Origin of the sequence: Kribbella capetownensis (assembly GCF_004331485.1) — a bacterium.
Lineage (GTDB): Bacteria > Actinomycetota > Actinomycetes > Propionibacteriales > Kribbellaceae > Kribbella > Kribbella capetownensis.
Genome location: NZ_SJKD01000004.1, coordinates 627,374 through 683,568, shown reverse-complemented (window position 1 = coordinate 683,568; position 56,195 = coordinate 627,374). Strand labels below are relative to the sequence as shown.

Below are 56,195 nucleotides of genomic sequence, written 5' to 3'. Positions count from 1 at the left end.
CGCGCGGGCCTTACGTAGGTGCCGGTCGTAACGACCGGACTCCATCAAGCGCGCGAGCGCGAGTTGGTCGATACCCGGACAGCCGCGATCCAGGGCGTTCTTCTGATCAGCCACAGCCTCGAGCATGGTTGAAGGACACAGAACCCAGCCCAGCCGAACAGCAGGGGCGAGCGACTTGCTCACGGTGCCAACAGCGAACACCCGGTCAGGAGCGAGACCTTGGACGACACCGACCGGTTCGCGGTCGTAGCGAAACTCCGCATCGTAGTCGTCCTCGACGATCCACCCGGCAGTGCTGGTCGCCCAGTTCACCAACGCATGCCGTCGTTCCGGTGACAAGACCACCCCGGTGGGCCATTGGTGCGCTGGGGTGAGGACCACGGCCTGTGCGCCGCTGGCCCGCAGCGCGGCTACATCGATCCCCTGCGAATCAACCGGCACCCGAACAAGGTCCGTCAACCCCGCCCAGGCCATCGCCAGTGTGCTCGTCTCGTCGTAGCCCGGGTCCTCGAATGCGACTTTGGTGACTCCTTTGTCTGCGAGTGCCTTCAAAACCAGATTCAGTCCCTGACAGAAACCCGCACAGACGACCAGTCGTTCCGGTCGCGCCGCCGCTCCGCGGACACGGGCCAGGTAGCCGGCGAGGACGCTGCGCAATACCTCGTTTCCCTGGTGATCGCCGTACCCCAATGCCGCGTTGGGAGCATCCCGGCAGGCTTGCTGAACCGCCCAGGCCCAATCGGTGCGCGGGAAGGACGCAAGGTCCGGGACGGCTGGAAGGAAATCCGCCAGCAACCGAGGCTCCGGAGGATGCGTTGCTGCGTCGCGCCGTACCTCGGTATTTCCGTCGGGCGACTTGTGGGCGTTCGCGGCCACCCGCGTCGCCGAACCCACCTGGGAGGTTAGGTAGCCCTCCGCCTGTAGTTGGCTGAAGCACTCCTGGACCAGACCGCGGGAGACACCGAGCGTCCGTGCCAGTTCCCTGCTGGAGGGGAGTCGCTCACCGATCGACAGCCGACCGTCGCGGATAGCCTCCCGAAGGCCGGTCTCCAGCTGCACGCGCAACGGCTCCGGCCGCGACCGATCCAACGGCAACAGCAAGGCCGGACCCAAACCGGACCACTGGATAGCCATGACATTGGACGTTATCGTGCTCCACCTGATGCTTCTAGCGTCGAAGGCATGAGCGAACTGGCCCACAATCCAGCACCTGAATTGGATCTCATCAGCCCCGGTTGCCTTGCCGTAGGTTCCTGACGACGGCACACCCAGCGAAAGGAACAGACCATGGGAAAGGTCGCGGTCAGCGAGTTCATCTCGCTCGACGGAGTCATAGAGGACCCAGGTGGCGGCGAAGGCACCAGCTTCGGCGGTTGGACCTTCCGATTTCCGGCAGAGGACGGACAGCGCTTCAAGTACGACGAGTTGATGGCGAGCGACGTACAACTATTGGGCCGCGTGACCTACGAGGCGTTCGCCGCTGCCTGGCCGCCGATGGAGGAAGCTGCCGGCGAATTCGGCGCAAAGATGAACAGCATGCCGAAGGTCGTCGTTTCGACCACACTGACACAGGCGAACTGGAAGAACACGACCATCGCCTCGGGTGATCTCCCGGACATCGTGGCGAACCTCAAGGCGCAATACCAGGGCGACATCCTCGTCGCAGGCAGCGCCACACTTGTCGCAGCCCTTCGCGAAGCGGACCTCGTCGACGAATACCGTTTGATGCTCCATCCCGTTGTCCTCGGCCAGGGCAAGAAACTGTTCGAGAACGGCGTGGCATCGAGTGACTTCGCGCTGGTTGAGACGCGCAAGGCCGGCCCCGACGTACAACTGATCATCTACCGGCCGGCGAATCGCACGCCATGAACACCGTCCTCTCGAGCGACGGTACGACGATCGCCTTCGACCGCGCCGGCTCCGGCCGGCTGTGATCCTCGTTGCCGGCGCGTTCGCCGACCGGAAGGATTCGATGATGGTCGGGCTCGCCGATGCCATGGCCGGCCATTGCACGACCTATCTCTACGATCGGCGTGGACGTGGCGACAGCGGCCACACCGCGCCGTACGCGCCGCAACGAGAGATCGATGACCTCCACGCGCTGATCACAGCAGCCGGCGGTCGGGTCGTTGTTTTCGGCGGTTCCTCAGGCGGTTCGCTGGCACTCGAGGCTGCCGCCGCCGGTTCAGCCATCACCCACCTGGTTGTCTTCGAACCGCCGTACGTCGTCGGCCGCGATCGCGGCCCCCTGCCGACCGCCGAGGAACTGGGCGCTCTGGTGCGGTCGGAACGACGCGGTGAGGCAGTCGAGCGGTTTCTCGTACAAGGTGCCGAGATCCGTGTCGAGGTAACCACACCACACGGGCGCCGGGCCTACCAGGTTGTCGGCACACCAAGCCGGTCTGCGAGATCCCGACGATCAGGCGTGGTCGCCGTCGAGGAGCTTGTGGAGTTCGGCCAAGGCCTTGGCGATGGTGTCGTGGTCGTACTGCGCGGCGCGGGACTCGGCGCTGATGACGCCGCAGCGGTGCACCCGGCGAAAGTCGCCGTACGGGAACTTGTAACGGCCCTTGGTCTCTTCGCTGAGCTCGGTGTCGATGCCAAGGAACCACAGGCTGTAGTCGGACCAGCCATGCTTGTCCAGGTACTTGTTCTGCTCATCGGCGGTCGGCGCATGCTCGCTCCAGTCGTCCCGCTCGTCTCTGGTCGTCTGACTCTTCCTGATCAGGGACTTCGCATGCTCGAACGCCTTCTCGTTCAGCTTCACAGTCATATCGCTCCAGTGCCCGAGGGCGGCCTGGCTAACCCAGACCCGAATCTGGTGACCGACAAGGTGCTGCAGAACCGTGCCGACCAGACGACGGCGGCTCACTCGCCGTGCAACGCCGCCGACAGCATCCGAAGGGCTGCAACCGTTGCGGCCTCGACCACGGCGGTCGGCCCGCCGTCGAACCGATAGTGAACGACGTCCTCATCCGGCCCTCGAACGACGGCGAGGTAGACCGTTCCAGCCGGGTGCCCCTCGTCCGGCTCCGGGCCTCCGACCCCGGTGACCGCGACGACGAGGTCAGCTCCCAGTAGCAGTGCGGCCCCGCGAGCCATCTGCACCGCGCACCGAGCCGTCACGACCGGACCACGGGCAACGTCCAGCACCTTGAACTTGACCTCGGACGCGTAGGCGATCACGCCGCCGGCGAACCAGGAACTCGCATCCGGGGCCGCGCCCAGGCGGCACGCGATGGTTCCGCTCGTCAGCGATTCCGCGACAGCCACTGTGCATCCCCGCTCGCGGGCGGCGTCCGCGATCAGATCCGCGAGCCTCGCTGCCTCGTCGTTCGGCCCGCCGGTTGTCCGGTATGTCGCAGTACTCGAGCTCATGAACTGACGATCAGGTCTTGGGGAGCCGACTGCCCGATCCGGGTCTGCAGCCAGGTGAGCTGATGCGACGTGTCTGCCTCGCGGCTGCCGGCCAGCTTCAGCAGTTCCTCGTCTCGTAACCCCTGGGCTGCCTGCTTGACGACGGTCCAGGTGGTGTCGACGAACGATGCGAGGGTGTACAGGTCCTGGAGATCGCGCAACAACCCGACTGCACCAGACCGTGAACCACCGAACTCCGCCGCCATCCGCTCGGGCTCGCCTTGTTCGCCGTCGTCAAAGGTCTCGGCGAGTGTTTGCCCGGCGTGGTCCAGCAGCCCGAGATAGAGCGAGAGATACATGTCAGCTCACCTTCCGCACTCGGACCGCAGCGAGCTTGTACGTCGGTTGTTTGGACACCGGGTCCCACTCCGTCATCGTCAACTCGTTCGCTGCGGTCGGTAGGCCATCACGGAGGTCCCAGTACCCGAAGTGGAACGGCAAGAACACCACACCCTGCCGTGGCTCACCGACTCACGCAGCCGGCGGGATCTCCCGGTCTTCGTACTGGTGTGGAAGTGGTTCCGCGAACGCCCGGTGGTCGCGATCCATGTGCGGCGTGCCGAGTCCTGCCATACCGATCACCGCGAGCGTGTAGTAGTCCTCGAGGAAGAGCTGGCCGCGCGTGGAGAACCCGTCCCCCATCGGCCACGCGGTGTCTCGCGCGCGCGGCGACCGCTCGCCCCAGATATCTGCCACCCGATCAACGCCCATGCCCCTCTGTACCCAGCACCCCAAGCGGCCAGTACCCGTCACCGCCGACCTCGATCCAGGCGCCCCGGCGTAGCCGGCGCGTGCGCGGGTACCGGGCCGGCATGACGATCCATGGCTCGGTGTGGCTGGCGACGACGACCATGCCGGAGTACGACGTACTCCGCAGCGACCTCGACGCCGACGTGGTGGTGGTCGGCGGGGGTCTGATAGGACTGACCACTGCTTTCTACCTGCAGGAGCAGGGCGCCGACGTCGTCGTGCTCGAGGGCGCGCGAATCGGGGCCAGAACAAGTGGAAACACGACCGGCAAGGTGACGTCCCAGCACGGGGCGATGTACGCGGGGCTGTTTGACCGGCACGGGGCCGACACCGCGCGGCAGTACGCGGACGCGAACCAGAGCGCCGTCGAAGAGGTCGCCGAGGTCGTTCAGCGACTCGGCATCGACTGCGAACTCACCCGAACACCCGCTTATCTCTACTCCACCGGCACGGCGGATCTGCGCCGCGAGGCCGAGGTCGCAGCGGCGCTCGGGCTTCCGGCGCACTCTGTCGATTCGCAAGAGCTGGGTCTTCCGCTCGCCGCGACCGAGGTCGTTAGGTTCGACGACCAGTTGCAGCTGCATCCCGGTCGCTATCTGGCCGGCCTGGCCGAGGCCTTCACGCGTGCGGGCGGACGAATCTTCGACAACAGCCGGGTGGTGGAACTGGACGCCGGCGACGACAGGATCCGCGCGGAGACCAGCTCGGGACCTGCCGTGCGCGCCGCCCACGCAATCCTGGCGACTCTGCTTCCGATCGGCCTGACCGGTGGGTACTTCGCCCGTACCAGGCCTCATCAGTCGCATGGCATCGCCCTCCATCTGCCGGTCCAGGCGCCGGCCGGGATGACGATCTCGGCCGACGAACCGGTCCGGTCCACCCGTCCATGGCCCGGCGGTGGTCCGAACGGGTTGATCGTGGTCGGCGGCGACCACGAAACCGGCGACCGAACAGACACGAGCAGCGCGTTTCAGAGCCTGATCGACTGGGTCGGCTCGCTGTGGAACTTCCGAGCCCAGCCCGAGTACCGGTGGTCCGCGCAGGACTACAGCACGCCGGACCAGCTCCCGTACGTCGGAAAGGCGCCGGGCTCACCGATCCTGGTTGCCACCGGCATGCACAAGTGGGGACTCAGCAACGGAACCGTTGCCGCCGGTATTTTGCGCGACGCGGTGCTGGGGAAGGACAACACCTGGAGCGGGCTGTACGACGCCGGACGCATCGGTGACGCCACAGCGGTGGCGAACTTGGTCAAGGACAATCTGAAGGTCGGCAAGGAGTTCGCCGCCGGCCATCTGCGCCGCCTTCTCGGGCCTGGACTCGATCACATCGAGATCGGCGAAGGTGGTCTGTTCGATACCGACGACGGAACCATCGGCGCCTACCGCGACCGCGACGGCAACCTCCACACCGTCGTACCGGTCTGCTCTCACCTTGGCTGCCCACTGCGCTGGAACCAAGGCGACGCCACCTGGGACTGCAACTGCCACGGATCTCGCTTCGCCCCGAACGGCGCAGTCCTGGACGGCCCAGCAACCACACCACTCAAGAGCCCCACCCCCGACTGATGGCAGGTCAGCCGACCCAGCCGACGGCCGCAAGCGCGAACGCGCCCGCAAGCGAGCCGACGGTCTCATGACCAGCATGTTCCCAAAGCACCACGACCTATCCCTCGCCGGCCAGGTCCCTTAGCCGCGTTCATACGACTTGAGGTCGATGGTCAGGGCTGCGGTCCAGCTGAAGTTTTGGGCTCCGTGGGGGGTGGCCGTGAAGGGGTTGAGGTATTCGGTGTAGCCGGTGGATTCGGCGAGGGTCAGGAAGTCCGCCCGGAGGGCCTCGGCGTAGCCGGTCTGGTTCAGGTTGATCAGGCCGCGGTGGATCAGCCAGGCGGTGTTGAACCAGCTGGGGCCGCGCCAGTAGCGGCCGGGATCGAAGTCTGGAGCGGTGAGGTCGTAGCTGGGCACGAGTCGGGTCTCGCCGAGGCGGAAGCGCGGGCCGAGAGCCGTCGCGAGGAGTTCGTCGGCGACCGGCAGCCCGGGGACCACGAGCGGAATCAGGCCGGCCACGGTGTCCGAAGGAATCAGGTCCCCCGACAGTACGTCGCGCGACCGGAAGATCCCGTCCTCGAACAGCCGCTCAACCAGGGCCTCGGTGAGCGCGGCCGCGTAGCGGCGATGAGGCTCGGGGTCACGACCGAGCACCTCGGCGATCTCGGCCAGCGCATGCTCGGAGGAGATGAGCAGCGCGTTGAAGCAAGGGTCTTCAACGGCGAAGGCGTGCGGCGTCTCCCGATCGCCGTAGCCGTGATCGCGGTACGTCGCGGCGAGCTGGACGTACCGCCCGTAGTCCAGATCAGTCGGCCGATCGGCACCGGCGGCATGGTCGGTGTCGCGCCTGGTGAACGAGCCGGCCGGCGCCGGACTGACCCGCGCGAGCGGCAGGTCCCAGGCCGGACTGTTGTCCATCCCGGACTCCCATGGGTGCACGATCGCGACCAGTCCTCCGCCACCGAACGTACGGCGGTCGCGCAGGTATCCGTGCCACGCGACCAGCCTCGGGTAGATCCGCTCGAGGAAGCCCACCGAGTCCGACGGATCGGCCTGGTACGTCAACCACGCCGCCAACGCATGGATCGGCGGCTGGACGATCCCCGAAGTCTCGGTCCCGTCAGCCAACCGGGCCTGCCAGAAGTCCGGTCCCGGGAAGTAGGCGTCGCGCGGCACACTCGGTGCGAACGCAATGTGCGGAATCCGCCCGTCCGGCCATTGCGCCCGCAGCAGCGACTCCAACTCGGTCTGGGCCCGACCGATCGACACATGCCGCAGCCCGATGGCGATGAACGCCGAGTCCCAGCTCCACTGATGCGGATACAACGCCCGCGACGGAACCGTCGAGTGTCCGGTCCAGTTCTCCTCCAGCACACGTACCGCGTTGTCTGTCATCAGCTTCCTCGAGATGGGTCAGTATTGGCCGAGCGCCAGGCCCTTCGCGAAGTAGCGCTGCGAGACCAGGAACAACAGTGCTGTCGGCAACGAGACGAGGATCGCGGCCGCCAGGACCACGGTATAGCTGGCGCCGCCGCCTTCGGTGGACTGCAACCCGGTGAGGACCGGCATGACCGGGCGGGTGGTGTCGCTCTGGGTCAGGATGAGGCCGAGCAGGAGGTCGTTCCACACCCAGGTCGCCTGCAGGATGAAGACGACGGCCAGGGCACTGGACGACATCGGCAGGTAGATCCTGGTGAAGATCCGTACGGTCTTCGCCCCGTCGACGACCGCGGCCTCGAAGACGGATTCGGCGATGCCGGCGAAGAAGTTGCGCATCACGAACGCCGAGAACGGCAGGCAGACGATGGAGTAGATCAGCACCATTCCCGTCAGCGAGTCGTACAGCCCGAGCCGGGAGTAGCTGTCGAACAACGGGATCACCAGCATCTGCAGCGGGAACACCGACCCGCAGTAGATGACGAAGAACCACAGGAAGCCGTGACGCAGCTTGAGAACCATTACGGCGAAGCCGACGGTCGCTCCCAGAACGACGGCGATCGCCGGCGCCACCATGCTGTAGATCGCCGTGTTCACCAGCGCGCGTGGGATGTCGGTGCCCGTCGCCACGTGGCTGAGGTTGTCCCACAGGTCTCCGAGTGAGCCGGGCCGCCACAACGTGGAACCGGAGTAGTTCTGGACCGTCTTGCCGGCGTTGGCCAGCAGCAGATAGACCGGCACGAGCCACAGGGCACCCAGCAGCGACAGCACTGTCACGCGGATGATGATCCCGGTGCGTGAAGGCGTCACTTGCCACCTCCCAGACTGCTGCTGCTCAGGCTCAGTTGCCTGCGCAGATAGATGATGGAAGCGCCGACGGTCACGATGCTGAGGAAGATCGCCACCGCGGAGCCCAGGCCGTAGTCACTGTTGACGAAGGTGTCGCGGTACATCGTCAGGGCCAGCGTTTCGGACGAGCGCGCTGGTCCGCCCTGGGTCATCGCCTGGACGATGTCGAAGGTCTTCAGGCCGTTGACGATCGACAGGCCCACGACCACCGTCGTGGACGGCCGGAGGAGGGGCCAGGTGATGTGGCTGAACAGCCGCAACCCGGTCGCTCCGTCGATCCTGGCCGCCTCCAGCGGTTCCTTCGGGATCGACTGCAGGCCGACGGTGAACAGCAGCGCGTTGACGCCGACGCCCTGCCAGGACGCGGCGATCACCATGACGATGGTGTTCAGCGGCGAGTCCTGGAGCCAGCGAAGCTCGGTACCCGGCAGGTTCAGGAACTGCAGCGCCTGGGTGAGCGCGCCGCCCGACCCCAGCATGAAGCTCCAGATGACGCCGACGGCCACACCGGACAGCGCATAGGGGACGAGGAACGGCAGGCGAAGCCAGCCACTCCCCCGGAATCCGTACGCCAGAACTGCGACCAGCAGGCCGAGTCCGACCGGGAGGACCAGCGTGCCGACGACCCAGATCGCCGTGTTCCGCACCGCGTCCAGGAACGCGGAGTCCTCGAACATCGACGCGAAGTTCTCCAGGCCGACGAACTCCGGCGTACCAAGTCCGTTGTACTTCGTGAAGCTCAGGTAGAAGGTGTACAGAACCGGAAGATAGAAGACCAGCAGCACCAGGGCGAGGCTCGGGAGGAGGAAGCCCCGAGCCTGGCCCTGGTACGACGTCGCGCCGGACCGATTCACGCTGCTATCGCCCGGCCCAGTACTCGTCGGCCGCGGCCTGGATCGCCGTCAGGTAAGGCATCGGGTCGCCGCGGTTGGTCAGGAACGCACTGAACTGCTCCAGCGCGACCGTCCGGATCGGCACCGGCGTCGCCTCGAAGTACCGGTTGTAGAACTCGTACTTGCCTGCGGCAAGCGTCGTCTTCAGGGTCTTCATCTGCGGCGTCGGCGCCTCGGCGTCCGGGGTGAACGGCAGGTTGCCCTGCTGCTTCACCCACGGCTGCTGACCCTGCGGGGACATCCACCACTGGGAGAACTTCAGGCCCAGGGCCTTCTGCTTCGAGCTCTCGCCGACGCAGACCGGTGCGGTCTCGATCGCGATCGGCGTGGCCGCGCCGGGCCTGACCGCCGGGATCACGAACATGTCGACGTCCTTGCCCATCGTCATGCCGGCCAGGGCGGCGTCGGCGGTGAACCAGGTGCCTTCCGGCGCCATCGCGATCTTGCCCTCACGCATCAGGTCGCGGGCGAAGTCGGTCTGGCCGGGGTCGTTGAAGTACCCCTTCGTCTGCAGGTCGAGCCAGCTGTTCATCACCGCGACCACCCGCGGGTCGGTGTACTTCGCCTTGCCGGTCGACAGATCGTTGTACAGCTGCAGGTCGGTCCCGGCCAGCAGGGTCTGGAACCACACGAACGAGAAGTTCTTGGTCTGGTTCCAGAACGGCGTCACACCGTGCTGCTTGAGGGTCGCCGCGACCTGCATCAGCTGGTCCCAGGTCGTCGGGACGGTCAGGTGGTACTTCGTGAAGACCGACTTGTTGTAGAACATCACCCAGTCGTCGACGCTGATCGGCGTGCAGTACTGCTTCCCGTTCACCGTGTACAACTGGCGCACCGCATCGGTCACGTAGCCCTTGTCGACGGCCTCCGTCCACAGGTCGGTCGTCTCCGCGATGACGCCCTGCTCCGCGAGCTCGTCGAGCGCCGTACTGACCTCCCAGGTGAACAGCCCCGGGCTCTCCTTGGTCCGGAAGGACTGCCGGATGAAGGCCCGGTACGGATCGCCGGAGTACTGCGTGCTCTTCAGGCTGATGTCGATGTCCTGCTTCGAGATCTTGGAGAAGGCGTCGAAGTTCCAGGGCTTGTTGTGGGCGAAGCCGAGCTCGCCGGTGGTGGCGCCACCGGTGTCCGGCTTGCCGCCGCAGGCGGTGGCGACCACGGCCGTGGCCAGCACGATCGCCGCCCCCGCCAGGACTTTGCGCGCTCTCATCGTTCGATCACTCCTTCGTTCGGGGACGCGTGACCGATGCCTTGGGCAAGTATGCTCGGGTCACGCAGGGCGATCACCAGACCGGTCCAGGTCTGCGGGGCGGCGCCGAGGCCGGCGCCGTTCTCGGGATTCCAGTACTCGGCCCACCCGCTCTGCAGGGCGCCGTCGATCGAGCGGTCCGCCAGTGTGTGCGCGGCACCGTCCAGTTCCCATCTCCGGGCCGCCAGCCAGAACAGGTAGTTCAGCGGTGGCCAGGCGGGTCCACGCCAGTACGTCTGCGGGTCGTACGACGGATGGGTGCGGGCGACGTTCGCCGGACCGTACGGCGCGCCGAACCGGTCGGGATCGTCGAGTTGGCCCAGCGCTGCGAGCGCCTTGGCCCGGTCCTGGGTGACGAGGGCAGGCATCAGGCCGTCGCTGGTCGGCACCCTGGCGGAGGAGCCGCCGCCGACAATTGGCAGATCGGACCACAGTTGCTCCTCCTCGTCCCACAGGAGGTTGTCGATCGTCTCGCTCAGCTGCGCGGCCCGGTCGGCCAGTTCCTGGTCGCCGAGCAACTCCGCCAGTTCGGCCAGATTGAAGGCGACATACGCATTGAAAGCGGCCGGGCAGGCGACGAACGAGGTCGACCACTGCGCGCCGCCGTCGCTGTCGAAGGTGATGTCGTGGACGCGGGCCTTGTTCCAGGCTGTCCGTGCCGGCCGGCTGTAGTTGTCCGGCGTACGGCCCGGGGCTCCGAAGTCGTCCCATCGTGGACTGTGATCGTTGCCCGCTTCCCACGGATGAACGACGTAGATGAGGCCGTCGTCGGTACGCCGCGTCCGCCACAGCCAATCGAGTCCGCGCCGGGCCCGGTCCAGTGTCTCCGCCGACGGCACGAACCCGCGCGAGCTCAGCACCTTGGCCGCGTGGCCGAACATCGGCGGCTGAGTGAGTGACGAGGTGTTGTCGAGTGGACCCAACCATGAGTCGGCGCGACGGCCGCCGTACCTCATGTGCGGGACGAGTCCGCTGGGCAGTTGGCCGGCCAGCGTGGCGTCGAGCTCACGCAGTGCGCGATCGTCACCGAGGTGGGCCCAGATGATCGCGTGGAAGCAGGAGTCCCACAGCCACAGATGCGGGTACGTCGTGGGGTTGGGGACGCAGTACCCGCGGGCCTCGTCCCAGTGGCTCTCCAGCAGCCGCCGGACCTGGAGTTCGAGATCCTGGCCTGTCATCGGGCACCGTCCTTCCGCACCACAGCAGTCATCGCCCGGACCAGTGATCGCGCCAGGACGGCGTGTCCGCGGACGTTCGGGTGGACGTTGTCGTCGGCAAGCATCGACGTGACGTCCCAGCCGTCGACGACCACCGTGCGCGCCGAGGGGAAGCGCGCGACGGTGGTCCGCAGGGTGGCGTTGTACTCGTCGACGATCGCGTCCGTCGCCTGGTCGTACGGCGGATGACCCGAGTAGTCCTGGATGTGGGGCTGCTCGATCGCCAGTGTCACGGCCCGCGGGTCCGCCTTGTGCAAGGCGTGCACCACGATCTCGAGCGATTCCTCGTACTGCCTCCGGCCGGCCGGAGCCGCACCGTGCAGCCGCGCGTCGTTGAAACCGGTCATCAGCACGTAGACGTCGGCAGGACCGGGTGGCCGGGCGACGACGAGCCGGGCCGTCTCCGTGCTCAGGCTCCCGCTTTCGGCCTGGTTGTCCAGTCGGTGGCCGAGCCGTCGCGCGGCCTGTTGCACGAACCCGTCGCTGTGCCGCCGTGCCCCGGTCCCGAAGACCCAGGAGTGACCGTACGCAGTCAGCACCCGCGGCCAGCCTCGCCGGTCGGGAAGTGATCGCCACGACGAAAGGGAGGCGGCTCGAGGTAGTTGTTGAGGCCTGGCACGCACTCGCCGCGCAGGTGGAACGGCGACGCCTCGTCCGGCCTGGTGATCCGCGTGCTGGTCGGGATGTAGCGGATGGTCAGAGCTCTGCGCCACCGGTCCGACCGGTTCGGCCTCGAGCTGTGCACGATGTTCGGGTGGTGCACCTCGACATCTCCGGCTTGCATCACCACGTCCACCGCGGAGCTCTCGTCGATGTCGGCGTCGATCCGGTGGCGGAGCACGCTGTCGGGATCGGACTGCTTCATCTGCTCCAGCTCCCAGCGGTGCGATCCCGGCAGGACGCGCAGGCACCCGTTGTCCGCATCGGAGTCGGTGAGGGCGAGCCAGAGCGTCACGACGTTCATCGGTTCGAGGGGCCAGAACGCTCCGTCCTGATGCCACTCGACACCCTTGCCGCGCTTCGGCGGCTTGCACAGGTAGTGCGTGGCGAACAAGGCGATGTCCGGGCCGACGAACTGCTGCGCGACGTCGAGCAGGCGGTGGTCGGAGACGAGCCGGATCCAGAACGGGTCGTCGCGGGCGAGCCGGTGTCCCAGCTGCTCCGGGGTGAGCTCGGGGTGCCGGGCGAGCAGCCAGTCGACGTGCGCGTTGGCCGCCTCGACGACGCCCGGGTCGATCACGTCGCGGAAGACCGCATAGCCGTCGGTGGCGTACTGCCGGTTCACGGTCCGCATCACGGTCTCCTTCCGCTGCTGTCCCGTGATCGACGCTATATGCTCGACAGTGATGCTTCTTCCTGGCGAGGGACCAAAAATTGCTCTCCAGTGACACGGACGTGACGCTGCTGCACTTGGAGGACTACGTCGCGGCGGGCGAGACGTACTACGTCGGCCGCCGTACGGAGGCCGTCCGGTTCGTCGGCCGGCTGCACACGCACGACGACTTCGCTGAGCTGACCTGGATCGAGTACGGCGTGCTCCAGCACGTGGTGGGCGGCACGCGCCAACTGCTCGAGGCGGGCGACGTGGTGTTCATCCGGCCCGACGACATCCATCTGTTCCGGCCCGTGCCCGGCCGCTCGTTCGCGCAGGTGGCCGTGTCGTTCCCGAGCGAGACGCTCAGAGCCCTCGAGGCCAGGTACTTCGACCCGGCGGACTGGGCCTGGTCGGCCGGCGGCCTGCCGAAGACACACCGGCTCGACAGCGTCCGGCTGCGGCGGCTCACCGAACTGTCGTCCGTCCTGGTCTCCGGCCCCGCCGGCCGGTTACAGCTGGAACGGTTCCTGCTCGAGTTGCTGTGCGACCTGATCGGCCGCCCGGCCGGAGACGGGCTGCCGCTGTGGCTGACCGAGGCACTCAGCCGTTTCGCCGACGACCCGGTCGCGCTGACCGCGGGCGTCACCGGACTGGCGGGGCTGGCCGGCCGCAGCCGGGAGCACGTCAACCGGGTCATCCAGGCCGGCAGCGGGCAGACGGCGACCGAGATGGTCAACCAGGTCCGGCTGAACCGGGCGGCCGCGATGCTGCGGATGACGGATCGCCCGATCGCAGCTGTGGCGGCCGAGTGTGGCTTTCCCTCGCTCAGCCACTTCTACCGACTGTTCAACGAACGTTTCAAGGCAACACCGCGCCACTACCGGATGGTGTCCACCGTCTCCGGCCTACGCCCCACCAACCGCTAGACGGGCGGATGAATCTCCCACAGATAGCCCCACAGGTACGACGTCGCGTAGGACCGATATGGCCGCCACAGCTCACTGCGTTGCTCCGCAACCCTCGGTGTGATCGTCTGCTCCAGCCTGTCGAGTGCCGTGAGTGCCGCGCGCACAGTGAGGTCGCCGGCAGGGAAGATGTCCGGTCGGTGCAGGTACAGCATCATGAATCTCTGCGCCGACGATGGACCGATACCCGGCACGGCCACGAGTTCGCTCTGAATTTCGGCATCCGGCAGAGCCGCGAGCTTGTCCGGCTCCAGCAGGCCGTCACCCGCGAGTTCAGCGAGCCCGCGGATCGTCCTGGCCTTCCGGTAGGACACGCCGACGTCGCGCATGCTCCGCTCGTCGGTCGCGATGACACGCGCGGCGGTGATCGAACCGCCCAGTTGAGCCACAAGTCGGTTGTAGATGGCGACGGCCGTTGCCCTGGTGAGTTGCCGCGAGACGATGGCGAAGGAGAACCATTCGAGCGGACTGCGGACCTCGACGGGGACATGCATCTCATACGCATCGATCGGCCCCGTCGACTGCACCCACGAGGCGAGTGGGTCGCCGAGCGAGCCCAAGTACCTGGCCGCGGCGCGCTGTTCTTCGGTCGCGCGCTTTCCGGTGCGAGTCATGGTCACCTGGCAAGCATCGCAAGAGTGGCCTACATCGTCCAGAAGGAGCTGGGCCCACCACCAGCCGATTTCTCGACCACATGCACAGCAGCCGATGCTTGTCGATCTCTCAATGGACCCAATAGTCCTCTATTGTGCATGACGAGCACGCAGGACAACGAATGTGGAGTGATCACCATGTCGGCACGTGCAGCCCTGATCACGGGCGGCACCAGCGGGATCGGGAAAGCGACCGCGGAGGTGCTGCACAGCCGCGGCTACCAGGTCGCGGTCACCGGACAACGCCCGGAGAGCGTCACTCGGGCGCGCGAGGAGCTACCCGAGGGCGTCCTGGTCTTGCAGGCTGACGCGGGCTCGCTGGTTGACACTGACGAGGTGGTGTCCGAAGTCCGCGAACGATTCGGGACTCTGACAACGTTATTCCTGAACGCCGGCGTCAGCCGTCCCGTGACGCTGGACGCCTGCGACGAAGCCACCTTCGACGAGGTGTTCACCGTCAACACCAAAGGACAATTCTTCACTCTGGTCAAAACGCTGCCGCTGCTGTCCGACGGCGCTTCGATCATTGTCACCGTGGGGATCGGCGCGACGCGCGGCCTGACCGGCAACAGTCTCACAGCAGGATCACGAGGCGCGCTGCTGACGATGATCCCGACACTCGCCCTGGAGCTCGCCCCACGCCGCATCCGAATCAACGCGGTCAGCCCGGGATACACCGACACCCCCATGCTGCGGGCCACACCCGGAATGGGATCCGATCAGATCGCCGCGATGCTGGCCGCGACGGCAATGAAGAACCCCTTTGGTCGCCTCGGCAGGCCTGAAGACATTGCCGAGACCGTTGCGTTCCTGGCCTCGGACGGAGCCGCGTACGTCACCGGACAAGAGATCGTGGTGTCCGGCGGCGCTGGATTGGCCGTCTGACCGATCCCTCATCGGAGGCCATGGGGGCAAGGTCACGGTCACGTGTCCAGGGTGATCTCGATCGTGTGGTCTCCGTGCAGGGAGGCGGGTATGCCGAACTCCCCGCACGGGCTGCCGTCGAGCTCGAACGAGCGGATGACCTTGCCCGCACCGCGAAGTGTCATCGTCAGGCCGGCGTCGCGGTACCGCAAGCCGCTCAACGTGACATCGCCCCAGCCGGAGGGGAGGGCCGGCGCGAAGGTGAGGCCGCGGTCGTCGAACACCATCCCGAACAGGCCGGTGTGCATCATGTCGATGAACGCCGTCGCCGACCAGGTCTGGTCGGGCTCCGAGTCCCAGCGGCGTTTCAGTACGCCGGTTGCGCCCTGGTAGCCGCCCTCGACGGCACCGGAGTTCCCGTCGTAGATCTCCCAGAAACCGCCGCTGTCCCTGACCAGCTCCGCCAGCAGCCTGGTCTCGGTCGCGAACCCCTCCACCTCCCCGTGCCTGGCCAGGCCCTTCGCCCAGAGTCCTTGTACGAGCGGCCAGACGATCGCGTTGTGCCGTCCGGGCTCCGCGCTGGAGTATCTGTCCCACTGCGGATAGGTGTCTGGCATTCCCCATCTCATCCGATGCGCGTTCGAGATCAGGGCACTGGCTTGTGCGCCGTCCGCGATCCCGAAGAGCAGCGCGAACGCCAGCCCCGTACCTTCCTGGTAGGCGCCCGGCGATCCGTCGGCCGTGAGCTGGTAGTTGTAGCTTCCGGTCCGTGGATTCCAGAAGTGTTCATTGACGGCCTGCCTGATCGCCACCGCCTTGGCGCGGTGACCATCAGCCGGCCGGCCGAGCGTGTCCGCCATCTCGGCCGCGCGCGAGTAGGCCGCGTAGTACAGCGCGTTGGTGCTCAGGTACATCGCCGAGACGACATCCGGGTACGACGTACTCTCGCTCCCCCGCGACTCGCCCTCGTCCGCCGTCGGTGCAGGGAAACCGGAGACGCCGTCGTTGAAGAACGACGGACCGGTGAACAGGCCGTAGCGCGCGTCAGGGCCGAAGACCGCGGCTTGCTCGCGCAGAGCGAGGGTGTTCGTGACGACGTCGTACGCAGTCTGCAGGAAGTTCCGGTCGCCGGTCACCAGATAGTGGTGCCAGGCGCCGACGGTCCACACCACCTGATCCCACTGCTGGCTGTCCTGCTGCACCCTGAGCTTGCCCGCGGCATCCTTCTCGACCACCGCCCACAGCGTGTTCGCGGCCAGCGCCGGCGCCAGCAAGCTCGTCGCGTTCCAGCTGTTGATCGTCGCATCCCGGGTCCACGGCTGCTCGTAGCCGCCGCCGGCCCGGACCATGCCGACCGCCGGATCCATCAGCCCGCTCCTGGAGTGGACATCGCCGAACCGAACGGTGTTGGTCACCAGCAGGTTCTCGAGCGCCGCCGGGTAGATCGCCCCGTACAGCGCCTGGCTCTCCGGATCCTCGAACCGCAGCGTCGGACGGGAGTCTGTCGTGGTCATCGGCCCATTCCATCAGACCGGCCGACCGATGAAGGATGTCGCCGGTCCGAGGATTGACGGCGGGTACCGGGTGCTCGTCAGAGCCCGGTCAAGGGAGGCGCGTCATGAGTATTGGGTTCGGGATCTTTCTGATGGCCACCGGCGCGATTCTCACCTTCGGTCTGCGCGACCGCAGCGACGCGATCGACCTGCCCGCCATCGGAGTGATCCTGATGCTGGCCGGGGCCGCCGGCATCTGGCTGTCGTACCTGATCACCAACAGGCGCCGCCGCGTCGCGACGCAGGCCCTGGACGAGGCGGTCGAGGAGGAGTACCGCACGGTCCAGTCGACGGGACGCATCCGGGCGTACGTCGCCCGCAGACCCAAGCCCGCACCGGCGACGACGGACACCCCTACTGCCCGCACGATCGACCTCGACCCGGCCGCCAGCGATCTCCCCACCACGGCCGCGACCGCAGCAGCTGCAGACATCGCCGAGCACCGGCCTCCGAGCTCGACGAAAGGCCGGTGTCGCGGGGAAGTGAGTCCGTGCGTCAGATCGGGAGCGGATCGTAGCTCGCGCCGAACGGGGCGTCCGGTCTTGCGAACTCTCCCATCAGGGCGCGCCTGAGAGGCGTGGTGCGCTCGAGGAACTCGGGGTCGTTGCTGAATCGGTCGGCCGCGCGGACCCACGGTGGGCTGTAGACGTAGTGCGATGTGTAGCGGTCGTGGTCGCCGTCGTGGCGGAAGGTTCGATGCCAGACGCCATTGTGGAACACCAGCGCAGCGCCTGCCTCGGCACACACGACGTGGCCGATCGCGATGTCGCCCTTGCTCTCCCGGATCGAATCGGGGAGACCGACCCGTGAGCGGTGACTGCCGGGGATCAGCTCCATGTTGCCCATGCCCGGCACAGTCTGATCGGTGAGCAGATACGACACACGAAGCTGCAGCAACGGAACCGGGTATCCCAGGTCCTTGAAGTCGAAGGCGGACGATCCGTCCTGGTGCCAACCGCCGTTCCCCGCGTGCGCCGGCTGCATGGTGTTCCAGCCGGCCTGCAGCACGAATCGGTCGCCGAGCAGACCCTGCACCTTCGGCAGGACGTCAGGATGATCGATCAGCCGCTCGAGAACCGGCTCGCTCTCGTAGCTCCGGCCGATCTGCCCGAACTCGCGGCCGCGGTTCTGGTGCAGCCGCTGCGAAGCGTCGTACGCCTCGGCGGCCTCATCCTTGGTCAAGACGTTGGGAATCAGGAAGTAGCCCCACGACTCGAAGATGAAGCGATCGGTCTCGGTCAGCTGACCTTTGCCGACGACAGGATCGAGCATCACTGTGTCCTCTTCTCCATGTTGTTCAACGTTCGTTGAGCCGTCACATCGCACTCACAGACTGCATCCTTACCCTGAGATCGCCTGGGCATGTCTGCCGACGGTGTCGAAGTGATTGGCCCAGGAAGTTCCGCCGCACACCGCACGTGACAGACGGCTCAGGGGCAGGTGCTCTCGTAGGGGCGGTTGCCGAAGGCCTGTCTCCACTCGTCGGCGGTGAGGTTGCGCCCGGCCATCGCACAGGCGGTAGCGATCGCGCGTTCGATCCGCGTGTCCCACCGATACACCATCCCGTCGTACGCCGCGATCCGTACGACGTCGTTGCCGTCGACGAAACTCGGGACCGCGCCGACCGGCTTGCCCCCGCTCGAGACGCTCACCCTGCCGAGAAGTTCGAGGGAGTGCGCATCCCACAGACTCACTGTGCCGTCCTCCGCACCGGACACCAACTTCGATCCGTCCGGCGAGAAGCGGACGAACACGGCTTCGTCGCTGTGCCCTTGGGTCGGTGCGCGTCGCAGTGAGCGCGTGGCCACGTCGATGGTGAACACCTCGCCGCTGGCACCGGCCAGAGCGATCATGCTGCCGTCGGGTGAGTAGCTCGCGTAGTTGAGGCCAGGATCCACATCGCCCTCAGCGAGCACCTGGCCTGTCTCGACCCGGAGGATCCGCCAATGCACGTTGGCGTAGTTGGGCGAGTCGTCGAAGAACACCGAGGTCCGGCCGTCGGGGGCGGGCGCGGTACAACAGTCTGCGTGCCGCGCGAAATCGACGCCCTCGTGCTCCAGACCCTCGTCGAACGACCGGTACCCGTGCGCGTTGCCTGTCACCAGCGTTGTCCCGTTGTCGACATAGGCGATCGAGCTGATGTCCAGACCTTTCGCCTGCTTGAGCAGCTTGCCGCTCCCGGCGTCGACGACTGAGATCGCGTGCGCGTCGTGAACGGCCAGCCGCTTGCCGTTCGGGTGCCAGGCCGCCGGCGTCCGCGGTCCTCCCTCCAGCGCAAGCCCGAGGCTCGTCGGGCTCGTCGTGCGCCCCGTCGCCGCGTCGCTGAAACTCACCCAGGAGCCGTTCGCGTCCCGCCACAGGTAGGCGATCGACCGGCCGTCGCCGGAGGGCAGGACATGAAGGTATCGACGTGCCGGAGCGGACGGATCGTGGGAGAGGTACTGCCGCTGTCCGGCGAGGTCGAAGGCGCGCAGGATTCCCTCACTACCACCCGTGTAGAGCGTCCTTCCGTCAGGGCTGAACGCGACCGCCCACGACACCTCCGCGGTCTGGATCCGTTGGATCGGATCTCCGGTGGCCGCACTCCAGACCGTGACCTCCCGGTTGTAGTCCGTCGTGGCGATCCTTGTCTCATCGGCGGAGAACGCCAAGCCGCGAGTCGCGTCGGCCTGGCCGCGCAGCACCCTGACCGTCTTGCCCGTGCCGGCCTCGACCAGTGCCGTCGCAGCGCTGTCCGCGTGCGCCGGTTCGAGTTGCTGTACCGCCAGCAGGGAGCCGGTGGAGCTGACATCGATGCTCAGTGCGCCGACCAGGTCCTGCCGCTGCCACAGTGCCTTGCCGGTGCCCACGTCGTACGCCGCGAGCGGCGACGAGGAGTAGATCGTCCGGCCGTCAGGACTCAGGGCAACCCGTTGGGGACTGCGCGGAAGCGCGACCCACCGCGGCAGCCGCTGTCTGTCTCGGAGATCCCACACCAATCCGTAGGCGACGTCCCCGGCCGCTTCGAGCCCCTTCTGAACTCCGGCGGCTAGATAGCCACCGTCAGCACTGAAGGCCAGGCTGTGGAAGCGCAGGTCACCTGGCTCGGGGAGGACCAACTGTTGCGGCACCTCGTCCAGGGCGGCCGCACTGAGCAGGCGAAGCGGACGCGTCGGATCAAGCGGTTGCCCGATCCCGTTCGCGGCGTACGCCGCGATCAGCCGGCCGTCCGGGCTGAAGCGCGCAGTGGTGTACACCTGCTCGTCGATGACGACTTGGTGTGGGGCGATGCCGATCGGGCCCAAGGTGTAGGAGTCGAGTGCCTGCCCGGACGTCGCGTCGTACAGCTGAACCGTGGCCCGGCTGTCGCCGGACACGATCCGCCGGCCGTCCGGTGATACGTCCAGATTCTCGATCCGGCCGAGCGGAGCGGGAGCGGAACGGACCAGGCCGGGGTGCTTGTTGATTGCGGCAACGAGGTTGGCCCGGGTTTCCGGTGAGTCCTGAAGGCGGACGCCGTGCGTGGCGAGGAGCAGCGAGAGGCTGATGTCGTCGGTGAGTTGAGCGCGAGCGCCTACCTGACGGGCCAGTTCGCTGGTGGCAGCCTGGTCGGCTCGGTCGGCCTGGCGTCCGGCGATCAGGCCGGCGATGAGGGCGCCGACGAGGAGGAAGGCCCCGGTGACCAGTGCCACGCGGAGGCGGCGGTTGATGCTGAGTTGGCGGCGCGCCTGTACCTCGGCGGCGCGCAGTTCGTCCTGCGATGCTCGTGTGCTCGCGGTGAGGAAGTCCTGCTCGGTCGCTGTCAGCGTTGAAGTCGTGTGAGCCCGCCAATCCGAGGCCCTGGCCAGGCGGCTGCCACGATAGAGCTCGCTGTCCGGGCGGCCGAGGTCGTCCCAGGAGTCGGCCGCGACCGCGAGGTGGTGCAGGATCCGCTGGCCTTCCAGGTCGTCGTCGAGCCACTGCCGCAATCGCGGCCACGCCCGCGCAAGCGACTCGTGAGCGAGACCGACAACACCGTCGTCGCTGGTGACGAGTCTCGACGCGACCAGTCGATCGACCATCGCGTCGTCCGCGGGACCGGTGACGACGAGGCGGCGCGGCAGGCGGCTGCGGATCGGCTCGCCGTCCGGTCCTGGCGTCACCAGTCGCAGCAGCAGGTCACGCAGTACCGGGCGCTGTTCCCCAGCTGTCTGCTCGTAGATCTGCTCGGCCGACTGCGCGACCGCACCGCGGATTCCTCCCGAGGCGTTGTACCCCGCGACCGTGAGTGTGCGGCCTTCTCGGCGTTGCCAGGTCTCGGCCAGTGCGTGGGACATCAGCGGCAGGGCGCCCGGCTCATCCGCGACCTCGTTGACGACCAGGTCCGTCAGACCGGGCTCGACCGTCAGGGCAGCCATCCGGGCAGGCTGTTCGATCGCTGATCTCAAGGCGTCCCGCGTCATACCGGACAGCAGATACAGGCCTTGCTCGACCGTCCGGGCGAAGGCCGGGTGCGCGGAGATGTCGGCGATCCGGTCGGCGCGCAAAGACACGATCACGATGCTTTCGAGGGAGCTCAGGGTGGCGAGGAACGTCTCGCGCTCGGCGGCGTCATGACACAACGAGAAGACTTCCTCGCACTGGTCGACGACCAGAACCGGCGGTGGCCCCGTCCCGGGCACCGCGGCCGCCAGTGCGGAGGCTGGGTGTGCACCTGGAGTCATGATGGCCACCCGCTTGCCATCCGCACGGAACGCGGCGGCCACACCGGCGCGGACCAGCGACGACTTGCCGCAGCCAGATGGTCCGACGACGGCCAGCACTCGGGCGTCGGCCAGCTTGTGCAGGCAAGCGGCGATGTCGGCTCCGCGGCCGAAGAATCCGTCCGCGTCCTCCACGTCGTACGACTCGAGGCCTCGGTACGGGCAGACCGCGTCAGGTTCCGGGAGCGCGCTTTCGGCAACGAGGGCTGGGTCCTGGCGCAGAATGGCCTGCTCCAGTACGTCGATCTCGGGACTCGGGTCCAAGCCGAGTTCGCGGTCCAGCACCTCGCGCAGCCGACGGATCGTCCGCAACGCCTCGCCCTGCTGACCGGTCTGGTACTGCGACGTGGCCAGGAGCGCCCATCGTCGTTCCCGCAGCGGCGCTTCGCTGACCAGGGCGCCCGCCTTGGCCAGCACTTTGTCGTGCTGCCCGGATCGCAAGGCTGCCTCGACGTACAGTTCCTCGGCCGCCTGGCGCAGTTCGCTCAAGCGCTCGACCTCGATCCGTGCGACATCCCATCCATCCAGGTCGCTGTGTGGCCTGCCGCGCCAGAGCATCAGCGCATCCGCCAGCACCAGCGCGGATCGTTCGGCCTCGTTCACGGCCAGCAGATCGCGGGCCCGGCTCACCGCATGCTCGAACCGCTGTGCATCGATCTCGTCGAGGGAGACCGCCAGCCGGTAGCCGAGCTGCACGGTCTCGATCGCGCCGGCCCCGAGCACCTTGCGCAGCCGGACAACGCAGCCCTGGATGACTTTCTGCCAGGACGGCGGCAGCCGGTCGCCCCAGATCACGTCGGCCAGCTCTTCCGCGCTGACCACCTGACCGGGACGCACAGTCAATGCGGCAAGGACGATCCGATCGCGCCGAGCGAGAACCCTCGGTTTCCCCTGCTCCCCCTCGATCGTGAGCGGGCCGAGAACGGCGATACCCACTCCTCGACTGTCGACCGTGGCGAGCCGTCCGTCAACGGGGGCGATACCGAGGTGATACCGGCTCGAGCCCGGGCGATACCTGCCCGGGCGACAACGGAACGGACAGACCGCCGGCAGCGGCGGTCCGCGACGACAAAGGAGCAGGGACCATGTCCACAACCAAGTTGCTGACGACAAGTAGCGCAGCCGTCCTCTTCGCCATGATGGCGACCGCCGGTCCGGCAGCGGCCAGTGCGGTTCCCGAACCGAGCCACAGCACGCCATCGATGACCGAGCCGGGTCCGCCCAACTATCCGACGTACGACCCGCGGTACGAGGTGCCCCGGGTCACGGTCGCCCAGGACACCGGCCTCGACGCGAGCTCCGCAGCTCTCGGTGCTCTCGCCGGCATCGCCCTGGCCGGAGTCGGCCTCGGCACCGCGGTGGTGGTAACCCGCCGCCGCGACAACACCCAATCAGCCTGATCACCCGTGCCCGGGGCTTGGACCTGCAACCAGGCCCGGCTCCGGCCGATCTCCGGGAGGGTGGAACGGGTGCGGATGAGAGCCGGCATCAACCACGCAATACCCGTACGGCGCCCGACCGCCCAGGTAGCGCCTCTCTGTCGAGTCGGTCGATGCCGCGGTGGTCGGCTGGTCAGGTCACGCGCGCCAGAACGTTGCGGCCGTTGACGCGCGTTCCGGCCTGTCGCCGGCGCGACAATGTGCCGGACACCGGGGATGCATACTTGACTTCGACCGGGCCGGTCGGCGAGTCGAGAGTCATGACGAGAATCGGCATACCCTTCTCGATGGCACCGCTCTTGGCCAGCCATTTCGAAATGGACCCAGCGGTGGACAGCGGTAGCTGCAGCGCAGTCCAATCCACAGTCTCACGATCACCGGTCCGTGGATTCCTGACGTTCTTGTCGGCCACTGCCCGCAGCTCGGGAAGTCGCTCCTCCTTCGGCTCGACTTCGGCTCGAGAAGGACCTTCGTCCACGCGTACTGCGACCGGACGCTCGACGGACACGACATCAACAGGAGCGGTGCCCAGGAGCGTCCGCGCGGCCTCCGCGACTCTCGGAATGTCCGTCTCCGCCATCGCCTGCAACGTGTCTCGGGCGGTCACGCGTTGGCCCGGGTCGTGGGAGGTGAGCCAGCTACCGAGTGCGGAGATCGCGCCGATCCGCACCTCAGGGAGCGGATTCTCCAAGCCATTGCGCAGCGCCGCTGGGATCGTCGCCGGGCTGATGGACACACCGGCCAGGCTGCGAGCGATGCGGATACTCCCTTCCGCGCCGTACAACCACCGCTGAGGTGTCTGCTCGCTCCCTCCTGCCCGCGCACGTTCGAAGGCGTAGGCATACGCGTCATCAACCGAGACGTACCCGTCGTTGTCCCCATCGGCTGCCACCGCGCATGCCGGCCACCAGAGCACTCGTGAAGACCGAACCGGACGAAGATGCGACGCCAGGCAGCGGATCGCCCTCGAAGGAGTACTCGCTGCCTCGCGATGCCGTCAGCACAACACGGCCGCGACCGTGCCCCTTCGGCGGTCTGTGCGTGCGGACGTACGCCGCGAAGTATCCCGACCAGGTGGCCGGCCTCGTCCTGATCGACTCCACTGCCGCCAAGACCACCCCCGCTCCCCCCGCCGCGCGCTGGTTCCTACAGCGTCTCGAAACATCTGTCCTCGCTGATCGCAACAACCTCGCGGGTGGGAGCCGGGCGCATCCTCGCTTCCATCAACTACTCGGATCTGCCGCCGACGTACCGAGACGATGCACGGGCAACCGCCGCGACCGGGAAGGAAATGAGCGGCACCATCGATGAGTACGGCGTCGCGAGCCGTTCCGCGGCCCAGGCCGGGACACTGCGCACCGGCGAACCACTGCAGGGTCGATGACGCGGAACGTCCAGGTTCTCAGCCGTGGAAAGGAGCGAGCCTGATCGTCACGTCACTCAGCGCGAAGCGGTGTAGATACCAGGCGCGACCATGCGGGGCCTGCTTGGCTTCGGCTCGGAACAGCCGGCTGAACTCCCGCTTGAACCCGACGCGTGGGTAGTCCTGGACGACTGCTTCGCGGACTGCGTCGGGCACCTGATCGCTGCCCAGCCCGAACACATCAACTGCTGCGCCGGCGGAAAGCAGGAAGGCTTCGGCATCGAATTCAACACCGAGGCCTGGAGTGTGGTGCATGGCAATCGCATTCGTCACGACCTCGCGTTGGACCTCTGGTACGTCGTGGCTGTCCGTGAAGTCGCGCACCACTGCCGCGCTGCGAACCGTGAAGTCGACGTTCGGGACCGGGCTAAGCAGGCCGGTGTCGTGAAACATCGCGGCGACGTACAGCAATTCGTGATCGAACTCGACGTCGTCGAGTGCAGCGATGGCTGCACCCCAGGCGTACGCACGGCGCGAGTGGTTGAGCAACGCCGGTGTCAGGAGGTCCTGAGCAGCAGCCTCGGCGTCTCGTGCCAGCAACGAGTCCGGTGGGACCAGCGCGTCTGGTTCCACCGAGTTCCGGCGCCCCGAGTGAGTTCGAGTGGCCATCGCGAGGCGGCCGACGATGATGCGTCCGTGGCTGCGCAGTAGTGGCCGGGCGAGCGAGATGCGTGCGCGGACCGTCAACACACCACCGGTGCGCTCGGTCCAACCGATGGTTCCGATGGGGGCGTGGGTCGCCGGCTGGTTCATGCGAGTCTCACCGTTCCTCGATGGTGTCAGCCTAGGGCGTTGGCAGTCATGGGTGCACGCCGTACGCCGACGTCTCGACACCACCGACTCGCAGAGCGGAAACTGCCAGCATGGCCGAGACACCACTCATCCCGGAGGACGCGGAAGCTGGAGACCGCGTGGAGGTCGTCGTGGTGGGTGCGGGCCAGGCTGGGCTGGCGATCGGGTTCTTCCTGGCACGCCATGGTCGCCGGTTCCTGATTCTCGAGGCCGCCGACACGGTGGGTGCAGCCTGGCGGGACCGGTGGGATTCGCTTGCCCTGTTCACACCGCGCCGGTACGACGCACGGCAACGCCGGTGCTCACGACCATGAGATGACTGGTGGCATCGAGTGGGAAGACGACATGGTCGACGTCAACCGGATCACCACACCGGCCAACATGCGGTGGAAGCTGGTCGACCGCAGTACCGGTGAGGAGAACCATGCGATCGACTGGCACTTCAAGGTCGGCGATCAGGTGAAGATCAGGCTGGTCAACGAAATGGACTCCGACCACCCGATGCACCACCCCTTCCACATCCACGGCGCGGGCCGCTTCCTCGTCATGAGCCGCGACGGCACCGTCGAACCCAATCTCGTCTGGAAAGACACCGTTCTCGTGCGCACAGGCGAAACCGTCGACATCCTCCTCGACGTGACCAATCCCGGCCTGTGGATGGCGCACTGCCACATCGCCGAACACCACGAGAGCGGAATGATGTTCAGCTTCACCGTCGACCCCTAGCCCGGCGCCTGAGCCAGACCGGGCCGGGTCGCCTTACGCATTGAGGAGCGTGCCGGAGAGTTCTCGGCGGGAGCCGATTCCGAGCTTGGCGAAGACCTTGTGCAGATGCCACTCGACGGTGCGTGGGCTGAGGAACAGCTCAGCACCGATCTCAGGGTTGGTGCGGCCCTCAGCTGCCAGCCGAGCGATCTGAGCCTCTTGCGCCGTGAATGCTTCCCTCGCCTCGACGGATCGTCTGGGGAGCCTCTCCCCGGCGGCGACCAGTTCGCGACGGGCTCGTTCGGCGAAGGCCTCCGAACCCATGTCGGAGAGCAGGTCGTACGCCGACCTCAGCTGTCTGCGGGCATCGCGACGACGGTTCTCCCGCCGCAACCACTCTCCGTAGAGCAACTGAGCGCGGGCGTGCTCGACGCGCATGCGGGTCCGGTCGAGCCGCTCCACTGCCTCCACGTAGTAGCCTTCGGCCGCGCCTCCCTGGCTCACCTGTGCGCGAGATCGTGCCTCGATTCCCAGCGCCCAGTCGGTGCCGCTGGCACCCGTGGTCCGGACCAGCTCGTCGAGTGCGTCCGCCGCGCGGTCGGGGTGACCGCTACGCGCTGCAGCCTCGACCAGTTCCACCAGCGACCAGGTGGAGAAGCCGAGTTCGTCGGGGTATCCGGCTCCTTGCTCTGCCGTTCTCAACGCTTCCTGGTAACGCCCCAAACCGTTGTGGAGTACAGCCGACGAGTAGTCGACGATGGTGAGTCCCATGCCCTCACCTCGCGCTCCGCCCTCCGCATAGGTGGATCGAGTGAGGCCGGACACGATCTCCGGCCTGCCCTGCCACGCCGCGAGCGCCAGAGCGCCGTACGGCGGCAAGTGATTGGCCATGACCTCGTTGACCGTCGAGAGCTCGTTGACCAGCGCGGCCGCCTCCGCGAACTCGCCGGCGAAGAAATGCAGGCCCATGCGACTGTTGAGTGCGATCTGCAGCACCGCCAGAGCCCCGGCTTGGCGCGCAAGACGCAGGTGGCGGGTGCTGAGCACCTCCCAGCTCTCGTCGTCCCAGACGTCGTGGGCCGCGTGAGTAGCGAGCCACAGCCAGCGAAGAGCGTCGCCGATCGGCACCTCGTCTGCTCGCCAGGCCTTCAGTGCGCGCCGCACTGGTGGGACGCCTTCCGCATACCCATCGGTAATCAGCGCCGCCACGCCGTCCAGCAGGAGATCGGCTGGACGGGCGGTCGATGAAGGTGCCGCGCGGGCCGCCCGGGCGACATCGCGGGCGCCCACCTCCCCGGCCAGCCGTCCGACCAGCAGCGACGCCGCCAGCGCATCAAGGTAGATGTCGCGGGCGGCAGCTTCGTCCAGCGCCTCCATCCGCCGGGCAGCTGACAGCAGCAGGGGCGGAGCGTCGCGGCCACGGCTGGAGAAGAACGCGATCTGTGCCCGGAGAAGCTCCACCCTGGCGCGAGTCAGCCCGTCGAGCGGCGTGGTCTCGACGTCGGCCAGCAGCGCCAACGCCTTGTCCGAGGAGCCGGATTGGTGCCGGGCCGTCGCGGCAGCCAGGATGCGGGCAGGACGTCGAGCGGGGTCGTCGGTCAGTTCGATGGCACGTTCGAGAAATGCCGCCTGCGCCGCCAGACCTCCTCGGGCCCGCGCCCGATCAGCGGATCCTTCCAGTTCGACGGCGACCTCCTCATCGGGCCCGCTCGCCGCGTGTGCCCGGTGCCACGCCCGTCGGTCAGGGTCAAGCTCCGGATCGGTCTCCTCGGCCAGAGCCAGGTGCACGGCTCGCAAGTCGGTCACCTCTGCGGCTCGAGCAACGGCGGATCGCACCAACGGGTGCCGGAACCGAACCCGTCCGCTCAGCTCGATCAGGCCCGCCCGCATCGCCGGGACAGCGGCTGCGTAGTCGACATCGAGTCGCTGGAGGGCTCGTCGTAGCAGGCCCAGGTCCCCGACGGGTTCGAGCGCGGCCGCGAGCAGGAACAATCGCGTCGGTCCGGGAAGTGCTGCAAGGCGCTGCGAGAAACCCTGCTCCAGGTGAGTCTCCAACGGCACGGCGTCGGCCAGGCCGAACCCGAAACTGAGCTCGGCCGTCGAGAGGCCGCGAGGAAGTTCCAGCAGCGCCAACGGGTTGCCCCGGGTCTCGGCCACGATCGTCTCGCGGACCCGATGGTCGACGTCGCCTGTCAGGACGGTTGCGAGCAGGGCGTGAGCATCGGCGTCCCTCAGGCCTCGAACGTCCATCGCCGGTTGGCCGGTCAGTTCGCTGTCCTCGTGCCCGCTTCGAATCGCGAAGACCAGCCCGACCGGATCGGCGAACTGGCGACGTGCCACGAACGCGAGCAACTGCGCCGAGATGGGGTCGAACCACTGCGCATCATCGATCACGCACACCAACGGCCGCTCCTCCGCCACTTCCGCGAGCAGGCTCAGCACCGCCAGTCCGACCAGGAATCGGTCGGGCGGTGGCCCGACGTGCATCCCGAACGCCGTGGCGAGCGCATCACGCTGCGGCCCAGGCAGGCGATCGAGATGGCCCAGCATCGGCGCGCACAACTGGTGCAAACCGGAGAAGGGCAACTCCACTTCGGACTCGACACCGGCTGCACGCGCGACGCGGCAACTCTGCCCAGGTCCGTTCGCGAGGTAGTCCAGCAGGGCAGACTTGCCGACGCCCGCCTCACCTCGCAATACCAGCACCTGACTCGCGCCGGCACGCACACGGCCTACGAGGGCGTCAAGGGTCGCGCACTCGCTCTGCCTGCCGCGGAGCTCCGTGCGCAACTGGTGTGGCCTCACGACGCCGACCGGGAACCGGGGCGAGCAGGTGCCGTCGTGTCCATCGAGCCTCCAGGGTGAGATCGATGTCGCCCAACCGGCCTCGACGACTCACGCCATCGTGTCGGGCCACACGCTCCCGATGGGGCCGGAATCCTCGGGATTATCTCACACCTGCGGCGGCGCAGCCCGTGTCGAGAACGCTCCTGGGATCGTTGATGTGGTTCTGTTGCGGACCGGACGTGCACGCTGGTCGGGTCACCATGGTGCGGTGAGTGGGCCAGGACAACCCGGTACCGGGTGACGGATCGGGCGGACACCAGGGCATTGACCCGGGACTACGCGGGTGCCCCGGGCCTCGCTTCGCGCCCACAGTGGCGGCATCCCCTCACCACCGGACTCACCGCCCAGGAGGACGCCGTGCAGACTCATTCCACCCCGGAGACCGCCACTCCCCAACGCCGCCGCAGAGTCGCCACGGTCGGGACCGCCGTACTGGCCGCCCTGACCGCCGCCGGCTCCCCCCGGGCTGAACTCGCCGGCGAACAGACGCTCACCCCCGACCCCCTCGACGCTGAGCCTGACGTGCGCCTGACGAAATTCCGTACCGTGTCCGCCGGTGGGTTGGAGGTCTTCTATCGTGAAGCGGGCGAGCCCGGCGCGCCGAAGCTTCTACTGCTGGGTGGATTCCCGTCCTCGTCGTACCAATTCCGGAACCTGATGCCTGCCCTCGCCGACCGGTTCCACCTCATCTCGTTCGACTATCCCGGGTTCGGGAACACCGAGACGCCGGATCCGCGAGAGTGGGACTACACCTTCGATCACCTCGCCGAGATCGTCGACGAGGCCCTGCTCGCCCTCGACTTCACCGGACCGATGGGGCTGTACATGCAAGATTACGGCGGCCCGATCGGCAACCGGCTCATCTGCCTGCACCCTGACTGGCTGCGGTGGCAGATCATCCAGAACGCCAGCATGTACGAGGAGGGTCTCACCGACGCAAGGGACGCTATCCATCACTGCCCGTGGTCGAACGGCACTGCCGACACCGACGCTCTGTTGGAGGCATTCCTGGAACCCGAGACGGTGAAGGCGATCTACCTGACCGGTCACCCGGACCCGACCAGGATCAGCCCCGACAACTGGAACATCGCTCTGCAGTTCCTGGCCCGACCGAACGCCCATCGGGCGCAACTGGACCTCCTCTGCGACTACCGCACGAATGCGGAGCGGTACCCAACCTGGCAGAGGCGACTGCGGCGCGACCAACCGAAGACGCTGATCTTCTGGGGTCAGGGCGACATCTTCTCCACCCCCGCGGGCGGCGAGGCGTACCTGTCCGATCTCCCTGACGCCACGCTCGTGCCACTGAACTCGGGGCACTTCGCACTGGAGGACTCCCTCACCGACATCGTTGCCGGCATCAACAACTTCTACGACAAGAACGTCAAATGCCCCCGGCCGACCCTGGCGAAAGAACTCGGCCGAACAGCGTAGCCACCTTTCGCCGTACCCGGCGCACACCGGCCCGCCACCCGAGAGCTTCGCCGACCCGTCCGTGACCCGCGGGCCGTGACGGCATGTGATCGACAAGCGGTTCCTCGGTGTTGGCCTTCATCACCGTGTGGCAGCAATTTCCCTCAGTCCCGGGCCCAGGCTAATCCGTCGCGGGTGATGCGTACGGGTGGCGGGCGCAGCAGTGTGGGGCGCAGGTACATCGATGTCTCCTGACAGTCCTTGCGGATCACTGCCCGGAAGGACTGGCGCCTTGGGCGGGCGCTCGGGAGAGAAGAGGAGAGTGAACATGGCAATCGGGCCAGTACAGCTCATCGCGCTCGGGTTCCAGCACCCCAACTTCCACGGTGAGGTCATCGCCGAACTCGAACGGCTGCGGGAGAGCGACACCGTCCGCGTCATCGACGCGTTGGCCGTCTACAAGAGCGCGGACGGCGAACTGGAGGCGGAGCATCTCAGCAACCTGTCCGAAGCGGAAGCGATCGAGCTGGGGAGCAAGATCGGGGCGCTGATCGGCCTGGGCTTCGAGGGTGAAGAGGGCATGGTGGCCGGCGCGGAAGCCGGCGCCGAGGCGGTCGCCGAGCAAGGCGGCATCAGCGTGCTCGGCGGGGAGGAAGCCTGGGATGTGCTCGAGGACATCCCGAACGACTCCGCCGCGGCGCTCATCCTGCTGGAACACCACTGGGCCGTCCCGCTGCGCGACGCCATCGCGCGGGCCGGCGGGTTCCGGCTCAGCGACGGCTTCATCAGCCCGCTGGACCTGATCGAGATCGGGCTGGTGTCGGCTGAGGAAGCCAAGGAACTGCACGAGATGGAAACGGCGGCCGCCGCCCGCTGACCGGGCGACGTGCATTCGATTCCGCACTGGGAGGAGGAAGTACAGATGCTTGGATCACGCAGGGTCGCGCGCCGAACCGGACGCCGCACCGCGCGGCGTGTCTCCCGCCGCCGCAGGTAGCAGCTCACAGCGCGCCACCGAGCCTGCGGTGGCCGCCGCCCCGTGCGCTCGGGGGAACTACCCCGGGCGCCATCGGCATGCTTCGTAGAAGGGCCACCCGCCCACCGGGTGGCCCTCTCAACTGCTGCCGACCATGCCCCAATCCTTCAACCCTTCGGCGGCGTCAATGGTGGAAGACACCGTTGCGTTCGCTGCGTACTTCGGCGACGAGGGTCTTCTGTCCGTGGCGGTCCGACGTGTAGCTGAATCCGTCGTCGCTCTCGACGTGGAACCACACCGAGGCTGGGCCCTGTACGACGGTCCCGCCGACGTCCTTCTCGTCGTCGTCGACGCGCTCGAGTTTGCCGCCACCCTTCCAGGTGACATTCATCGACAAGGTGCCGATCGCCACCGGAGGCTTGTGCTGCAGTGCGGCGATGGTGTCGTGGAAGTCGGGCAGGATGACGTCCGCAACCTTCATCGTCGCGCGGCCGTGCACCGTGTCGGCCCAGACATTGTCCGGGTGCGCCCGGTTGGTCCAGAACAAGCCGCTCGCGGCGATCCCGGGGTTGAAGTCGCGCGTCTGTGTTGCGAAGGTGGGGTCGACCGGCCCCTCGAAGACGTCGACTCAATAGAACGTGAACGTGCCCACGCTCTGCCGGCCGTCAAGGCCGATGAACGTGCCGTCCATGAACCGGACGTCGACCTCGAAGGCGTGTGCCGCGTTGGCGCCGGTTCCCCGCCCGTCGATGACGGCGGCCGCGACCTTCCCCTTGAAGTCGGTGATCGTGCTGGGCTCGCCTTGCCCAGGGAAGAAGACGTGGTAGAGCTCGCCGCCCGGGACGAGCTGGAAGCCTCCCGGAATGTGGCGCGCCGCAGCAGTCGAGAGATGACGGTTCTGCGCCGGCTGCGCTGATGCAGCGGGCGCGGCCAACCAGCCTCCACCGACCGCCGTGCCGGTCAGGCCGGCGGCACCGAACATGAAGTGGCGTCTGCCCAATCCCTGGCGCTGATGCGGCGTCTCGTCGTTCATCGCGGTTCGTGCGGCTCTCGGCAACATCCCAGCCACCCCCTCCACCATTTTCGACCATACGCCCGGACCTGGCCCCGCGCCACAGCGTCGACGACCTCGGAATATGGCGTGCGCAGGGGGTAGCCGCTCAGCCACGCACCACCACGTCGTACGCCGCCCGCTCGACCAGCTCGCCGATGACCGGGCAGCCTGGAAGCTCGGCGGCGACGAGCAGGCCACCCGACGTCTGCGCGTCAGCGAGCAGTAGTTGCTCAACCTCGGGTAGTGATCCGAAGTCGGTACGCGGCCGGACCCAGGCGAGATTGCGGCGGGTGCCGCCGCTGACGTAGCCGGCGGTGGCGGACTCGCGCGCGCCGTCCAGATATGGCACGGCCGGAGCGTCGATCACCGCGGTCACGCCACTGGCCCGGGCGAGCTTGGCGACATGGCCGAGCAGGCCGAAGCCGGTGATGTCGGTCGCGCAGCGAGCGCCGGCGGCCAGCGCGGCCTGAGATGCGACCTGGTTGAGCGCTGTCATCGCCGCGATCGCGTCGGGGAACACCTCGCCGGTCTGCTTGTGCCGATTGTTGAGCACTCCCAACCCAAGTCGCTTGCTCAGCGACAGCGGATCCCCCGCCACTCCTGCGTCGTTGCGCAGCAGCCGGTCCGGATCCACGACGCCGGTGACCGCCATCCCGTACTTGGGCTCGGCGTCGTCGATGCTGTGCCCGCCCCCGACGTGACAATGCGCCTCGCGGGCAACGTCGAGGCCGCCGCGCAGCACCTCCTTGGCGAGCTCGAACGGGAGCACGTCCCGCGGCCAAGCCAGCAGGTTCACTCCGACCAGCGGGCGCCCGCCCATGGCGTAGACGTCCGACAAAGCATTGGCGACTGCGATCCGGCCCCAGTCGTACGGGTCATCGACCACCGGAGTGAAGAAGTCGGCGGTGGCGACGACGGCCAGGTCAGCACTCAGCCGCACGACGGCGGCATCGTCGCCCGTCTCGAGCCCGACCAGCAGGTCGTCGTCCACCGGGCCGCCGAGCAGGCCGGCGAGGACCGACTCCAGTTCGCCGGGCGGAATCTTGCAGGCGCAACCGCCGCCGTGAGCGTACTGAGTCAGCCGATAGGTGCCCGTCTCGGTACTCATATCGCACCCTCCCCACTGGCAGAACCAGTTACGCACAGCGTAGAGCCGTGCTGCTCCGGGGTTGAAGGCTGACGCGTCGGTGGTTTCGCGCGAGCCCTCGCTCGCCGATTCGGGTCAGTCCTATGCTGTCGAACGGAGGCGTCAGGGTGTCTGGTGGCCCCCGCGGTCTTCAAAGCCGTTCGGGACCGAGGATCTCGGTCCGGCGGGTTCGATTCCCGTCCGCCTCCGCCACCTCGTCGCGAAGCCGATGACGAATCGGGCCGGTCGCCGTACCGTCGAGAAGTGACCGACGTACGGCGCAGGATCCCACGAGTCGACGGTCTGCTTGCGGACCCGAGGCTCGTCGACGCGCAGGACCGGCTGGGGCGGGCACTGGTCAGGCAGGTGGTCACCGACGTCCAGGACCGCGCGCGCCGGGGTGAGATCACCCCCGAGCAGGTGCCGGACGCGGTCGTGGCTGCGCTGCCGCCGCGCGCCTGCGGAGTGCGCCCCGTCGTGAATGCGACCGGGGTGCTGCTGCACACCAACCTCGGCCGGGCGCCGCTGTCTCCGGCCGCCATCGACGCGGTGGTGACGGCAGCGGGATGCGTGGACGTCGAGTTCGACCTGGACACCGGCCGGCGGGCTCGGCGCGGACGGCAACTTCTGGACGCTCTTCTCGCGGCCGTGCCCGCGGCCGAGGCAGCGCACGTGGTGAACAACAACGCCGCCGCGCTGGCGCTCGCCGCGACCGCGCTGGCGGCGGGCCGGGAGATCGTGCTGAGCCGGGGAGAAATGGTGGAGATCGGCGACGGGTTCCGCATCCCCGACTTGCTGACGTCCACCGGCGCGCGCCTGCGCGAGGTCGGAACCACCAACCGCACCACGCTGCGTGACTACGCCGAGGCTCTCGGACCGCGGACCGGTTTCGTGTTGAAGGTGCACCCGTCGAATTTCGTGGTGACCGGGTTCACCGCCGAGGTCTCGGTGCGGGACCTCGCCGCCCTGGACGCACCCCTCGTGGTCGACATCGGCTCCGGGCTGCTCTCCCCCGACCCGTCGCTGCCCGGCGAGCCCGACGCCACGACGACGCTCGCCGACGGAGCCACCCTGGTCACCGCCAGCGGCGACAAGCTACTCGGCGGACCGCAATGCGGCCTCCTTCTCGGCGATCGCGCGTACGTCGAGCGGCTGCGTCGCCATCCGCTCGCCCGGGCCATGCGCGTCGACAAGCTCACCCTCGCCGCGCTGGAAGCCACCCTGCGCGGACCGACCCCACCGACCTCGCGGATGCTGCACGCGACCGCCGAGGAACTGCAGGCGCGCGCCACGTCAATGCTTGCCCTGCTGACATCGCTCGACGTCGACGTGCAACCGGTGCCGAGCCAGGCCAGTACCGGGGGTGGCGGCGCGCCAGGACTGGTTCTGGCCAGTACGGCGCTCAGCCTGCCGGCCGCGTACGCCGAGGCACTCCGCGCCAACGACCCGGCCGTCGTCGGACGAATGCACGCCGGTCGACTCCTGCTCGACCTGCGCAGCGTCCCACCCGAGCTGGATCACGTGTTGTACGACGCGATCGTCCGCGTCGCCGGACAGGTATGACATGCACGTCATCGCGACCGCCGGACATGTCGACCACGGCAAGTCGACCCTGCTCCGCGCGCTGACGGGGATGGAGCCCGACCGGTGGGCCGAGGAGCGCCGGCGCGGCATGACCATCGATCTTGGCTTCGCCTGGACGACTCTGGGGCCTGGGGCAACTGTCGCGTTCGTCGACGTACCCGGCCATGAGCGATTCATCGGCAACATGCTCGCCGGCATCGGGCCTGCTCCGGCCGTCATGTTCGTCGTCGCCGCGGACGAAGGCTGGATGCCACAGTCCGCCGAACACCTCACCGCACTCGACGCTCTCGGCGTCCGCCAGGGGATCCTGGTGATCAGTCGCTGCGACCTCGCCGAGCCCGCATCGGCATTGGTCGGCGCTCGTCGCCAGCTCGCCATGACGTCGCTGGGCGGGATCGAGTCGGTGTGCGTCAGCGCCACGACTGGGACCGGCATGGACGACCTCCGGGCCGCGCTGTCGCGGCTGGTCGCGACCCTGCCGCCGCCCGAGCCGGACAGTGCGGTGCGGCTCTGGGTGGACCGCGCCTTCACGATCCGCGGTGCCGGCACCGTGGTGACCGGCACCCTGACTGCAGGAGCGATCTCGACGGGCGACAGCTTCAGGATCGCGCCCGGGGAGCACGCCGTGCGTGTCCGCGGCGTCGAGTCGCTGAAGGCGGCCGCGTTCTCGGTGCATGCCGTGGCTCGGGTCGCGGTCAACTTGCGGCACCTGCCCGTGAGTCAGGTACGACGTGGCAGCGCGCTGCTCACACCGGACGCCTGGGACACGACCACCGCGCTCGACGTGCGGTCCTCCGGGCCGCTACCACCTCAGGTCCTCGTTCACGTCGGCTCAGCGGCTGTACCTGCACGGGTGCGACCGTTCGACGCGGACCTCGCCCGGTTGACTCTCGGGACGCCACTACCGCTGCGGATCGGGGACCGGCTGCTCCTGCGCGACCCGGGCAGCAGGCGAATCATCGGCGCCACCGTGCTCGACGTACGACCTCCGGATCTTGTTCGCCGTGGATCCGGTGCGCTGCGGCGTGCCGAGCTGACAGCGATGACCGGACAACCGGACGCAGTCTCTGAGTTGCGCCGAAGGCACCTCGTCACCGTTGCCGACCTACGCCGGATGGGGTGCCCGGCACCATCCGGAATCGCTCCGGTTGCAGGCGATTGGCTGCTCGACCCCGCGTATCGCGACCTGCTGAGGACACGGCTTGCCACCGAGGTCGAGTCCTATCTGACCGCCCACCCGCTGGAACCCGGTCTGCCGGTCGAGGCCGCCCGCCAGTTGCTCGGCCTGCCCGACCGCCGGCTCGTCGAGGCTCTGGTGACACCGCCCCTCGTCGCCAACGGCGGACGGGTGTTGCCGGCCGCGAACCGAGACGCTCTTCCCCCGGATGTGGCCGCGGCGGTCGAGACGCTCCGCGACGACCTGGCGAAGTCCCCGTTTGCCGCACCCGATGCCGGACGGCTCGCGGCCCTCGGCCTGACCCCGGCGAGGCTCGCTGCCGCCGTCCGGATTGGATCACTCCTCCCGATCGGCGACGGCGTCTACCTCACCCCGGAGTCCGTCGACCTCGCCGTCCAGCGACTCGCCGAACTCCCCCAGCCGTTCACTGTCAGCGACGCACGATCGGCGCTCGCGACGACTCGCCGCGTCGCCGTGCCGCTCCTCGAGCTCCTCGACCGCGCGAACCTGACCCGCCGCGTCGACGAGGTACATCGCCTTGTCGCCGACCGATCCCCAACGGATCGGCCCGCGGGAGCGAGATGATGGGCATCGACGAGACGCTGGCCCGCGTCCAGGCCGACCTGAGCAGGCTGGAACCTGCCGCGGCTGCGGCGGCAGCATCCGAGCCGATGACTTTTCTCGTCGACATCCGGCCGGAGTCTCAGCGGCGTCGCAACGGCGAGCTGCCGGGTGGAATCGTTGTCGAACGCAACCACTTGGAGTGGCGCCTGGATCCGCGCAGCGACGGGCGGATCCCGGAGGCGATCGACCAGGACATTCGCTGGATCATCACCTGCCAGAGCGGCTTCTCGTCGAGCCTCGCCGCGCACTCACTGTGCCAGATCGGTCTTGTGCGCAGCACCGACATGATCGGCGGCTTCGACGCCTGGCTCGCGGCCGGCCTGCCGGTCCTCCAACCCGCCACACCGCGGCGACCTCGCGGCCCCGGCGAAGGCCCGTCCGACGGTGCGATGCCGTTCAGTGCCAGATCCTGCCCACTCAGCCGTATCGTCATTGTGTGAGCGTGGACGAGGTGCTGGCCGCTCACCGCGGCCGCGGGCGGGAGTTCACTGCGGCTGGGGTGCGGAGCTTCGTGCTGGATGAGGGCCGCTCCGACGCGGAACCGGTCGTCTGTCTGCACGGCGTACCGGCTTCGTCCTTCGTCTATCGTGCGGTCCTGCCCGAGCTTGCGCGCCGCGGATTGCGCGGGATCGCCTTCGACCTTCCTGGTCTCGGACTGGCTGCCCGGCCGGACGACTTCGACTATTCCTGGACCGGCCTGGGGCGATGGGCGACGGCGGCGCTCGACGCGCTCGGGATGGACCGGGTACACCTCGTGGTCCATGACATCGGCGGGCCGGTCGGTTTCGAGATCGCAGCTGCGGCACCTGACCGGGTCCGCTCCTTGCTGCTGCTCAACACCGTCGTTGCCGTCGACACCTTTCGTCGGCCCTGGGTGATGGAACCCTTCGCACATCGTTCCCTCGGGCGGGCCTGGCTCACGGCAGCAGGGGTACCGGTGGTGTTCCGTACGCTGATGCGGACGATCGGCGTCGGTCCGAGCGTGCCGGCCGCCGAGCTCGACGCGCATCTGCGCCTCCTTCTGGGCGACGATTCGGGCCGCGCGTTCCTGCGGATCATGCGCTCGTTCGAGCGAACCACCGAGAAGAGGCGCCGGTACGAGACCGTTGTCGGCTCCGGCGCGTATCCGGTGGGACTGTTGTGGGGCAGCAAAGATCCTGCCCTCCCGCTGCGCACCTATGGCGTGCAGGCGCGCCTCGCCGCGCGGCTCGACCACATCCCGAGTGTGCCCGGAAAGCATTTCCTCCAGGAAGACTTTCCGGACGAGATCGCCGCCGCCGTCGCTGCTCTGGCACAGGCCGACGGCCGCAAGACAGGTGAACGCTGACCGGGAGCTGCGAGGATGGCGGGGTGGATGGCCGAATCGTGGGAGACGGTGCGGCCGGGCGTGCTCGGGTGCGGAGGCGGGTCCTCGATGTACAGGGCGCGGCTGAGCACAATTTGCGCGAGGTCGATGTGTCGTTCGGGCCGGGGCTGACCGCGGTCGTCGGCGTGTCGGGGTCGGGTAAGTCGTCGTTGGCATTCGACGTGGTGTACGCCGAAGCGCATCGCCGGTTCATCGAGTCGTTGGCGCTCGGTGGGAACAAAGCGCGGATTCCCGCTGCGAGAGTCCGCCGGATCGAGGGTCTTGGCCCGGCGGTGGCGGTTGCCCAGAATGTCCTCAACCGGAACCCGGCCTCGACCGTCGCGACGTCGGTCGGTCTGCATCCGTTCCTGCGGATCCTGTACTCACGGTTCGCCGAGGTCGAATGCCCGCACTGCCACGTGCCGGTCCGAGCGCTCTCCGCCGAGGAGCGCCTCACCGCTGCACTAGATCTGCTCGCTCGCAACGACAGCCTCGACGTCGACGTCGCAATCGTACGAGCGCTGGTCGGGAGTCATGCCCGCCTGCTGGCCGGCCTGCGAGGCCAGTTCACCGTCGACGGACGCCCGTACTCGGCGAGTCGTGTCCCCCGCCTCGATCCGGCGCAGCCTCACGACATCGTCGTACGAGTGGCCACTCTTCGGCCCGGTGTGTCGGCGGCCGAGGTCCGGGCCACTCTGGAGCGGGCCGACGCGCTGGGCCGACCCGAGGTGTTGCTCAGCGGTACGCCGGTACTCCGTGCGCCGATCTGCCCGCACTGCGGCGCCTGGGTCCGGCCACTCGCCCCGTCGGCGTTCAAGAGTGACAACGACACCTCGTCACACCGCATCGCCGGCCTCACCTTCCAGGAATTGATCGGCCGATCGGTGACTGAGGTCCTCGACTTCGTCGAGCGGCTCCCACCGCGCGCGCGACGCATCCACGAGGAGTTGGTCAGACGCCTGCGTCCGCTGCAGGACTTGGGCCTTGGCTACCTCGCCCTCGACCGATCGATGCCGACGCTGTCGCGCGGTGAGGCGCAACGTACTCGGCTCGCGGTCGTGCTCTCGGGGCGTCTCGAAGACCTGCTCCACGTCCTCGACGAGCCGACCATCGGGTTGCATCACAGCGATCTCCGTCGACTGCTCGACGCCATCGCCACCCTGCCTGGCCCGGTGCTGATGGTCGAACACGACCCGCTGGCTGTCGCCATGGCCGACGATGTCGTAGAGATCGGTCCCGGCGGTGGCGGCTCCGGCGGACAACTGGTGTTCCAGGGTCCGCCTGCAGACCTGTGGCGGGCCGGCACCGCGTCGGGTATCAGCTTCTCCGCCCGCGGTCGTCGGGATCGACCGCGACGGCGGGTGTCCGACGACCGGATCCGCGTCACCGGGGCGAGCCTGCGCAACCTCCGTGATGTCGACTGCGAGATCCCGCTCGGGTCGTTGACGGTGATCACCGGGCCGTCAGGAGCAGGCAAGACCACCCTCTCCCACGACGTGTTGCTGGCGTCGTCGCGCGAGCGTGGCCCGGTCGGATGCGCGACGTTCGACGCGCCGGTGACCCGGGCTCGTGCGGTGGATCAGGCGCCGCTGGGCAACAATCCACGGTCGAATCCGGCGACGTACAGCAAGGTGCTCGACCGGATCCGCGACGTCTTCGCGAACGAGACCGGACGCTCCGCATCGGACTTCACCTTCAACCGGGCCGAGGGCGCCTGCCCGGACTGCGAGGGGATGGGATCGGTGGCGATCGGCATGAGCTATCTGGCACCGATCTGGGTTCCGTGCGAGGCCTGCGACGGCCAGCGGTACCGACCCGAGGTCCTCGAAGCGACCTGGGCGGATCGGTCGATCGCCGACGTACTGGCGCTGAGTGTTGACGAGGCAGCCGCGATGTTCGACGGCCACCCGTCGGTGACCCGCATCCTGGGATCCCTGCAGGAGGTCGGGTTGGGCTACCTGACGCTCGGGCAGCCGTCTCCGAGCCTTTCCGGCGGGGAGGCCCAGCGGGTGCGGCTGGCTCGCGAGGTGGCCAAGGCGCGGTCAGGCGACCTGGTGCTGCTCGACGAGCCCACGACGGGTCTGCACCCCGGCGACCTCGATCGGTTGCTCGCGGTGCTCGACCGGCTGACGGACAACGGCTCCACTGTGGTCGTGGTCGAGCACCAGCCCGATGTCATCGCCGCCGCCGACTGGCGCATCGAGCTGGGCCTGGGCGGTGGTCCCGATGGTGGCCGTCTGCAGTACTGCGGGCCGCCCGTTGCCGAGAATCAGCCGCGGGTGCGGCCTCGCGCCAAGCCGCGTACCGACCGACGATCCAGCGATGCCATCCGCGTTCGCGGCGCCCGCGCCAACAACCTGCAGGGTGTCGACGTCGACTTCGCCAAGGGCCGCTTCACCGTCGTGACGGGGGTATCGGGTTCGGGCAAGTCGTCGTTGGTCCATGACGTCGTCGAGTCCGAGGCGACCAGGCGGCTGCTCGAGTGCCTGTCGGTCTATGAGCGCCAGTCGGTCCGCGAGGGACCGGAGGCCGCGGTCGACTCACTGACCGGCCTGGGCCCGACCATGGGCATCGACGCGTCCGGCCTGAACTTCGACGCGCACGGGCCGGGCTCCTACGCCTGGGACGCCGACCGGGTGACCGTTGGCCGGTCAACCGACCTCGACCGTCTGCTGGCCGTGATCATCGCCCGCGCGGGGGTCCGCACTTGCCTTGTCTGCGGCCGCGACACAGTACGCCGTACGTCGCCGAAGCCGGAAGCAGCGTGGGGCTGCGACGACTGTGGGACCACTGCGGTGCCGATCGAGCCGCGTCATCTGGTCGGGTCGCCCGTGTCGGCCTGTCCGCAGTGCCTGGGACTCGGGGTCGAGCGGGAGTTCGACTTCACCAAGTTGATCGTGGACCCGGACGTGCCCCTCTACGCCGGCGTCTTCGGCGGCAGTCTGGCCTGGTTCGGCACCACCCGCGGCGAGGAGCCGCCGATGCGGTCGCTGGCCGAGCGCTACCGGTTCGACATGGACCACACCCCCTGGAAGGCGTTGAGTGACGAGGCCCAGCACGCCGTGCTCTACGGCGACGCGTTCTGGTGTGGGTTGAACGCGTGGGCCGCGAACGATGTCGGTGGCAAGGAGTCGACCGAGTTTCCGTGCCGCGAGTGCGATGGCCGGCGGCTGCGTACGCCGTACCTGGCGATTCGGCTCCAGGGACGCGGGCGGGATGAGCTGTACTCGACCTCGCTCGCCGACCTGGACGCCGTACTGACCGCGATGGACGTGCCCGACGATCGACACGCGGCCGAGGCGCGGACGACCGCGCTGAGTCGGCTCGGCTTCCTTCGCGCCGTCGGGCTGGGTTATCTCCAGCTGAACCGGACGACGTGGACGCTGTCGGCCGGCGAGGCGCAACGGATCAAGCTGGCCTCGGTGCTGGGCGACGGTCTGGTCGGGATGACGGTACTGCTCGACGAACCGTCCAGAGGCCTGCATCCGTCCGAGGTGACTGCCCTGGCCCGAACGCTGACCGAGTTGCGGGCCGCCGGCAACACTGTCATCGCCGTCGAGCACGACCCGATCATCATCCGCGCGGCGGACGACGTGGTCGAGATCGGCCCCGGTCCCGGGCGATCCGGTGGTCGCGTGGTCGAGCTGGACAGCCCGCAATCGGTGACGCGGGCGGTTCTGGACGGACGGGTTCCGGCGACCGACCGCGACGCACGCCGGGCGCCGAGCGGTTGGATGCAGGTCACCGGAGCGCGCGAGAACAACCTCGACGGACTCGCCGTCCGCATCCCGCTCGGAGTACTCGTCGGCGTCTGCGGGATGTCCGGATCGGGGAAGTCGTCGCTTGTCGTCGACACCATCGCCCTGGGCCTGACCCGTCCGAAGACCAACATTCCGGGCCGCGGCGTGGTCCGCGTCCGGCCCGGCGAGCACGACTCCATCTCCGGCGCGCCCAAGCGAACGGTCGTGGCCGACCAGTCCCGGGCCGAGATCACCTCACCGGGGATGTTCCTCGGGCTGATCGGTGCCGTGCGCAAGGAGTTCGCCGCGAGCGAGGCGGCCGTGGAGCAGGGCATCACGATCAAGGATCTGACCTATCAATGCGACGCCTGCAAGGGCAGAGGGGCGTGGCAGCAGGACATGTCGTTCCTGCCGTCGGTGCCGCAGACCTGCGATGCCTGTGGTGGATCCGGGTATCGCCGCGAGGCCGCCACCCTGCTCCACCGGGGCCGGAGCCTCGCCGACATCGAAGCCCTCACTATCGCCGAGTTGGTCGACGAGTGGGGCGACGTTGACGCGGTACGCCGAGTGGGCGGGGCTGCGGTCGCACTCGGGCTCGGCTACCTCGTCGTACGCCAGGCGGGCTGGAGCCTGTCGGGCGGCGAAGCGCAGCGGCTCAAGCTCGCCAAGGAGTTCGCGCGTACGTCGAAGGCGACCGCCCTGTACGTGCTCGACGAACCCACCGTCGGCCTCCAGGCCACCGACGTCGCCGTGCTCCTCCGCACGCTCGACACACTGATTGCTGCCGGCAACAGCGTGCTCGTCGTCGAACACGATCCGGGCTTCCTCGCCGCATGCGACTGGCTCATCGAGCTCGGCCCCGGCGCGGGACCGGACGGTGGCCGGATCGTGTTCGAGGGCCCACCCGACGCTCTCGCCGAAGCCGGCACCGCCACCGCGCCCCACGTTGCCGGGGTGCTGCCATGAACCTCGGCACCTTGCTGCTCGGAGACCCGTCCCCCTCGCTGCGTTGGCGAGGAGCCCGCGAACTGGAGGGCGCCACCGACGACGACGCCGAGGTCATCGCGTGGCGTACCGAGATCGATCGGAGCGCGGAGATCGGCGTACTCGTCGACCGCCTGGAGACGGCCCAGCCGTACGCCGCGGGCTATCTGCTGTGTCAGCTGGCCCACCTCGGGTGCCGCGGGCCCGCGATGGCGGCCGCGGTCGAGAAGATCTTCGGCGGCCAACAGCCGGATGGCTCCTGGTCGATTCCGCCTACCGGCAGCCCTGGCCCGATCGAGGGTGCTCGCTTCATCACAATGCACACCGTCGTACCGCTGCGCGGGATCGCCGCCGCCGGCTTCGCTACCGATCCCCGCGCTGAGCGTGCCTACGAGTGGCTCCTCGGCGTCCGCCTCCAGGACGGATCCTGGCCGGCCGGACCGAAGGCCGACCTTGGGGAGGAAGGGCGCCCGACGCCACCCGAGAAGGAGTACCGCCGACTGGCCCGCGGGCTCGGTTGCCGATCGGCGACGACCGGCGCCGTTGCCTGCCTGGCGCTGCACCCCGAGCGACGGCGATCCGACGTCGCCCGGATCGGCGTCGACCACCTCCTCGCCCGCGAGACCCGGGACGCGTCGACTCTCGGTTGGGAGGTGTCCCGACTGGTCGGGCTTGAACGAGCGATGGGACAGGTGACGTTCTACGCCACCCACGACCTCGCCTTCCTGCTCGACCTCGCCTCCCGTTGCGGCGTCTCCGCACAGGACCGCCGGGTCCATGACCTCGTCGACTACCTGGAGACGCTGCGCGGACCGTACGGCCTGTGGCAACACCCGGCCCACCCGCAGCTCGCCGGCTGGCTGTCGCTCGACCTAGACAACAGCCTTCGCCGCCTCGAAGACGGCGACTGGATCGGTGACGAGGAGCCCACCTCCTCCATGTCCTCCCCTCGCAGCCCGCGCCGCTACTGACCCGGCTACAGGTGGTGCGCCCGGAGTCAGAGCTCGAGCCAGCCGAAGCCGATGTTCCAGTGCCGACCAGCCCGGAGGTGATCGATCACGGCTCGCTGGAGAGTCGTCCTGCGGGGAAGGGTCGCAAGGTCGGTATCGGGTGATGCCTGGAAGATCCGGGACAGGATGTCGGCGTCGCCGTCGTGCGTCTCGGGTGTCAGGTGGAAGCGACGTTGGAAGCGGATGATGTTGGAGTCGGCCGGCAGGTATTCGGTGAGCTGTTCGTCGAGGATCCACGATCCGCACCGCGCGAGCCGGTACGTCTCCTCGGGGAAATGCCGGGCAAAGAACTCGGTCGCGAGGGCGAAGGACGCGTCGCAGGCGACCGGGTCCAAGGGTCCGGTCGGAGCGGCGTGCACACCCAGCGCCGGATCGGATTCGTGGGCCGGAAGTCCGGCGGCCTGCACCGCCGGCGCAAGGAATCCCAGATCGCCGCGGTTGAATCCCAATCGGCCCAGCAGATAGATCCCTCCGCGGAAGTGCAGGTCGATCCAGAACGGCGCGTCCATCCCGCCGGTGCCGAGCCGTTGCCGATGAGACTCGACGGCGCTGCCGAGCGCCGCGAGCGTCGCCCAGGAGATGTCGTCAGGGATGCCACGTTGTTGGTGGTACGCGCGGACATGCGGAAGAACAGCGAGAAAGACGTACACGTAGAAGTAGCGACCCCAGGCGTCCGGCAAAGCCGGCCACGATCCACCCGGCCGAAACCCGCCCATATCCGCGACGGTCCGCTGAGCACAACGTCGTACCAGCCAGGACAGAGCGGGATTGCGTTGCAGCTCGGACAACCCAGCGACGATCTCGGCCGCGTCCTGCGCCGGTACGCCGAGTCGAAGCAGATGGGTCAGTCCGGTGTCAGCAACGGGTACGTCGACCTCGTCGCGAGGCCCACCCGCCCGCTGCAACTCCCCCAGCCACATCGCCAGGGCTGGATCGTCCCCGAGGAAGCCGGCCACCTCCTCGACACCGATATACATCGCACCCTCCGCCCTGCGCCACGAATGCCAGCACTCGGACCCTAATCGATGACAGGTCCGCGACCTGGGGTGACGCTGGCGGCGTCTGCGATGCTGTGGGCGGTTGGCCGCTGCCGACCGATTGATTCCTTACAAGAGCGACAGCTCACGACACGTCAACTTGAGGGCACCCCAAAGCAGAGGAGAGCCCCGTGGGCAAGGTGGTCATGTACAGCTCGGTGGACGGTGGACGGTGGTCGGTGGCCAGGTGCTTGCCGCGGGTCTGGTCGACGAGGTGCGCATGGACGTCGTACCCGTGGTGTTCGGGTTCGGCAAGCGCTACTTCGGGTCGGTCGACGTGCAGCATCTGTTGGAGGATCCTGACGTGGTGATTCAGGGCAACAGGGTGCTTCACCTGCGCTACCGCGTGCGCCGTTGACCGATCTCAGCGGGTACGCCGTTATTGGCGTGCAATCGGTCAGCCGCATCGCTAGGGTCCTGTGCCGAGATGGACAGGCCATGGGCGTGAGAAATTACCTGATCGACGGCGGTTCCGGCACCGGCAAAACCACGGTGTGCGACGAACTGCAGCGACGGGGCTATCAGGCTGTTCATGGCGACAGGGAACTCCGCGCAGCGCCGGAGCCCGGTGAAGCCACCAGTGACCGCGCATCCGACAGCCACCTGCCGCCCGTCTGGGATGTTGCGAAGGTCAAGGCCGTGATTGCCGGCCAGGACGAGGCGGTGACGTTCTTCTGCGGCGGCTGCAGGAATTCTTCGGAGTTCATCGACCTTCTTGACGGTGTTTTCGTCCTTGAAGTCGACGACCTCGACACGGTGATGCGCCGGATTGATGAGCGCGTACTCGTCGACCCCACCGACTGGGGCGGAAGGCAAGAGGAACGAGAAATCATCATGCACCTGCACCACACCAAGGAAGGCATTGCTCAGGGATGGGCAATCGACGCCACCGCCCCGCTCCAACTCGTCGTCGACGACATCCTTCGCCGCATCGACTCACACTAGGCGGCCACCGAACCGGTCAGGTCGTCGCGTCGTCGCCATGCGCGTCGGAACGAGGCGGCCTTCGAGGTCGTCCGTCGTGGTGTCGGCGAAGCGCCAGAGCCTGCGGGTGAGGTTGCCGATGGAGCACGCCCTCGAGCCGAAGCTGGAGCGCTTGGGGCGATTACCGGGCGCGGACGGTTCGCGCGAAGTGCTGACCCCGGGAGCCGTGCTGCCTAGCATGTGAGGCGGGGAGGCGTCGGATGGAGCGACGGATGATGGTGGGCCGGGCCCGGCCACTGGCTGAGCTCGACGCCCTGCTGGCTGCGGCCATCGACGGCCGCGGCCGGTCCGCGATCGTCCTCGGTGAGCCGGGGATGGGTAAGACGACGCTGGCTGAGACGCTGGCGGATCGTGCTCTCGCATCAGGTGTCACCGTTGCCTGGGGCTGGTGTTCGGCCGCCGGCATGCCGCCGTTCTGGCCGTGGCGAACCATTCTTCGTGAACTGGCGCCAGAGCATCGGCTCGCAGGCGACGGGCCTGCCGGTCAGGGCGCGGACGGACTGGGAGTGCTGCGCGGCGACGCCGGTGTCCGGGCCAGACTGTTCGTCTCGGTGATCGATACGTTGCAGAAGGTGTCCGGCGACGGCCCGGTCGTTCTCATCCTCGAAGATCTGCAGTGGGCCGACAGCGCTTCGTTGCTGCTCCTGCGTCAAGTCGTCGACGCGCTCCCGGGCCTTCAGGTGCTGCTCGTCGCCACCTGGCGTGACGAGCCGCCCAAGACGGGTGAGGATGTGCGGGCGGTTGTCCAGGATCTCCCGACCGCGGTACAGCGGATCCGGCTCGACGGCCTCGGGATCGACGAGGTGGCGGAGTTGGTGGCGCGGGTTCTCGGCGACACCCCCGCCGACGAGTTGGCGACCATGGTGCACAGTCGCACCGGCGGGAACCCGTTCTTCGTGCGGGAGGTCTCCCGACTGATCGCGGCTCGTTCGGCGACGACCGGCGTACCCGATGGCGTGCGGGAGGTACTGGCCCGGCGGATCGCCCGCGTCAGCCAGGACTGCCAGCGGATCCTGGAGGTTGCGGCGGTGGCCGGGAACGGTGCCGACGTTTCACTCGTGCAGGCTGTCGCCGGTGAACCGACCGATGCGGTTCTGCTTCAGCTCGAGGAGGCGGCCGCCGCCCGGTTGCTGGCCGGCCCGCCTGTCGACAATCGGATCTGGTTCGCCCACGCGCTGGTCCAGGAGGTGTTGGAGACGTCGCTCGGTACTGCGCGGCGGGCCGCCTTACACCGGGCGCTGGCCGAGCAGCTCGAAGAGACAGCCGGAGGCGACGATTCCGCTGGTGAGCTGGCTAGGCACTGGTCGGCCGCCTTCGGTCCAGACGCGGCCGAGCATGCAGCCGCGTGGGCGCTGCGAGCGGCCCGCTCGTCCGGAGAGCGGATGGGCTACGAGCAGGCGGTCGATGCGTACCGGATCGCCTTGCGGGGCAAGGACATCGAGCGAACGAAGGTGATGCTCGAACTCGGCGAGGCACAGATGTACGCCGGTGATCTCGAAGGCGCCCGGAAGACGTTCGCACAGACCGCGGAACTGGCGCGGCGTAACGGCCGGGCCAGTCACCTGGCGATGGCCGCCCTCGGCCTGGGCGCCGGCCTGAGCGGGTTCGAGGTGCCGCAGTACGACGAACTGCAGACAGAACTACTCGAGGAAGCGCTGGCGTCGCTGCCGGAGCGGGACGGCGGCATGCGGGCTGCGGCGATGGGCCGGCTCTCGCTCGCCTATGCGGGGACCGACCGGGAGAGTGAGCGGCTCGACCTGGCCCGCTCCGCCGTGGCGATGGCGGAGCGAGTGGGCCATCCCTGCGTCGAGTCGGGTGCGCTGGCGGCGTACTGCGACGCCATCGCCGGCCCGGCCCAGGTCGACGAGAGGTTCGCCGCGGCCGGCCGGATGCTCGCGGTCGCCGAACGCGGGCACGATTCGCCGTGTCAGTTGCTGGCCCGGCGACTCCGCCTGGTGGCGCTGATGGAGCGAGGCGACTGGCCTGAGGTCGATGCGGAGATCGACGCCTTCGCACGCACGGCGAACCGCCTGATGCTGCCGCTCTACTCCTGGTACGTCCCGCTGTGGCGTGGGTCGCGAGCCCTCATGTCCGGCGACGTCGAAACGGCGGCCCGGTACGCCGACGAGGCCGAGGCGATCGGACGTCGGGCCGGCAGCGCCAACGCCGCACTCATGGTCTTCACCCTGCGCATGTGGACCCATCGGACGGCCGGCGTACTCCCCGCGAACTTCGTCGACGACATCGACGCGGCCGTCCAGACTGTGACCGAGACGTCCGTTGCCCTGGGCATGTGTGCCAGCTACCTCGCCGCGGCCGGAGAACTCTCGAAGGCCGGACGATACTTCGACCGGCTGATGAGCCGCGGCCTGGAGGCGATCCCCGACGACTGCGAATGGCTCGAAGGACTGTGGCACACCGGCGATGCGGCCATCGCACTCGACCGTGGCGACGTCGCCGATGAGGTGGCTCGGCGGCTCGCGCCGTACGAAGACCTGTGGGTCATCGACGGGATCGGCGGAGGTGTGATGGGCGTGACCGCACACCTCCTCGGCCGGCTGGCGGCGTACCGCGGCAGGATCGGCGACGCGCGACGCCTGCTGTCCAAGGCGGTCTCGGCGTACCAAGGCGCCAACGCTGTCCCATGGCTGACCCGGGCGGAGCAGGATCTGGCCGCGATCAGCGCAGTGGTACGACGGACCGCGACCATCGAGGGCGTGTTCCGCAAGGACGGGCGAACCTGGCACCTGCGCTGGCGGGACGGCGAGGCGACTGTCCCGGATTCCAAGGGAATGCACGACCTGTCGGTGCTGCTCGGCCAACCCGGCACGCCCGTGCATGTCCTCGACCTGGTCGCCGCGGCCGGCGGTCCGCCCCGGGCGGCGGCCGGCGGAGACACCGGCCCGGTGCTCGACGGTACGGCCAGGGACGCGTACAAGCGGCGAGTGGCCGAACTCGAGACCGATATCGCCGAGGCAGAACAGGACGGCACGTCTCAGCGGGTCGGCACCCTCGTCGAGGAGCGGGACTTCCTGGTCCGCGAACTGGCCGCGGCCTACGGCCTCGGTGGCCGGGCACGGACGACCGGGGACCCGGCCGAACGGGCCCGCAAGGCCGTCGCGATGCGCGTCGCGACCGCGATCAAGGCGATCCGCGAGATCCACCCCGGGCTGGCCCGCCACCTCGAGTTGGCCGTCTCGACCGGACGGTTCTGCGTCTATCGCCCGGAGGAATCCGCGACCTGGCACAGCTAGCGATCAGGTGTGGCATCGCCACATCAGACCTGGCGCCTTCCTGGTAGATGCGGCGCACCGGGCGCCGCGCAGCACCAGGGAGAACATCATGAGCACGATGCTGGATCAGGTCGAGGAGACCCCCACCCCATCCGCCGCCGAGGAGGTGTCCGGCGGCCTCTTCCTGCAGACGCTGGCCACTGCCGAGCTCCTCAACGTCTACCTCGGCGTCGAGCTGGGCTTCTACCGCTCGCTGTCGAACGACGGGCCCGCCACGGCCGCCGTACTGGCTGAGCGAAGCGGCGCCGAGGTCCGCTACACCCAGGAATGGCTGGCCCAGCAGGCCGTTGCCGGGCTGCTGAGCGTCAGCGACGAGGCGGTGTTCAGCTTGCGCGATGGTGTGCACGAGACGCTGGTTGACGAGACAAGTCCGTTCTATGCCGGCGGTATGGCCTACATCGCGCCGGCGATGGGCCGAGCGCTTCCGGCACTGGTCGCGGCGTTCCGGACCGGGGACGGTGTCCCGCTCACGGCGTACGGCGCCGACGCGGTGACCGCACAGGCAGCGCTCAACCGGCCCGCCTACGAGAACTCGCTGATCGACGAGTGGCTTCCGCAGGTCCCGGACATCCAGGCCCGCCTCGCGGACGGCACCCGCCCGGCGCACGTCGCGGACCTCGGCGCAGGCGTCGGCTGGGCCTCGATCCGGCTCTCGGAGGCATTCCCGCACATCTCGGTCGACGGGTACGACCTGGACGAGGAGTCCATCGCCCGTGGCCGCCGGTACGTCGCCGAACGCGGCGTAGGCGGCCGGGTCGATCTCGAGGTTGCCGACATCACCCAGCCGCTCCCCCGCGACGGGTACGACGTCGCGTTCTTCTTCGAATGCCTGCACGACCTGCCACATCCGGTGGCGGCACTCGAGGCCGCCCGGCGCGCGCTGGCACCCGGCGGCTCGGTGATCGTGATGGAGGAGAACGTCGCCGAGAACTTCACCGCTCCCGGTGACGAGGTCGAGCGGTTCATGGCCGCGGCCGGGACTCTCTGGTGTGTTCCGCAAGGCCGCGCCGAGGACGGCTCCGAGGTCGTCGGGCCGCTCGACATCCGGCCGGCCACGATGCGACGACTGTCCGAAACCGCCGGCTTCACCAGGATCGAGATCCTGCCGATCGAACACCCGTTCTGGCGCTTCTACCGGCTCCAGCGGTGAGTCATCAGTCCAGGGATGTGCGGGCGAAGGCGACGGCCTCGGCCAGGAGGCCGCGCCAGAGCTCGGCGTCGAGGGTCGGGATCGACACCCATTCGCGGAAGACCTTGCCGGCCGGGGCAAACGGATCGCCGGTGCCGGTCTCGACCAGGTCGATCACCCGCTCGCGCGGCAGCTTCACCACGAGCGAACCGTCGTTGTCGTTGTACGACGCCACGAAGCGCCCGGCCAGCCGCATGCAGGGGTAGCCCATCATCGTGGCGCGGCCGATGGCAGGGTCGTACAGCAGGTCGTCAGTGAGCTCGTCGTACAGGTCGCGAGCCGCCGGGTCCCCGCCGGACTGCTCCGACGGGGACGTGCCCTGGGTGCGTCTCGCCATCAGCCCGCGGGCGGGGTGAAGACCCCGAACTGGTTCCCGGCCGGGTCGCGCAGGTAGGCGAACTTCGGCGCGCCGGGGCCGGGATCGAGGTGCTTGCTGACGACCGATCCGCCGAGTTGCTCGGCGTCGGCACAGGTGCCCTCGACGTCGGCGACGAGGATGTAGAACACGGCATGGTCGGGCACCTGTCCGCCGGTGCTGAGGATGCCGCCCATCGGACCGTCAGCCCCGGAGGCCTTGATGTTGCGGTAGTCCGATCCGCCGGACGCAGCGGGGCCGTTGGCCTCGAACGTCCAGTCGAAGAGGCTGCCGTAGAACTTCTGGGCGGCGTCGGCGTCGCTGGTGGCGACCTCGAACCAGGCCAAGGTGCCGGAAGCGGGGGTGGTCATGTGCGTCTCCTTCTGATCGGATCACCCGCCGGAACGACGAGCTGCACCCACCGTGGCAGTCGTTCGCGACAACCCTATGTCGGAGTTCGGCAGAGAATCTTCGGGCCGGAGCACGGACGCCGGCAACTTGATCTCGTGACCGTCGACGATCGGCTCGGGGACGACCGGCCGCAGCCTCGGGAGGCGCGGTGTCCGCTCGGCCGCGGTGATGCGGTCCATCCGGAACACCCGGTCGTCGCCTCGCAGGTGGCACCACGCGGTGAGATAGGAGCCGTTGGTGCCGACCACCACGTACTGCGGCTCGACCTCACGCTCCGTCTTGACCCCGCCGACGTCGATGTAGTGGATGCGCAGCACTTGGTTGTCGCGCACGGCCCGCCAGATGATCTCGGCGACCTCCGCGTCAGGGTCCGGCACCTTCTGCACGACCAGCCGCACCTTGTCCGCGGTGTCGCGTGCCTCGAGCAGCGCCGACTCCGGCATCGCGGCGACGATCTTCTGCAGCGCGCTGCGAGCGTCGTTCTTGAACAAGATGTGCTCGGTCCGGCTCAGCGCCACGGCCACGGCCGCCGCCTCGCGCGGCGTGAAGTTGAGCGGCGGCAGGCTCATCGATCGGTCGAGTGTGTACCCGCCGCCTCTGCCCTGCTTGGTCGCCAGCGGGACGCCGGCCTGCCCGAGCGCGCTCAGGTCACGCTCGACGGTGCGGACACTCACCTCGAAACGAGCAGCCAGTTGCCGCGCCGTACGTCCGCGTCGTCCGGCCGCACGCAACTCCTCCACCAGCGCGTAGAGGCGGTCGATGCGGTTCATGTTCGGAGCGTAGACGCGGCCGTGGACAGTCCTGAGATCCTGTCTCGTGAGTGTCCTGATCCGGGCGCTGCCGTTCGTCAGTAGGTCAGAGCGGGATGACCCCGCGGAGACGAGGAGTAGGCAATGAGTCACTACCTGCTGTCGGTCTATGAGACGGAGAACCAGGTCGAGGGCGCGCCGTCGACGCCCGACGACATGCAGGCCTTCCTGCGCCGGGTGATCGCGCTCGAGGAGGAGATGGACAAAGCCGGCGCGTTCGTGTTCGGCGGCGCCCTGCACGGCCTCGACGCGGCCACTGTCGTGCGCGGGGGTACCGGCCTCGACAAGGTCACCACCGACGGACCCTTTGCCGAGGGCAAGGAGCACATCGGCGGCTTCTACATCATCGACGCCGAGGACCTCGACGAGGCGCTGGAGTGGGCGAAGAAGGTGGTCGAGGCCATCAATCACGCGATCGAGGTCCGGCCGTTCCGCGCCACCGGGCGGCTACAGGACGGACATTGACGGACGGGTAGATGGACGACGTCGAGCGAGCGTTCCGCGAGGCCCACGGCCAGGCCGTGGCCACCCTGACCCGTCTCTTCGGTGACATCTCGCTGGCCGAGGACGCCGTACAGGACGCCTTCGTGACGGCGGTCCAGCGGTGGCCGCGCGACGGCGTGCCCGACAACCCGCCCGGCTGGATCGTCACCACCGCGCGCAACCGAGCCGTGGACGTCGTCCGCCGCGGCCGGCGCGGACGCGAACTCGCCGAGCAGGTCGCGCTGGACCGGCGACAGGACTCCAGCTCCGAGGATGCAGAGCTCATGCGTGACGACCAGTTGCGACTCATCTTCACCTGCTGCCACCCGGCCATCCGCACCGAGCACCAGGTCGCACTGACCTTGCGCCTGATCGCTGGACTCACCCCCGCGGAGGTGGCCTCGGCGTTCCTGGTGAGCGAGGAGACCATGGCGAAGCGTCTGGTGCGGGCGAAGTACAAGATCAAGTCCGCACGCATCCCCTACCGGGTTCCCGACGAGGCCGAACTGCCGGGCCGTCTCCGCGCGGTGCTCTCGGTGCTGTACCTGATCTACAACGCTGGAGCCGACGACATCCGGAACCGCCGCGGCTTGTGCGCCGAGGCGATCCGACTGGCACGTGTGCTGGTGAAGCTGATGCCCGACGAGCCGGAAGCACCTGGCCTGCTGGCCCTCATGCTGCTCAACGAGGCGAGAATGCCGGCGCGCGGTGGCGGTGACGACGTAGTACTGCTGAAGTACCAGGACAGGTCGCTCTGGAACCGCTCGCTGATCGCCGAGGGCCACCAACTCGTCCTTGCCTGCCTTCGGAGCCGCCGCCCAGGACCGTTTCAGCTCCAGGCGGCGATCCAGGGCATCCACTGCGCAGCACCGCACTACGGCGACACCGACTGGCCCACGATCGTTCGGTTCTACGACCGGCTGCTGGCCGTCATGCCGACCCCGGTGATCGCACTCAACCGCGCAGTCGCGCTGGCCGAGATCCGAGGGCCGGCCACCGGCCTGACCATGCTGGACGAGATCGCCGGCGAGCTCCCCGAGTACCACCTGCTGCACGCCTCGCGCGGGTCCATGCTGGAACGCCTCGGCCGACGCGAGGAGGCAGCCGACGCCTACGCTACCGCAGCAGAACTGGCCAGAACCCAGCCCGAGATCCAGTTCCTCCGCCGACGGAGCGAAGCCCTCGAGCGTGAGGTGTGAAACCTCCGTACGCACACGTCGATCCTCATCTCGAGGCCGAGCAGCAGTGAGGCGAGCAGCGCGATCGCCGCGACGAACAGATGGTGAACTCAACGGCTGGCATACCGGATCAGTGCCGGCTGCCCGGGCGGGCGTTACAGCTCAGTCGCGAGGAAAGGTGCGGAAGGCATCGAGCAGCCGGTCGCGAGTCTCGCCGGACAAGCCCTCCGGCCCCACCTGTCCGACCTCCGCGACCGTCCGGCGCATCTGCTCGACGTAGATGTCGCAGCCCTCGCAGATCGAGAGGTGGTGGACGAACCGCTCCTCCGTCTCGGGGTCCAGTGCTCCGTCGAGGAACGCCGTCACGAGTTCGACGAGTTCAGCGCAGGTCATGACTCAGCTCCGGCCGTCGTGAAATACCGTTCGAGGTGGCCGCGGACCGCCGCCCGGGCCCGGTGCAGGATGACGCGCTGGTTCGCCGTGGAGATGCCCAGCAGCACGCACACGTCGTCGGCTGACTGTCCGTCGATGTCACGCAAGGTCAGCACCACCTGCTGCCGCGGCGGCAGTTTCTCGATCGCCGCGGCGACCGTCGCCCTGACCTCGTGGGCGAGTACTTCGTTCTCGGTCGTCGGCCAGCGCTCCGGGAACGCACGCCAGCCGCCGGGGTACGGATCCTCCGCCCCGCGGAACCGGCTCGGGTCGACGGTCGGTCCCTCGTCCGGGAGCAGGCTGGTCCACGGCACCGTTCGCTGTTCGTGCGTGCCGCGCCGGCGGGCGACGTTGACCAGGATCCGGTACACCCAGGTCTGCAGCGACGAGCGGCCTTCGAACCGGCCGATGCCCTGGAACACGGCCAGCCAGGTGTCCTGGACGACCTCCTCGGCGCTGGCCGCCGTCGACACGAAGGTCCGGGCCAGTCGCAGCATCGAACCCGACCAGCCGTTCAGCAGGCAGGCGAACGTCTCCTCGTCCCCGGCCCGCAGGCCGGCGACCAGCACGTCGTCCGACGGCATGACCCCCACACGCCGACGGTACAGCAGGGTCTTCAGCGGTACTCCGGGTTCTCGAAGTCGAAGCGGCAGCCGGCATCCCACTCGGAGCGCTGGTTACCGTACGCCGGAACGCCGCCGGCGTCCTTCAGCATCCTTGCCAGGTGCAACAGGTTCCAGGTCATGAAGGTGGTGTTGCGGTTGGTGAAGTCGTTGTCCGGACCGCCGGATCCCTCGTCCAGGTACGACGGTCCCGGCCCGGCCGCCCCGATCCACCCGGCGTCGGCCTGCGGTGGGACGGTGTAGCCGAGGTGCTGCAGCGAGTAGAGGATGTTCATCGCACAGTGCTTCACGCCGTCCTCGTTGCCGGTGATCAGGCAGCCCCCGACCCGGCCGTAGTACGCGTACTGCCCGTGCTCGTTCAGGATCGACGAGTTGGCGTACAAGCGTTCGATCGCCTGCTTGGTGACGGAACTGTTGTCGCCGAGCCAGATCGGCCCGGCGATCACCAGGATGTCGGCGTGCATCACCTGCCGCTGGATCGCCGGCCAGCCGTCCGTCGCCCAGCCGTGCTCGGTCATGTCCGGCCAGACCCCGGTGGCGACGTCGTGGTCGATCGGGCGGATGACGTCGACCTGGACACCCTGTTTCTCCAGGATCTTCCGGCTGACGTCGATCAGCCCCTCGGTGTGGCTGACGTCCGGCGAGCGCTTCAGCGTGCAGTTCAGGAACAGCGCGCGGAGGTCGCCGTAGTCGGGCAAGGTGTCAGGCATGGTCTCAGGCAGGGTCTCAGGCATGGTCTCGGGCATGGTGTCTCCTTCGTGGTCAGAGCAGCTCGGCGTCCTGCTCGACGCAGAGCAGGGCCGGTCCGGTGGTGGCGAACAGTGCCGTCATCGCGTCGTCGAGTTCCTCGCGACGGGTGACGCGCAGCCCGGTGGCGCCGCAGAGTTCGGCGTACGACGCCCAGTCGGGGTTGTGCAGCGAGGTGTGCCAGACCGGGTAGTCGGCGGCGAGTTGTTCCTTGCTGATCTTGCCGAGTGAATGGTTGTCGAGCAGCACGTGCTTGATCGGGATGCCGTACTTGACGGCGGTGGTGAGCTCGGCGGCGTACTGGCCGAATCCGCCGTCGCCGGTCACCGCGACGATCGGCCGGCCGGGTGCCCCGGCCCAGGCGCCGAGAGCGGCCGGATACCCGAACCCGATCGAGCCGAGGTAGCCCGACATCAGCACCGGCTGCCCCTCCGACTCCAGGTAGCGACCCAGCGAGTAGGCATGGTTGCCCACGTCAACCGTCACGACCGCGTCGGCCGGCAGGTGCCGTGACAGGGCGTCGAACACCGCGGCGGCAGCGACGCCACGACCGCGGTCGTCGTTCACCCGGCGCGCCTTTTCCGCCCGCCAGATCGCCCACCGCTCGGCGACATCGGCGCGCTGGTCCTCGGACTTGGTCTCGGTCAGCAGCGCGGTCAAGGCGGTCAGCGCGAGTTCGGCGTCACCGAGGACATCCACCGTGACAGCGTCGAAGCGGCCGATGGCGGCATGGTGGTCGTCGATCTGCACGATCGGCTTGTAGTTGGCGATCCCGGTGTGGTTCGAGAACGAGGCACCGATCACGATCAGCAGGTCCGACTCGTTCATCAGCCAACTGGCCACCGGCGTACCGCTGCGACCGAGCACACCCGCGCCGAGTGGATGACTGTCCGGCACCAGGCCCTTGGCCTTGAACGTCGTCAGCACCGGAGCGTTCAGCCGCTCGGCCAGCGCGCGCACCTGCTCCTCGGCGCCGCGCGCACCG

General features: G+C 68.2%; 54 protein-coding genes, 1 tRNA gene and 2 pseudogenes (2 of these 57 running past the window's edge). 25 read left to right on the top strand and 32 right to left on the bottom strand.

The window, feature by feature from the left end:
• Positions 1 to 1,446: the 5' portion of a MocR-like pyridoxine biosynthesis transcription factor PdxR gene (gene pdxR / locus E0H75_RS21475; RefSeq protein WP_238163172.1), read on the bottom strand. It extends 291 nt beyond the left edge of the window; the window shows 1,446 of its 1,737 coding nt (coding positions 1–1,446); the start codon lies at positions 1,444 to 1,446; its stop codon lies beyond the left edge, outside the window.
• Here pdxR and E0H75_RS21470 point away from each other — a divergent pair.
• Both E0H75_RS21470 and E0H75_RS45050 read left to right on the top strand, forming a co-directional pair.
• On the top strand, positions 1,333 to 1,869 hold the full coding sequence (locus tag E0H75_RS21470; RefSeq protein WP_238163186.1) for a dihydrofolate reductase family protein: 537 nt from the start codon (positions 1,333 to 1,335) through the stop codon (positions 1,867 to 1,869). The genes pdxR and E0H75_RS21470 overlap by 114 nt on opposite strands.
• A gap of 103 nt (positions 1,870 to 1,972) precedes the next feature.
• Positions 1,973 to 2,260 (top strand): annotated as a pseudogene (locus E0H75_RS45050) (alpha/beta fold hydrolase); the annotation flags it as partial.
• Here E0H75_RS45050 and E0H75_RS44210 read toward each other — a convergent pair.
• The 6 genes from E0H75_RS44210 to E0H75_RS43645 form a co-directional block, all read right to left on the bottom strand.
• Positions 2,186 to 2,362: a hypothetical protein gene (locus E0H75_RS44210; RefSeq protein ID WP_238163170.1), complete on the bottom strand. Its 177-nt coding sequence runs from the start codon at positions 2,360 to 2,362 to the stop codon at positions 2,186 to 2,188. The pseudogene E0H75_RS45050 and the gene E0H75_RS44210 overlap by 75 nt on opposite strands.
• 57 nt (positions 2,363 to 2,419) lie before the next feature.
• Positions 2,420 to 2,773: a hypothetical protein gene (locus tag E0H75_RS21460; RefSeq protein WP_131515378.1), complete on the bottom strand. Its 354-nt coding sequence runs from the start codon at positions 2,771 to 2,773 to the stop codon at positions 2,420 to 2,422.
• Positions 2,774 to 2,868: 95 nt separating this feature from the next.
• The gene (locus E0H75_RS21455) at positions 2,869 to 3,378 is read right to left on the bottom strand and encodes a CinA family protein (RefSeq protein WP_131515377.1); all 510 of its coding nucleotides are present in this window, start codon (positions 3,376 to 3,378) and stop codon (positions 2,869 to 2,871) included.
• Positions 3,375 to 3,716 carry a hypothetical protein gene (locus E0H75_RS21450; RefSeq protein ID WP_131515376.1) on the bottom strand — a complete coding sequence of 114 codons (342 nt, stop codon included), beginning with the start codon at positions 3,714 to 3,716 and terminating at the stop codon, positions 3,375 to 3,377. The genes E0H75_RS21455 and E0H75_RS21450 overlap by 4 nt, the downstream gene beginning before the upstream one ends.
• A 1-nt stretch (position 3,717) precedes the next feature.
• Positions 3,718 to 3,867 (bottom strand): hypothetical protein, encoded by a 150-nt coding sequence (locus E0H75_RS43650; RefSeq protein ID WP_420323298.1) that lies wholly within the window; start codon positions 3,865 to 3,867, stop codon positions 3,718 to 3,720.
• A gap of 21 nt (positions 3,868 to 3,888) precedes the next feature.
• On the bottom strand, positions 3,889 to 4,128 hold the full coding sequence (locus E0H75_RS43645) for a hypothetical protein (RefSeq protein WP_202873088.1): 240 nt from the start codon (positions 4,126 to 4,128) through the stop codon (positions 3,889 to 3,891).
• Positions 4,129 to 4,229: 101 nt separating this feature from the next.
• Here E0H75_RS43645 and E0H75_RS21440 point away from each other — a divergent pair, with 101 nt between their 5' ends.
• On the top strand, positions 4,230 to 5,735 hold the full coding sequence (locus E0H75_RS21440; RefSeq protein WP_131515375.1) for an FAD-dependent oxidoreductase: 1,506 nt from the start codon (positions 4,230 to 4,232) through the stop codon (positions 5,733 to 5,735).
• 120 nt (positions 5,736 to 5,855) lie between these two features.
• Here E0H75_RS21440 and E0H75_RS21435 read toward each other — a convergent pair whose 3' ends face one another.
• Genes E0H75_RS21435 through E0H75_RS21405 form a run of 7 tightly spaced genes read right to left on the bottom strand, consistent with a single transcriptional unit; the run spans position 5,856 to position 12,653 of the window.
• Entirely contained in the window at positions 5,856 to 7,109 is a 1,254-nt protein-coding gene (locus tag E0H75_RS21435; RefSeq protein ID WP_131515374.1) for an MGH1-like glycoside hydrolase domain-containing protein, read from the bottom strand.
• Between the two features lie 18 nt (positions 7,110 to 7,127).
• Positions 7,128 to 7,961, bottom strand: a complete 834-nt coding sequence (locus E0H75_RS21430; RefSeq protein ID WP_131515373.1) for a carbohydrate ABC transporter permease — start codon at positions 7,959 to 7,961, stop codon at positions 7,128 to 7,130.
• Entirely contained in the window at positions 7,958 to 8,854 is an 897-nt protein-coding gene (locus tag E0H75_RS21425) for a carbohydrate ABC transporter permease (RefSeq protein ID WP_131515372.1), read from the bottom strand. Before E0H75_RS21425 ends, E0H75_RS21430 begins: the two co-directional genes overlap by 4 nt.
• A gap of 4 nt (positions 8,855 to 8,858) precedes the next feature.
• Entirely contained in the window at positions 8,859 to 10,103 is a 1,245-nt protein-coding gene (locus E0H75_RS21420) for an ABC transporter substrate-binding protein (protein WP_131515371.1), read from the bottom strand.
• Complete coding sequence (locus E0H75_RS21415) at positions 10,100 to 11,320, bottom strand: MGH1-like glycoside hydrolase domain-containing protein (protein WP_131515370.1); 1,221 nt, start codon at positions 11,318 to 11,320, stop codon at positions 10,100 to 10,102. The genes E0H75_RS21420 and E0H75_RS21415 overlap by 4 nt, the downstream gene beginning before the upstream one ends.
• A complete protein-coding gene (locus E0H75_RS21410; RefSeq protein ID WP_165553909.1) occupies positions 11,317 to 11,898 on the bottom strand; it encodes an SGNH/GDSL hydrolase family protein in 582 nt (193 codons plus the stop codon). Before E0H75_RS21410 ends, E0H75_RS21415 begins: the two co-directional genes overlap by 4 nt.
• On the bottom strand, positions 11,892 to 12,653 hold the full coding sequence (locus E0H75_RS21405) for a phytanoyl-CoA dioxygenase family protein (RefSeq protein WP_131515368.1): 762 nt from the start codon (positions 12,651 to 12,653) through the stop codon (positions 11,892 to 11,894). The genes E0H75_RS21410 and E0H75_RS21405 overlap by 7 nt, the downstream gene beginning before the upstream one ends.
• A gap of 101 nt (positions 12,654 to 12,754) precedes the next feature.
• Between E0H75_RS21405 and E0H75_RS21400 the strand changes: the two genes are divergently transcribed.
• Entirely contained in the window at positions 12,755 to 13,600 is an 846-nt protein-coding gene (locus E0H75_RS21400) for a helix-turn-helix transcriptional regulator (RefSeq protein ID WP_131515367.1), read from the top strand.
• On the opposite strand, the gene E0H75_RS21395 is transcribed toward E0H75_RS21400, so the two are convergent.
• Positions 13,597 to 14,253 carry a DNA-3-methyladenine glycosylase family protein gene (locus E0H75_RS21395; RefSeq protein WP_131515366.1) on the bottom strand — a complete coding sequence of 219 codons (657 nt, stop codon included), beginning with the start codon at positions 14,251 to 14,253 and terminating at the stop codon, positions 13,597 to 13,599. The genes E0H75_RS21400 and E0H75_RS21395 overlap by 4 nt on opposite strands.
• Before the next feature lie 24 nt (positions 14,254 to 14,277).
• Between E0H75_RS21395 and E0H75_RS21390 the strand changes: the two genes are divergently transcribed.
• Positions 14,278 to 15,177, top strand: a complete 900-nt coding sequence (locus E0H75_RS21390) for an SDR family oxidoreductase (RefSeq protein ID WP_238163169.1) — start codon at positions 14,278 to 14,280, stop codon at positions 15,175 to 15,177.
• A 38-nt stretch (positions 15,178 to 15,215) separates the two neighbouring features.
• Here the strand turns inward: E0H75_RS21390 and E0H75_RS21385 are convergent, their stop codons facing one another.
• Positions 15,216 to 16,670: an MGH1-like glycoside hydrolase domain-containing protein gene (locus E0H75_RS21385; protein ID WP_131515365.1), complete on the bottom strand. Its 1,455-nt coding sequence runs from the start codon at positions 16,668 to 16,670 to the stop codon at positions 15,216 to 15,218.
• 104 nt (positions 16,671 to 16,774) lie between these two features.
• Between E0H75_RS21385 and E0H75_RS43640 the strand changes: the two genes are divergently transcribed.
• A complete protein-coding gene (locus tag E0H75_RS43640; protein WP_202873087.1) occupies positions 16,775 to 17,281 on the top strand; it encodes a DUF6458 family protein in 507 nt (168 codons plus the stop codon).
• Here the strand turns inward: E0H75_RS43640 and E0H75_RS21375 are convergent.
• Positions 17,205 to 17,981: a phytanoyl-CoA dioxygenase family protein gene (locus tag E0H75_RS21375; RefSeq protein WP_131515364.1), complete on the bottom strand. Its 777-nt coding sequence runs from the start codon at positions 17,979 to 17,981 to the stop codon at positions 17,205 to 17,207. The genes E0H75_RS43640 and E0H75_RS21375 overlap by 77 nt on opposite strands.
• A gap of 158 nt (positions 17,982 to 18,139) precedes the next feature.
• Positions 18,140 to 22,366: an nSTAND1 domain-containing NTPase gene (locus E0H75_RS21370; RefSeq protein ID WP_165553905.1), complete on the bottom strand. Its 4,227-nt coding sequence runs from the start codon at positions 22,364 to 22,366 to the stop codon at positions 18,140 to 18,142.
• Between the two features lie 149 nt (positions 22,367 to 22,515).
• Between E0H75_RS21370 and E0H75_RS43150 the strand changes: the two genes are divergently transcribed.
• Complete coding sequence (locus tag E0H75_RS43150) at positions 22,516 to 22,830, top strand: hypothetical protein (RefSeq protein ID WP_165553904.1); 315 nt, start codon at positions 22,516 to 22,518, stop codon at positions 22,828 to 22,830.
• A gap of 172 nt (positions 22,831 to 23,002) precedes the next feature.
• On the opposite strand, the gene E0H75_RS21360 is transcribed toward E0H75_RS43150, so the two are convergent.
• Positions 23,003 to 23,761 carry a hypothetical protein gene (locus E0H75_RS21360; RefSeq protein ID WP_131515361.1) on the bottom strand — a complete coding sequence of 253 codons (759 nt, stop codon included), beginning with the start codon at positions 23,759 to 23,761 and terminating at the stop codon, positions 23,003 to 23,005.
• A gap of 303 nt (positions 23,762 to 24,064) precedes the next feature.
• Here E0H75_RS21360 and E0H75_RS21355 point away from each other — a divergent pair, with 303 nt between their 5' ends.
• Positions 24,065 to 24,253, top strand: a complete 189-nt coding sequence (locus tag E0H75_RS21355) for a hypothetical protein (RefSeq protein ID WP_131515360.1) — start codon at positions 24,065 to 24,067, stop codon at positions 24,251 to 24,253.
• A gap of 18 nt (positions 24,254 to 24,271) precedes the next feature.
• Here E0H75_RS21355 and E0H75_RS21350 read toward each other — a convergent pair whose 3' ends face one another.
• Positions 24,272 to 25,045 (bottom strand): HD domain-containing protein, encoded by a 774-nt coding sequence (locus E0H75_RS21350; protein ID WP_131515359.1) that lies wholly within the window; start codon positions 25,043 to 25,045, stop codon positions 24,272 to 24,274.
• Positions 25,046 to 25,155: 110 nt separating this feature from the next.
• Here E0H75_RS21350 and E0H75_RS21345 point away from each other — a divergent pair, with 110 nt between their 5' ends.
• Both E0H75_RS21345 and E0H75_RS21340 read left to right on the top strand, forming a co-directional pair.
• On the top strand, positions 25,156 to 25,398 hold the full coding sequence (locus tag E0H75_RS21345) for an NAD(P)-binding protein (RefSeq protein ID WP_131515358.1): 243 nt from the start codon (positions 25,156 to 25,158) through the stop codon (positions 25,396 to 25,398).
• Position 25,399: 1 nt separating this feature from the next.
• Entirely contained in the window at positions 25,400 to 25,810 is a 411-nt protein-coding gene (locus E0H75_RS21340; protein ID WP_131515357.1) for a multicopper oxidase domain-containing protein, read from the top strand.
• Positions 25,811 to 25,843: 33 nt separating this feature from the next.
• On the opposite strand, the gene E0H75_RS21335 is transcribed toward E0H75_RS21340, so the two are convergent.
• A complete protein-coding gene (locus E0H75_RS21335; RefSeq protein WP_131515356.1) occupies positions 25,844 to 28,594 on the bottom strand; it encodes an ATP-binding protein in 2,751 nt (916 codons plus the stop codon).
• Positions 28,595 to 28,993: 399 nt separating this feature from the next.
• Here E0H75_RS21335 and E0H75_RS21330 point away from each other — a divergent pair, with 399 nt between their 5' ends.
• Positions 28,994 to 30,070: an alpha/beta fold hydrolase gene (locus tag E0H75_RS21330; protein WP_202873086.1), complete on the top strand. Its 1,077-nt coding sequence runs from the start codon at positions 28,994 to 28,996 to the stop codon at positions 30,068 to 30,070.
• Between the two features lie 307 nt (positions 30,071 to 30,377).
• On the top strand, positions 30,378 to 30,926 hold the full coding sequence (locus E0H75_RS21325; protein WP_131515355.1) for a hypothetical protein: 549 nt from the start codon (positions 30,378 to 30,380) through the stop codon (positions 30,924 to 30,926).
• A 283-nt stretch (positions 30,927 to 31,209) separates the two neighbouring features.
• Here E0H75_RS21325 and E0H75_RS21320 read toward each other — a convergent pair whose 3' ends face one another.
• The 3 genes from E0H75_RS21320 to selD all read right to left on the bottom strand — a co-directional run bounded on the left by E0H75_RS21320 (position 31,210) and on the right by selD (position 33,187).
• Positions 31,210 to 31,572: a hypothetical protein gene (locus E0H75_RS21320; protein WP_131515354.1), complete on the bottom strand. Its 363-nt coding sequence runs from the start codon at positions 31,570 to 31,572 to the stop codon at positions 31,210 to 31,212.
• A gap of 81 nt (positions 31,573 to 31,653) precedes the next feature.
• On the bottom strand, positions 31,654 to 32,085 hold the full coding sequence (locus E0H75_RS21315; protein ID WP_131515353.1) for a hypothetical protein: 432 nt from the start codon (positions 32,083 to 32,085) through the stop codon (positions 31,654 to 31,656).
• Positions 32,086 to 32,185: 100 nt separating this feature from the next.
• Complete coding sequence (selD, locus tag E0H75_RS21310; protein WP_131515352.1) at positions 32,186 to 33,187, bottom strand: selenide, water dikinase SelD; 1,002 nt, start codon at positions 33,185 to 33,187, stop codon at positions 32,186 to 32,188.
• A gap of 134 nt (positions 33,188 to 33,321) precedes the next feature.
• Here selD and E0H75_RS43145 point away from each other — a divergent pair.
• From E0H75_RS43145 to E0H75_RS21280, 7 genes are all read left to right on the top strand, one after another.
• Positions 33,322 to 33,418: transfer RNA gene (locus tag E0H75_RS43145), tRNA-Sec, on the top strand.
• A gap of 51 nt (positions 33,419 to 33,469) precedes the next feature.
• Positions 33,470 to 34,768, top strand: coding sequence for an L-seryl-tRNA(Sec) selenium transferase (selA, locus tag E0H75_RS21305; RefSeq protein ID WP_131515351.1), 1,299 nt, complete (start codon positions 33,470 to 33,472; stop codon positions 34,766 to 34,768).
• Position 34,769: 1 nt separating this feature from the next.
• Entirely contained in the window at positions 34,770 to 36,551 is a 1,782-nt protein-coding gene (gene selB / locus E0H75_RS21300) for a selenocysteine-specific translation elongation factor (RefSeq protein ID WP_131515350.1), read from the top strand.
• Entirely contained in the window at positions 36,548 to 37,030 is a 483-nt protein-coding gene (locus tag E0H75_RS21295) for a rhodanese-like domain-containing protein (protein ID WP_131515349.1), read from the top strand. The genes selB and E0H75_RS21295 overlap by 4 nt, the downstream gene beginning before the upstream one ends.
• Positions 37,027 to 37,917, top strand: coding sequence for an alpha/beta fold hydrolase (locus E0H75_RS21290; RefSeq protein WP_131515348.1), 891 nt, complete (start codon positions 37,027 to 37,029; stop codon positions 37,915 to 37,917). Before E0H75_RS21295 ends, E0H75_RS21290 begins: the two co-directional genes overlap by 4 nt.
• A 113-nt stretch (positions 37,918 to 38,030) precedes the next feature.
• Complete coding sequence (locus tag E0H75_RS21285) at positions 38,031 to 42,641, top strand: ATP-binding cassette domain-containing protein (protein WP_131515347.1); 4,611 nt, start codon at positions 38,031 to 38,033, stop codon at positions 42,639 to 42,641.
• The gene (locus E0H75_RS21280; protein WP_131515346.1) at positions 42,638 to 43,630 is read left to right on the top strand and encodes a hypothetical protein; all 993 of its coding nucleotides are present in this window, start codon (positions 42,638 to 42,640) and stop codon (positions 43,628 to 43,630) included. Before E0H75_RS21285 ends, E0H75_RS21280 begins: the two co-directional genes overlap by 4 nt.
• A gap of 26 nt (positions 43,631 to 43,656) precedes the next feature.
• Here the strand turns inward: E0H75_RS21280 and E0H75_RS21275 are convergent, their stop codons facing one another.
• Positions 43,657 to 44,646: an acyltransferase domain-containing protein gene (locus E0H75_RS21275; RefSeq protein ID WP_131515345.1), complete on the bottom strand. Its 990-nt coding sequence runs from the start codon at positions 44,644 to 44,646 to the stop codon at positions 43,657 to 43,659.
• 235 nt (positions 44,647 to 44,881) lie between these two features.
• Between E0H75_RS21275 and E0H75_RS21270 the strand changes: the two are divergent.
• The 4 genes and pseudogenes from E0H75_RS21270 to E0H75_RS21255 form a co-directional block, all read left to right on the top strand.
• A pseudogene (locus E0H75_RS21270) lies at positions 44,882 to 45,064 on the top strand (dihydrofolate reductase); the annotation flags it as partial.
• Positions 45,061 to 45,651, top strand: coding sequence for an AAA family ATPase (locus E0H75_RS21265; RefSeq protein ID WP_202873085.1), 591 nt, complete (start codon positions 45,061 to 45,063; stop codon positions 45,649 to 45,651). The pseudogene E0H75_RS21270 and the gene E0H75_RS21265, both read left to right, overlap by 4 nt.
• 239 nt (positions 45,652 to 45,890) lie before the next feature.
• On the top strand, positions 45,891 to 48,944 hold the full coding sequence (locus E0H75_RS21260) for an ATP-binding protein (protein WP_131515344.1): 3,054 nt from the start codon (positions 45,891 to 45,893) through the stop codon (positions 48,942 to 48,944).
• An 88-nt stretch (positions 48,945 to 49,032) separates the two neighbouring features.
• Positions 49,033 to 50,133, top strand: a complete 1,101-nt coding sequence (locus tag E0H75_RS21255; RefSeq protein WP_165553902.1) for a class I SAM-dependent methyltransferase — start codon at positions 49,033 to 49,035, stop codon at positions 50,131 to 50,133.
• A gap of 4 nt (positions 50,134 to 50,137) precedes the next feature.
• Here E0H75_RS21255 and E0H75_RS21250 read toward each other — a convergent pair whose 3' ends face one another.
• Genes E0H75_RS21250 through E0H75_RS21240 form a run of 3 tightly spaced genes read right to left on the bottom strand, consistent with a single transcriptional unit; the run spans position 50,138 to position 51,708 of the window.
• Complete coding sequence (locus tag E0H75_RS21250; RefSeq protein WP_131515342.1) at positions 50,138 to 50,509, bottom strand: MmcQ/YjbR family DNA-binding protein; 372 nt, start codon at positions 50,507 to 50,509, stop codon at positions 50,138 to 50,140.
• Entirely contained in the window at positions 50,509 to 50,898 is a 390-nt protein-coding gene (locus E0H75_RS21245; RefSeq protein ID WP_131515341.1) for a VOC family protein, read from the bottom strand. Before E0H75_RS21245 ends, E0H75_RS21250 begins: the two co-directional genes overlap by 1 nt.
• A 21-nt stretch (positions 50,899 to 50,919) precedes the next feature.
• Positions 50,920 to 51,708, bottom strand: a complete 789-nt coding sequence (locus E0H75_RS21240; RefSeq protein WP_131515340.1) for a helix-turn-helix transcriptional regulator — start codon at positions 51,706 to 51,708, stop codon at positions 50,920 to 50,922.
• A 123-nt stretch (positions 51,709 to 51,831) separates the two neighbouring features.
• On the opposite strand from E0H75_RS21240, the gene E0H75_RS21235 reads away from it, so the two are divergent.
• Entirely contained in the window at positions 51,832 to 52,212 is a 381-nt protein-coding gene (locus E0H75_RS21235; RefSeq protein ID WP_131515339.1) for a YciI family protein, read from the top strand.
• 11 nt (positions 52,213 to 52,223) lie between these two features.
• On the top strand, positions 52,224 to 53,429 hold the full coding sequence (locus tag E0H75_RS21230) for an RNA polymerase sigma factor (protein ID WP_131515338.1): 1,206 nt from the start codon (positions 52,224 to 52,226) through the stop codon (positions 53,427 to 53,429).
• Positions 53,430 to 53,570: 141 nt separating this feature from the next.
• On the opposite strand, the gene E0H75_RS21225 is transcribed toward E0H75_RS21230, so the two are convergent.
• The 4 genes in view from E0H75_RS21225 to E0H75_RS21210 are tightly spaced (at most 32 nt apart) and all read right to left on the bottom strand, a layout consistent with a single transcriptional unit that may run on beyond the window.
• On the bottom strand, positions 53,571 to 53,801 hold the full coding sequence (locus E0H75_RS21225) for an anti-sigma factor family protein (RefSeq protein WP_131515337.1): 231 nt from the start codon (positions 53,799 to 53,801) through the stop codon (positions 53,571 to 53,573).
• On the bottom strand, positions 53,798 to 54,424 hold the full coding sequence (locus tag E0H75_RS21220) for an RNA polymerase sigma factor (protein WP_131515456.1): 627 nt from the start codon (positions 54,422 to 54,424) through the stop codon (positions 53,798 to 53,800). The genes E0H75_RS21225 and E0H75_RS21220 overlap by 4 nt, the downstream gene beginning before the upstream one ends.
• 32 nt (positions 54,425 to 54,456) lie before the next feature.
• Entirely contained in the window at positions 54,457 to 55,209 is a 753-nt protein-coding gene (locus E0H75_RS21215; protein ID WP_238163168.1) for a flavodoxin family protein, read from the bottom strand.
• Between the two features lie 16 nt (positions 55,210 to 55,225).
• Positions 55,226 to 56,195 carry the final stretch of a thiamine pyrophosphate-binding protein gene (locus E0H75_RS21210; protein ID WP_202873084.1) on the bottom strand. It continues 980 nt past the right edge of the window, so only the last 970 of its 1,950 coding nucleotides appear in the window; its start codon lies beyond the right edge, outside the window; it ends in the stop codon at positions 55,226 to 55,228.

What these genes read in the sequence shown, in the direction of transcription:
- E0H75_RS21460 (WP_131515378.1), bottom strand. Translation starts at nt 2,773, where the DNA reads ATGACTGTGAAGCTGAACGAGAAGGCGTTCGAGCATGCGAAGTCCCTG.
- E0H75_RS21455 (WP_131515377.1), bottom strand. Translation starts at nt 3,378, where the DNA reads ATGAGCTCGAGTACTGCGACATACCGGACAACCGGCGGGCCGAACGAC.
- E0H75_RS21450 (WP_131515376.1), bottom strand. Translation starts at nt 3,716, where the DNA reads ATGTATCTCTCGCTCTATCTCGGGCTGCTGGACCACGCCGGGCAAACA.
- E0H75_RS43645 (WP_202873088.1), bottom strand. Translation starts at nt 4,128, where the DNA reads ATGGGCGTTGATCGGGTGGCAGATATCTGGGGCGAGCGGTCGCCGCGC.
- E0H75_RS21440 (WP_131515375.1), top strand. Translation starts at nt 4,230, where the DNA reads ATGACGATCCATGGCTCGGTGTGGCTGGCGACGACGACCATGCCGGAG.
- E0H75_RS21435 (WP_131515374.1), bottom strand. Translation starts at nt 7,109, where the DNA reads ATGACAGACAACGCGGTACGTGTGCTGGAGGAGAACTGGACCGGACAC.
- E0H75_RS21420 (WP_131515371.1), bottom strand. Translation starts at nt 10,103, where the DNA reads ATGAGAGCGCGCAAAGTCCTGGCGGGGGCGGCGATCGTGCTGGCCACG.
- E0H75_RS21415 (WP_131515370.1), bottom strand. Translation starts at nt 11,320, where the DNA reads ATGACAGGCCAGGATCTCGAACTCCAGGTCCGGCGGCTGCTGGAGAGC.
- E0H75_RS21405 (WP_131515368.1), bottom strand. Translation starts at nt 12,653, where the DNA reads ATGCGGACCGTGAACCGGCAGTACGCCACCGACGGCTATGCGGTCTTC.
- E0H75_RS21395 (WP_131515366.1), bottom strand. Translation starts at nt 14,253, where the DNA reads ATGACTCGCACCGGAAAGCGCGCGACCGAAGAACAGCGCGCCGCGGCC.
- E0H75_RS21385 (WP_131515365.1), bottom strand. Translation starts at nt 16,670, where the DNA reads ATGACCACGACAGACTCCCGTCCGACGCTGCGGTTCGAGGATCCGGAG.
- E0H75_RS43640 (WP_202873087.1), top strand. Translation starts at nt 16,775, where the DNA reads ATGAGTATTGGGTTCGGGATCTTTCTGATGGCCACCGGCGCGATTCTC.
- E0H75_RS21375 (WP_131515364.1), bottom strand. Translation starts at nt 17,981, where the DNA reads ATGCTCGATCCTGTCGTCGGCAAAGGTCAGCTGACCGAGACCGATCGC.
- E0H75_RS43150 (WP_165553904.1), top strand. Translation starts at nt 22,516, where the DNA reads ATGTCCACAACCAAGTTGCTGACGACAAGTAGCGCAGCCGTCCTCTTC.
- E0H75_RS21350 (WP_131515359.1), bottom strand. Translation starts at nt 25,045, where the DNA reads ATGAACCAGCCGGCGACCCACGCCCCCATCGGAACCATCGGTTGGACC.
- E0H75_RS21345 (WP_131515358.1), top strand. Translation starts at nt 25,156, where the DNA reads ATGGCCGAGACACCACTCATCCCGGAGGACGCGGAAGCTGGAGACCGC.
- E0H75_RS21340 (WP_131515357.1), top strand. Translation starts at nt 25,400, where the DNA reads ATGACTGGTGGCATCGAGTGGGAAGACGACATGGTCGACGTCAACCGG.
- E0H75_RS21325 (WP_131515355.1), top strand. Translation starts at nt 30,378, where the DNA reads ATGGCAATCGGGCCAGTACAGCTCATCGCGCTCGGGTTCCAGCACCCC.
- E0H75_RS21315 (WP_131515353.1), bottom strand. Translation starts at nt 32,085, where the DNA reads ATGTTGCCGAGAGCCGCACGAACCGCGATGAACGACGAGACGCCGCAT.
- selD (WP_131515352.1), bottom strand. Translation starts at nt 33,187, where the DNA reads ATGAGTACCGAGACGGGCACCTATCGGCTGACTCAGTACGCTCACGGC.
- selB (WP_131515350.1), top strand. Translation starts at nt 34,770, where the DNA reads ATGCACGTCATCGCGACCGCCGGACATGTCGACCACGGCAAGTCGACC.
- E0H75_RS21295 (WP_131515349.1), top strand. Translation starts at nt 36,548, where the DNA reads ATGATGGGCATCGACGAGACGCTGGCCCGCGTCCAGGCCGACCTGAGC.
- E0H75_RS21280 (WP_131515346.1), top strand. Translation starts at nt 42,638, where the DNA reads ATGAACCTCGGCACCTTGCTGCTCGGAGACCCGTCCCCCTCGCTGCGT.
- E0H75_RS21275 (WP_131515345.1), bottom strand. Translation starts at nt 44,646, where the DNA reads ATGTATATCGGTGTCGAGGAGGTGGCCGGCTTCCTCGGGGACGATCCA.
- E0H75_RS21260 (WP_131515344.1), top strand. Translation starts at nt 45,891, where the DNA reads ATGGAGCGACGGATGATGGTGGGCCGGGCCCGGCCACTGGCTGAGCTC.
- E0H75_RS21255 (WP_165553902.1), top strand. Translation starts at nt 49,033, where the DNA reads ATGAGCACGATGCTGGATCAGGTCGAGGAGACCCCCACCCCATCCGCC.
- E0H75_RS21250 (WP_131515342.1), bottom strand. Translation starts at nt 50,509, where the DNA reads ATGGCGAGACGCACCCAGGGCACGTCCCCGTCGGAGCAGTCCGGCGGG.
- E0H75_RS21245 (WP_131515341.1), bottom strand. Translation starts at nt 50,898, where the DNA reads ATGACCACCCCCGCTTCCGGCACCTTGGCCTGGTTCGAGGTCGCCACC.
- E0H75_RS21240 (WP_131515340.1), bottom strand. Translation starts at nt 51,708, where the DNA reads ATGAACCGCATCGACCGCCTCTACGCGCTGGTGGAGGAGTTGCGTGCG.
- E0H75_RS21235 (WP_131515339.1), top strand. Translation starts at nt 51,832, where the DNA reads ATGAGTCACTACCTGCTGTCGGTCTATGAGACGGAGAACCAGGTCGAG.
- E0H75_RS21230 (WP_131515338.1), top strand. Translation starts at nt 52,224, where the DNA reads ATGGACGACGTCGAGCGAGCGTTCCGCGAGGCCCACGGCCAGGCCGTG.
- E0H75_RS21225 (WP_131515337.1), bottom strand. Translation starts at nt 53,801, where the DNA reads ATGACCTGCGCTGAACTCGTCGAACTCGTGACGGCGTTCCTCGACGGA.
- E0H75_RS21220 (WP_131515456.1), bottom strand. Translation starts at nt 54,424, where the DNA reads ATGCCGTCGGACGACGTGCTGGTCGCCGGCCTGCGGGCCGGGGACGAG.
- E0H75_RS21215 (WP_238163168.1), bottom strand. Translation starts at nt 55,209, where the DNA reads ATGCCCGAGACCATGCCTGAGACCCTGCCTGAGACCATGCCTGACACC.